We start from the raw sequence: 57,671 nt of genomic DNA on the forward strand, positions 1-57,671 counted from the left end.
AGCATACCGCCGCCTTGGCTCCCGAATACGCTGCCGAGCATCATCGGCATCAGAATGAGGCCCGAATTGGTTGCCGATCCACCGTACACTCCGCTCACAAAGATCGGGATGTAGATGGTTGCCACGATAAACGTTGCTCCATAGAACAAGGCAACGATATTGCTTGAAGCAAACAGGCGTTTACGGAACATTTGGAACGAAATAATGGGTTCGGCTGCTCGGGTCTCTGCGAACAGAAACACGATAAACAAAGCAATGAATCCCCCGAACAAGCCCAGAATTTGCGGAGAATCCCATGCATAGGTTTGCCCGCCCAGCTCCAGACCGAACATCAGACAGATGATGGCGCCGACAAGCGTCGCTGCCCCGGTCCAATCGATCTTCTGTTTGGCATGGGAACGCGATTCCTTGTAAGACGTCATAATGAAGATAAAGGACACGATTCCGATCGGAACGTTGACATAGAATATCCATTCCCAGCCGATGCTGTCGGTGATAAAAGCACCCAGCAGAGGTCCCATGATGCTGGAGGTGCCGAATACGGCGCCGAGAAGACCCGTCATCTTGCCGCGCTTCTCCGGCGGGAACAGGTCAAACACGATGGTAAACGCAATCGGCATAAGAGCACCGCCGCCGATTCCTTGAATCGCCCGGTAAATAATAAGCTCTGTCATATTGTTCGCCATCCCGCAGAGGGCAGAACCAATCAGGAAGACAACCAGTCCGAATATAAAGAACCGCTTCCGTCCGTACATATCGGACAGCTTTCCGAATATCGGCGTGCCGGCCATAACGGCAACCATGTAGATCGAGGTTACCCAGACGACTTGGTCGAAGCCCTGAAGATCGCGGATAATCGTCGATAACGCGGTCGCTACAATCGTGTTATCGATGGCGGCCATGAAGATGCCGAGCAGCAGACCAGCGACGACCAATTTGATGTTGCTTTGTTGTGCATTCATGTTAAGGATACTCCTTTTCCTTATTCAACTATGTACATATTATTCAAATTTGAATAATTCGGTGGTTATATTGTAGCCGGATTAACAGAAGTTGGCAAGATGTTGAATGCACGGCCTGTCTCTACATTTTGCACAAGAAAAAACAAGGTCAACCCTGTATACGGGATGACCTTGAGATTATCGGGTGATAGCCGCCGGAATGTCGTTGCAATCAAGACCCTTGTCGGCAGATTCGTTTCGGGAAGCGGCCGCATGGTTCGGATGTTTTTTCAGCTCTGCATGTTTCGTGTGGTACGGCGCACAGGATAATAAAACGGCGATCAAGCGGATGCTTGTTTCCACAGGGGCCACGGGTAAGGTATGACAGAGATTCGGCTGGCGATGGCAGCGTCTAACAGTTCATCTGGGGCGATTTCGGATCCAGCTGCATGAATTCGATCCGGTTGCCGTCCGGGTCCCTGGCCCAGCACTGCCAGTTGAAGTCTTTTCCTTGAACCGGCTGGACGTCCAGCTTCACGCCCTGCTTGCGAAGGTGCTCCGCGATGCGCTCGATGTCTTCAACCTCAAGGCAGAGATGGGAGAATCCGACGGGCCGCTCTACACGGGCCGGTTTATTTTGTCCGCCGTAAAACAGCTCGATAAACTGTCCATCACGCACCTTAATGTACTCGATCCACGGTTCGCCCTGATCATTGGGAATATCAAAAGCACGGGTAAAACCAAGCACATCACAGTAAAAATGCAGGGATTTCTCCATATCGGCAACATCGAACGCCAGATGGGCAATTCCTTTAATCATGACGGCATTCCTCCTCGGTATGTATTCGAAGCATGAGATAAGATGATTTCCTAAGTTCATTGTAACTTATTTTGTATACGCTTCCATATATATTTGCGGCATCGGGGAAATAAAACCGGGATCCTGGCTGAGCCACTCAGGCATGCAGCGGAAGCCTGTCATGCGGATGCCAAAAAACCCGAGGCCTGCAATAACCAGGCCTCGGGTTTTGGGGGGAGGATCCTCGTGACATGGCGACACGAGGATCCATTTGGCATATCTTCTGCTCATCAACGATCATTTCAAATGCATCGGCCGTTATCAAACACAGAGATCTTATACATAGGTCAGGCTGTCCAGAATTTCTTTTACGCTCAATTCGGCGCAAGCCATGGAGGTATCGGCTACTCCATAATACATCCTCACGACATCGCCATCGACCAATGCGCCGCAGGAGAAGACAACGTCTCCGAAGAATCCGTTCTTCTCATAATCGGCCTCGGGCTCCATGATCGGTTGATTGGAGCGGGCGATGACTTTGGATGGATCGTTCAGATCCAGCAGCAGGGCACCCATGCAGTAGCGGTGATCCAACGTTGCGCCATGATACAGCTCCAGCCAGCCTTTATCCGTGCGGAATGGTACGGCCCCGCCGCCCATGCGGCCGCTGTCCCACATGCCATCGCGCAGGCCTGCGAGATGTTTATGGTTGCCCCAGTATACGAGATTATCGGATTCGGCGATCCACATTTCCGGGTTGCCCGTGCTCTTGGTCGTTGGACGGTGCAGCGCATAGTATTTGCCGCCTATTTTCTCAGGAAAGATCAGCACGTCCTTGTTGTCCGGTCCGAAAATCATCCCGTGATGCGTGAAGTTCACAAAATCTCGCGTCGAAACCATGGATTCGCCAACGCCTACCGAAGATACGGCGGAGAAGTAGATATAATACGTATCGCCGATCTGCGTAACGCGCGGGTCTTCGATTCCGAACGCTTCCAGCGACTGCGCGGGATATACCAGCGGCTTGTCGTCGATGGTAAAGCTATGACCGTCCGTGCTGCGTGCCACTCGAATATAGGATAAGGAAGTCAAATATTCGAAGGTAGCGCTGTGATTCACATTACGAATGACACGCGGGTCGGAGAAATCATAACGAGCATCGTCGGTACGGAATTCCAAAATGTCCAGCTTCTGTGTATCTGCATCGAATACAGGCGCTTTGACAATCATCGGATCGGCGCTGATCGGGCGCTCCGCGACCCGAAGCAGCAGCAGCACTTCGCCGTTATATTCGGCAACGCCTGCGTTGAAGGCGCCAATCACTTCGAAGCCGTCATGATACGGCTTCACGTCGGCCGGTGTAATCAGAGGGTTCTCCTCATATCTGTAAATATTCATGGTTGTTTACCCCTATCCAATGTTCTTATTTATTTGGAAACTGCTTCTTACTGTTCGAATTTGAGGAACGGATCCTGAATGGTTATACGATGCGCTTCCGCATCGCTGATGCCGGCATAGAGATCGGCGGTACCGTCAGCATGGCGAACGAGGCCTCCGCTAAACACGACGTCAGCGAGATCCGGACGCTTGGTTTCACCCGGCAGGAATTCGGCGCGTACGGCAATCAATTCCATATCGCTAAACTCGCCCGTCTGCGGATCTAGCGCAAACGCCATCGGATAATAGTGGCGATCCCCGGCTTCGTCGAAGCTGGCAACATGGCCAAGCACGCCGACAAGCCCATTGCTCAACAAGTGCAGCTCGTTGGCCCCGCCCCATTCCGAATCGATGAATTGGTCACCCAGAAGGGGGGCATCGTTAACGAGCTCTACCGTCACGTCTTCCAGCGAGCTCACCTTGGTAAACCCGATTTTACCTCGGCCGCCTTTTTCGCCTTGAGGACGAGTAAATACGCCGATTTCGCCGCCTGCCAGCTCCGTGAGACGCAAATCCTTCATCGCGTCGGGACCCGTGAAGAAAAGGGAGAGCTCGTTCAGCGTTTGGCCTTTCCGGAATACGGTTCTCCACATCAGCGCATTCTCCATCGTGGGGTGAGGGAAGATTTCAACGCCACCCAGAACCAGTTCGCCATGAATGAAGGTAAAGAACGGATCCTGAAGCGTAAAGACAGGGGCGCCTTCTTTCGGTACCCAGGTGCCGTCCTGCTCCACGAAGAAGCGGATTTCGGAATGCTCGCTGTCTCGCGACTCCACCCGGCCTGCAATGACGGTGACTCCGTCAATCCTGAAGGGAGCCGTGATATTATATACGTCTTTGTCGCCTACACCCGAAAACGAAAGCTTGACCGGGTTCTGGACCGTGGATTTTTTGCATTGATATTCTTGCAGCAGGGTTGCGCAAGTTTTTACAGAGGATTTGTTTAATGCCACCGTATGATGCCTCCTTATATAAACCATAAATAATTGCGTCTTAGGATACCCATACCGCAGCCGTGTGCGGTGGGACTTCGATTACCGATCCGCCGAGGGATACCATCTCGCCGCTTGCAGCAGCCAGCTCCAGCCTCTGGTCTGACCAATCGGACAGGTCCAGCCGAAGCGGCTGATAACCGAATTGAAGGACAATGACGGCTTCCTCGCAGCCGGATCGTTTGGTATAAGCGATTGCCGATCCCTCCAATTGCTCCAGCTTTACGTAATCGCCGGAAGAGAGGGCGGCATGCTGGACACGAAGCGAAAGCAGCTTTTTATAAAAAGAATACATGGAATCCGGCTGCTCCCGTTGCGCTTGCGCATGGATCTGTTCGTGCCCGGGCCCCATCCCGATCCAAGGTGTTTGATCCGAGAAGCCGCCGTAACGATCACCGTTCCATTGCATGGGGGATCGGGAGTAGTCGCGGCTCTTGGCCCGGGCCAAGTCCATAGCCTCCTCTTCCGTTCTTCCATTCTGAATTGCGGCTTCGTAGTGGCCGAGGCCCTGGATATCCCTCATGTCCTCGATCCGGTGCGCGATATGGTTCCTCATCCCGATCTCGTCGCCATAATAGATGAACGGAACGCCCTTCGCCGTTAACATGAGGGCTGCCATCAGTTTGGCTCGCTGCTCCTCGAACTGCGCATCGCCTTCGCCAAATCTCGAGATGTGGCGCTGCATATCATGGCTGCTGAAGAACAAGGTGGGGAGCTGATCGGATGCATGCTGGTCTTCCATGCGTTGAATCTCCCTATATAAATCCTCCGGGCGAAATTGCTCCTGACTTCCCAGGTTGAAATTGAAAACCACATCGAGAAGGCCGCTGCCGCTGTAGCGGAGCAGGATGTCCATATCCTCGGAACCGACTTCACCTACCATAAAAATGCCTTCGCGTTCATGCACATGACGGCAAATGTCGCCGATCGCCTCCACAATCCCGTCCTGGTTCTGATCGTACCGGTGGATCTGTTCGCCGTTATCATCTAACGGATTATCCTGAAAATCACCGGAGACCTTAAGGAAATTGATGACGTCCAGCCGGAAGCCGTCGATCCCTTTATCCAGCCAAAATCCCATAACATCCTTCATGGCTTGCCGGACTTCCGGGTTGGCCCAATTCAGATCCACCTGTTCCTTGGCAAAGGCATGGTAATAATACTGCCCCGTGCCTTCATCCCATTCCCAGGCGCTGCCTCCAAAGAAGGACTCCCAGTTATTCGGTGTCTCTTGATTAACGGGAGACTTCCAGATATACCAATCGCGCTTCGGAGAAAGGGTGGAGGATTTGGACTCCTGGAACCAGGCATGGGCTGATGAGGTATGGTTCAGCACGAGATCCACAATGACCCGGATACCCCGCCGATGGGCTTCATGAATGAAACCATCGAAATCTTCCATCGTTCCGTATTCCGGATCGACGGCATAATAATCCGAAATATCGTAGCCGTTATCGATCTTGGGCGATTGATAGAAGGGAGTCAGCCAAATTCCGCCGATTCCGAGTTCCTTCAGGTAATCCAGCTTGGAGGTGATCCCCTTAAAATCTCCGACGCCATCCCCATTGCCGTCACAGAAGCTTGGCATGTAAATTTCATAAAAGACGGTTTTTTGCCACCACTTTTTTTGGTTTCTGTCCATACGTTTCCACTCCCGGATGAAAGCTGTTTTCATCCCTTTATTTAAGAGAAGCCCGGATAGGCAGGTTGTAAAGTACAGACCCTCATATTCGAGCTTCCTGCAACGTTCTGATGCGTCATTTGAAGCCACCAGCGTTTTATTTGAGACTGAACTGCATGCCTTCCTTGAACTTTTTGCCGAAGATCGCGAACATGATAATAATCGGCACGGTAAGCAGGACGGATGCCGCATAGAGCGGACCCGGGTAACTGCCGTATGGCCCGAACATCTGGGACAAGAGTACGTTGAGCGTCAGCATGTCGTCGCTGCGGACAACGATCATGTCCCATAGAAGCTCGGTCCAACGCTCCATCAGCAAGAAGAGGAAGATCACCGCAGTGATGGATTTGGACATAGGCAGCATGATTTTGTACAAAATCTTGAAATCCGATGCCCCATCCAGCTTCGCTGCTTCGATAAAAGCATCCGGTACGGCTTTGAAAAAGTTGGTGTACATGAAGATCGCCCATAAACTGACGGCCTTCGGAATGATCATAGCCCAGTACGTATCGTAAAGTCCTACCTTCTGAATAATGAGAAAGTTCGGAATCAGCAGAATGATCGCCGGGAAGAACATATGGAACAACACGAAGTTATTCACGGTGTCGCGTCCCCGGAATTTCAATTTGGACAGCGCATAGGCCACCATGATTCCGAACAGCATCATAAGGAAGGTGGAGGCTACCGAGACGATGACGCTGTTGAAGAAGGCGTTCATCCATGGCCGGGCAATGCCAACCTCGCCTCCGGTAAGAAGCCATTCATAGGATTTTAACGAGAATTTGCTTGGAACGAGCTGCCTGTCCACCTGCGCCCAATCGGCAAAAGAGTTGAGCACCATGTACAAGTAGGGGTACACCATGACGAGAAGCAGAAGGGTTGCCAGTACATAGCGGCCCGCGAGACGACGTTTACTATTTTTCTTAGACCCAACCATTTCGTTTCCCCCAGCTTTCCAGCAGTTTACGAATCACGAAGATGGAGATGAACGTTACGATGGATGCCATAATGGCAATCGCAGACGCGTATCCGGCTTGCAAATTCGTAAAGGCTTGATTAAAGATTTCCATCTGCCATGTATTGGTTGCAAAGTTCGGCCCGCCGCCTGTCAGCTGGTAAACTTCCGTGAAGATACCGAAGGTTACGCCGAACGAGAGAATGAGCGTTGTATACAGGGCAGGGTACAAGAGCGGCAGCGTGATTTTCCAGAATCGCTGCCTGTCGGTTACCCCATCAATGGCAGCTGCTTCATAAACTTCCTTATCAATGCTTTCAAGCCCCGAGGTCAGGATCAAGGCATAATAACCCGTGAACTTCCAGGCCAAAATCAGACCGACGATAAACAGCGCCGAGAACGGTGAGCCGAGCCAGTCGATATTGATCCCGAATGTGCCTCTCAAGAATTCATTGACCGGACTGTTGTAGGACAGAAAGCCCTGTACAATCAGGGATGCAACAACACCAGAGGACAGATACGGCAGAAAGAAGCCGATCAGGTACACGCTTTTGAACTTGGGCAGTCCCTGTATAACAACGGCGACGGCGAGCGACATCGCGGTTACCAATGGAACAAACAGCATCATGAACTTGTAGGTAACCCAGAACGCGGATTGCACCCCGGGTGCGGCCATGGCTTTTCGGAAATTATCCAGCCCTACAAAATCAAATTCGGGGGCAATCAGGTCCCAATTCGTAAAAGAAAGGTACAAGGACCAAAGGAGCGGCCCCAGGAAAAATACCAATCCGAAAATAATGTAGGGACTGGCAAAAAGCCAGCCCAACTTATTGTTTTGCTTATTAATCATGATTAAAGTTCACCTTCAATCGCTTTCTTCATGTTATTCCAACCGGTTTGCGGATCGATCTCCCCGCGGATGACCTTATTAAATGCTTCTTGTCCGATCAAGGTTTGAAGCTCATTGAACTTCGGATTATCCATGGCTGGAACGCCTTTGGACACCGCTTCCGCATAAGGAGCCAGTTCCGGTTTCTCGGCGAGGATCTGCTTGAAGCCTTCCACTTCGTTCAGATCATCGCGCGCCGGAGGCAGGTTGGTTTGCTTGAACCATTTCACGTCATTTTCGTCGTTGGAATAAACCCATTTCAGAAATTCAGCGGCGGCTTGCTGCGATGCTTCGGGAGCGGCGGAGAAGATAACCAGACCTTTTGCATCCGCGTAGGTTTTTGCATCTGCCGGATCCATATGATCCGGTACCGGAGGCAGGGTCAGGGTGAAGTTTTCTCCATATTTAAGTTCAGGATACTTCGTTGCCCACATATCGAATGTCCAAGGACCGATATCGGTGAATACCCCCGCACCGGTTTCGAAAGGATCGGTTGCATTCTGCGCCAATACACCGCCAGCTTTACGAAGGTCATCAACGAAAGTCAGCATTTCCACGCCAGCTTTATCATCCGCAACAAGGCTTTGGCCTTCGATAAATTTGTTGCCGTCGGAAGCTGCGTTGTAGAGCAAGAAGAAATCGAACCAGCGTTTCCAGGCCGTAGGGTCTGCAAGGTCGGCGCCTTTAGCCCACATATATTTATCCGGATATTTCACTTTCAGCTTCGTTGTGGCTTCCAGAACTTCACTGTACGTTTGAGGCGGCTCATTATATCCGATCTCTTTCAGGAAATCCGTTCGCCATCCGATCAGCATCGGGTTAGAGTAGATCGGCAATACATATTGGTGGCCGTCCGCGAATTCCCAAGGAGCGATCGTTTCGGTCATGTTACGGGACTCGACCATTTCCTTAAATTGCGGCAGTTCATCAAGAGCTACAAGCGCTTTACTGTTGGACAGCTGTGCGGCGAATCCACGGTTGATATTCTCCGCGACCGTCGGTGCATTCCCTCCTGCGATGGCAGCCTGAATACTTGCCTCAGAGCTTGGTGATTCTTTAATTGCACTAACGTTAACTTTTACGTCCGGATTCACGGTTTCGTACTCTTTGGCCATCTCTTGCCAAAATGCTTGCTGCGGAGGGTTCGGTGCCGCCCAGAATTCGACGGTGGTAACGCCGTCTGCACTTTGACCGCCGTTGCTGCCGCCGTTACCACAAGCAGCGAGTACCGTTCCACCTACCAATGAGATTGCTAGAAGCAAAGAAATTCTTGATTTTTTCATATTGACCCTTCCTCCTAAATGCAATAGGTCTTCCAATAAAGGAAGTTGACATTGCTAATTTTGTAACGTTACAAAAATATAATTACAAATTACTGAAAGCGTTATATTCACATTATTGTTCATTACACATAGGTTTGTCAACGCTTTAACCCCCAAAATACGACAAACAATTAATTCCTGTGAGGTAAATCACATAAATATAGTGCTTTACATAATTATTTTGTAACGTTAAAATAATGTTTGTAATGTTCGAGCGTGAGCTTTCAAATCTCTGATTGTTTTCGGTATAGTATGATGAGAATCCATTCGTCCTATACAACTATTCTTACTATAAAGAGAAAGGAACGTTATCCTTGACCAAGCCAAAAGTTACGATGCAGGATATCGCAGACTACTTGCAAATCTCCAAGAATTCGGTTTCGCAAGCATTATCAGGTAAAGGCGGTGTCAGCGAGGAGACGCGCAAGCTCATCATGCAAACGGCTGATGAGCTCGGCTACGTCTATACCGGAAATCGCAAACGATCCTCGGATCAAGAGGACGAGGAAGAATCTACAGGCAGTATTGCTCTAGTAGCAACGGATTTTGCCTTCTCTATGCGGGGCTTTTTCGGGGAAATCTACCTTACTATAGAAAATGAAGTGCAGAAGAGAGGGAAGAAGCTGCTGATCCAATCCATTTCCCAGCAGATGATGAAGGATCAGACGCTGCCCCCTTTTATCGAGGGAAGGGAAGTCGACGGGATCTTGATCCTTTCGCATCTTAGTACCGAATATATGAACACCTTGATCGATACCGGTATTCCTACCGTGCTCATCGATCATCACCATCCTGATGTGCAAGCCGATGCCATTCTTACGAACAACCGGTTCAGCGCCTATCATGTCGTTAAGTATCTCTATGAGCTGGGACATGCACGCATTGGCTTTGTTGGCAATACGTCCTTCTCCCCAAGCTATTATGAACGTCTGGAAGGTTTCAAGCTTGCCCATCATGAACTCGGCATGGAGCTGCACCCGAAATGGATTCTTAGCGATGCGCTGGAAGATCAGGAATTTATGGAGAAGCGGCTGCAGGGGCTGGACGAACAGCCGACTGCCTGGTTCTGCGTGAATGACGGTCTCGGGTTTATCGTGAATTCGACCATTTATAATATGGGCTATTCGATTCCGGGCGATATTTCCATTGTCAGCTTTGATAACGGACAGCTTTCCAGATTGGCTACGCCCAAGACAACCACCATGGGAGTGGACCTGAGACTATTCGGTCAAACGGCGATCCGGCAACTGTTTTGGCGGATGAAGCAGCCGGATGCGCCGCATATGGAGCTGCTGCTGCCGACAACACTCATTGAACGTGATTCCACATCGGCCCCGCGCAATTAACATAACGAATCGATGATTTCGGGATGGAGGCTTATTTACAACATGACCATTCAAGCACAAGAACAAGCTGTACAGGCATATAAACGATGGCTGAACAGCCGGGTGATTGACGAAGCGTCCAAGGATGAGCTTCGCGCTATTGCACATAACGAGAGCGAAATCGCAGACCGTTTCTATAAGGAACTGGAATTCGGAACCGGCGGACTGCGGGGAGTGATCGGTGCGGGCAGCAACAGGATCAATATCTATACCGTGGGGAAAGCAACCCAAGGGCTTGCTGCTGTGTTAAAACAGGAGTACGAATCGCCATCGGCGGCGATTGCGTACGATTCCAGGCAATTCTCTCCCGAACTTGCGCTTGAAGCGGCACTTGTGCTCGCAGGGAATGGCGTTAAGGCTTATGTATTTGAAACTCTTCGTCCGACGCCCGAATTGTCGTATGCCGTGCGGCATCTGAACGCAGAGGCGGGAATCGTGATTACCGCAAGCCATAATCCGCCGGAATATAACGGATATAAGGTGTACGGTTCGGATGGGGGACAGATTACGCCCGATACGGCAGCCAGAGTGATTAAGGAGATCGGGCATGTCGCTTCTTTTGAAGAAATCCGTAAGCTGGACCGGGCAGAGGCGGAAGGGAGCGGCCTGCTCGTATGGCTCGGCCAAGAGATCGATGATGCTTATACCCTCGCCGTTGCAGGCGTAAGCCAAAATCACGGAATCATACCTGAAGCCAGCAGCAATTACCGAATCGTATTTACGCCGCTGCATGGAACCGGTAACGTTCCTGTACGTGCGGTACTGAAGCATCTAGGTTTTCAGCATGTGGATGTCGTGCCGGAACAAGAACAACCGGATGCCAATTTCTCAACCGTGCAATCGCCTAATCCCGAAGAACATGCCGCATTTGAGATTGCCATCTCCCAAGCCAAGGCGAGCGCGGCTGACCTCATTCTCGGAACCGACCCGGATGCGGACCGCATGGGGGCCGTCATTCAGGATGATCAAGGACAGTATTTCATCCTTAGCGGCAACCAGTCCGGTGCCATCATGGTGCACTACTTGCTGGAATCCATGAAGAACAAAGGTACCCTTCCGGAGAACGGCGCGATCATCAAGACGATTGTGACCAGCGATATGGGAGCTGCCATTGCGGATGCATACGGTATGACCGTGTTCAACACGCTGACCGGGTTTAAATACATCGGGGAGAAAATGACGCAGTTCGAGAAGACCGGAGCGTTTGAATTTATTTTTGGTTATGAGGAAAGTTACGGTTATCTTGCCGGCAGCTATGCCCGTGATAAGGACGCTGTCGTTGCAGCCATGCTCATAGCCGAGGCGGGTGCTTACTATAAAACGCAAGGTAAGACTTTATATGAAGTGCTCCAAGAGTTGTACCGAACCTATGGCTATTTTGCCGAGAAGCTGGAGACGAGAACGCTTAAGGGCATTCAAGGCGTACAGCTGATTGCAGGTATCATGAGCGCTTGGCGTGAAGCGGCACCAAGCGAAGCGGCGGGGATTGAACTCAGCGAAACCGAGGATTTCAGCCTGGGACTATATGGTCTGCCACAAGAGAATGTGTTGAAATTCCATCTTGCCGACGGTAGCTGGTTCTGCCTTCGTCCGTCCGGCACGGAGCCGAAGATCAAGTTGTATTTTGCTGTTCAGGGCAGCACGTATGAAGAGGCGCAGGCTAAGATCGCTGCGCTTACGCAAGATGTAATGGCTCGAATTGATGCTTATATCGAACAGCACCAGAAATAGAAAAAAAGGACTGAACCCGATCGTTCGCTTCGGAACGGAAGGGTTCAGTCTTTTTTGGATATCGGCCAGCCTTTGGAAGGCAGGCCGATATTGTATGGCGTAAGAATGGCAAAAGCTGCGATAATCGTTTGAATTCATGATTCCAGAAACCGCTCTCGCTAGCGCCTGTGATGCACCGGAACTTCTTTACGACCCTGTTTCATGGGTGCCTGGCATAATGGACAGGCCTTGCTCTCCCGATCCCTCGTCTTAGCAGGGATACGTGCGTTGACTCGCTGCCAGCCCTTGCAATTAGGGCTGGTGCACAGCCATACGTCGACGATCTCCGTCGCAGCGGGAGCAGCCGGAGACTGCGGCTCGGGAGCAGAACTCGACCCTGACCGTGAACCTGAACCGAAAAGTTGGCTCGTCTGGTTAACGTCGCTCCCGGTCCTTCGTCTGGCAGAAGCGGAAGGCGATGAAGGCTTGGCCGAGGTTTCTATGCGGATCGTACGTTTGGCCGTAAAGGCTGTGCGGGTCGTTGACCCTGCGCCCTTGTTCGGTATGCTGTTGCCCTGTTTGCTCTGTTCATCCGTGAGGAACACGTCCCGGAAGAAGCGGGAAACCTCCGCTTTCCGTCCGCGATAAAAGCCCGGGGAACTGATCACCAGTTCATCCCGTGCTCTGGTGATGGCAACATAAGCCAATCTGCGTTCCTCTTCCAGCGCATCCAAGGCCTTATCCTCTTTGTCCGACAGCGGGCGCTGATCGTCCCTGCGCTCGGCGTCCAAAGCGGACGTATGCGGCAGAATGCCCTCGCTCGCTCCGATCAGGCACACCGAGGGAAATTCCAGCCCCTTGGATTTATGGATGGTCATTAAGCGGACGGCATCGGCATGCTCATCCCGTTTCATGGCTGCCATTTCCTTATGGATAATGATCAGCCGGTCGACAAATCCGACGAATTCAGCGATATCGCCAAAGCGCTTGGCGGAAGCCTCCAGTTCATCCAGCCCCTCTTGAATGAATTCCTTATGGAGGGTGATCTCCTGCCGCTCGTCGGCCTCCAGGAATTTATCGTAGAATTGCCGCCTCATTTCCTGCACGGCCTGAAGGGGCTCCATCGCCTTCAGGCCCTTGATGAGTTTGGAGCGTTCCCTTATATTCTCGATCTGGAAATCCTTCAGCCCGGGGAAGGAAAGAAGGTGCGAAAGAGGCCCTTTCTTGGGCCGCGGAGCATCCTGCTGCCGGATGAAAGCCATGCCCTTGTCGCGGTTGATGTACAGCGTATGAAGCATGCCCTCCATCGCCGTGAAATTGCGCCGGTCCAGCGACAGCCGCAGATGATCCATGAGCGGCTTGACGATCCACTGCTCGTAGAACAGATCCCCGTTCTCATAATGAATGAACGGAATTTCCCGCATCACGAGCTGCTCGAAGATCGCCCGGCTGTTGTTTGCGGTGCGATAGAGAATGGCATGGTCGCGGTACTGCTTCCCGTGCTCCCGGACCTGCTCGGTGATATGGGTCAGCAGCAGCTCCGCTTCTTGATCGGGATCACCGGGTCGAAGGTAGAGCGGCACGCTGCTGCTCTTGCGGGTCGACCGCAGCTGCTTGGGGCGCCGCCGTTCATTGACGCGGATAATTTCGTTCCCCAGCCCGACGATCGAGGAGAGGGAGCGGTAATTGATATCGAGCGTCACGACCTTGGCCCCGGGAAACGTCTGGTCGAATTCCAGGATGAATTCGTTGCGCGCCCCGTTGAAGCCATATATGGTCTGGTCATCGTCACCCACAACCATTAAATTGCGGTGCGGGGCGACGATTTTTTTGAGCAGCTCATAAGGCAGCAGTCCCGTATCCTGAAACTCGTCGACCATGACATAACGGTACCGGCTCTGAAGGGAGGCGAGCAGTCCGGAATCATGGGACAGCAGACGATAGGACAAGACCAGAATGTCGTCGAAATCCATCTGGCCATGCTCTTCCTTCCATGCTTCATACCGGGCAAAAATCTGCCGCTGTTCAACCTCGGCAGGCGTTTTGACAGGCAGCTCGTCAAGTCCGGTCATACTCATCCGGTGGGCGGACCACAGCGATAGCAGCGTCTCGGCTTCGTAGCTATCCTGCAAGCCCATTTCCCGCAGGATGCGCTTCATGATAAATTGCTGATGCCTGGCGTTGCTCAGGATTTCCTGCTTGTAGCCGCGGGTTCGCAGCAAGTACAGGAAGAAGGAATGGAAGGTTCTTGCCGTTACCTTGGCGGTTTCGCTGGACCTCAAGCCGGGAAGCGCCATGATGCGCTCCTTCATCTCGGCCGCCGCCTTGGAGGAGAAGGTGACAAGCAGGATGGAAGACGGCTCGACGCTCTTGGCGGCAATGAGGTAGCCTGTCCGGCTGACCAGCACGGAGGTTTTGCCGGAGCCTGCGCCGGCAAGCGTAAGCAGCGGTCCTTGCGTATGTCGTACGGCCTGAATCTGGGCGCGGTTCAGCAGCAGTCCCTGGGATTCCAAGCCGCGAAAAAAAGCCGCATCCGGCGCGTCATCGCGGATCAGGTCCCGGCTGTTCTCGAAAGAAGCCAGCTTCGCAAACGGAATATCCTGACGCTCACCGCCGTACGGGCGTTTATAAAAGGGTATGGATGTCATGAAATTCACCAATCATTTCGTATTTCGTTTATCGTCTTACCAGTTTAACGGATTCTCGGAAGTCTGGCAAAGTGGAGGATATGGGTAAGCGCATGGGCGAAGCTCTTATGATTCATGGCATGTATCATCGTTCATGAGGGTTATGACCATAAGCTTCACTCCCAACTTGATAGAGGGAGAAGGTGTTATATTAAGTAGGAATGTTCAAGAGTATCCATAATCCATGTAGAAGGAGGGATGTCATGCTGGTTGTTATTGCTTTGCTGCAGCTCATCATGATCGGCATTTTGCTGAACATCAACAGCAAGCTGAAACCGCGCGATTATATTGCTGATGCGATGGAGAGGGACCGCCGGATCCGGGAAGAGCGGGAGAAGAAGCAGCAAATGGAGTTATGGTCCCACGAGGCAAGCGCAGGCAGCAGGGATCATTCATGACCTGAATCTTTTATATGACTAACGAAAAATCCCGGAATTGCCATGAAGGAAGAAGTCCGGGATTTTTTGCTGCCCTATGTCATTGTGCATATCGTGCGCATCGATCTCTGGACGCACGGAGCGTGGCCGGGGCATGCTCAGAGGGCCGGCGGCCTCATTTCATGTTAGCCAGCCAGTTGCAGTATATGGCACTCGCCATAAGACCATCACTCGATCCAATTCCACAGCCGCACTTCCCCGACCCGCAGATCGTGGACCCAGGATACCTCGCGCAAGGTCAGCAGCTCTTTGACAGGGCCGGTAATGACGGCGCCATAGAGGCGAACGCCGTTCTGTTCCACGTAAGCTACGGAAGCGTCCACGTCAATGAAGGGAGCCACCCGCTCGGCAATCAGGTCATACTCCTGCAGAAGCCGCAGCGATTTGATGAAGTGCTCATTCCGCAGCTCCCCGTCCCCGTAGGTGTCTACAGAAGGGTAATGTCCGCCGCTAAATGTGGTTTTGCTAAACCATCCCGTTTTTTGCTCCTGATAAGAGGTCACTGTCAAATCGTCATGATGCCAGACGGGATAAGAAGGAAAGCCGACAGGATGGGAGATTACGCCGTCCCCGCCGCCGAATCGGTTATCCGGCCCGGTATCGACGGCAAACCAGACGGCCTCCATATTCCGGTCTTCGAATTGTTTCAGCAGCTCGTCGGTCGTGAAGAAACGGTTAAACGATACATAAGCCTCGGCCACGGTGCCTTCGGGAAGCTTTTCAAGCCTGGACCAATCGCCGCTCTTTGCAGAGGAGGTGCTAACGTTCTGTTCATTTGACTGTTCGTTGGGTTCTTCTTGATTCGCGGAAGAAGTCGCCGCAGAGCTATCCGGCCGGTAGAAAATCTGCGATGAACCCGAGCTGCCATTATTCCAATCCACATCGACGGACGGCAGCCCGAACAGGAAGTTGACGGTGTATTCGCCGACGGTCACGCGTTCACTCCCTACCTGTTTGTCTATATCTCCGTACACTTCCTGCCGGAAGAAGGCTCTGACCTGGCTATTTAAACGTACGTCGATATTAGGCTTCGAGATCGAGATGGCGGAAGCGATGGCATCCCGATATTTATCGTTGCGGCTGGGATCGCCGACCCCATAAAACAGCGCCGTTATGATCGAGCTGATGACGAATATCGCCAGAAACGCCGATATCACCGTCAACGTATTGGAGATTCGGGCCCGCCATTTGCCCCGGCGAACGATTCGCTTTTCTTTCTTGGGCGAGAGGCCGGTCTGGCCGTCAGCGGCATGCGGGGTGCCGGCATCGCTCGAACGCTCGTTATCCATGATCTCGTTCACGTAAGCCTGGTATTCCTCCAGCTTCTCCATTTCCCGTTCGATTTCGTTTTTTTCCTCGTCGCTCAGCTTGCCCTCCGCATAGTCCTTCAGCCGCTGCCTGAATTCTTCGCTCATAAATTCCCGTCCTTTCGTTTCATGTCCCGCAGCCGCTGCCTGGCCCGAAATAACGTGATCTTGATATGGGATAAGGTGATGCCCATAATATCCGCCGCCTCCTGGTAGGTGAATTGATGAAAATCGACCAGGAGCACCGCTTGCCGCTGCCTCTCCGGAATATCGGCCAGCATCCGTCCGAGTTCTCTGTGGACTTCTTGCTGGAGCAGGATGTTCTCGGGCGTATTCCGGTCTATCATCTGATCGAAAAATTCCGCGTCCCGGACGATGCTGCGGCTCGCCTTGCGCTGATAGTCCACGTAAGCGTTATGGGCAACCCGAAACAGCCATGGCTTGATTCGTTCTTCCTTCCAATCCTCGAGATACAAATAAGCCCGGTAAAAGGTTTCCTGCACCAGGTCCTCGGCCGTATGGTGATCGTAAGAGAGGGAGTACAAGTAACGATACACGTCTTTCACGTAATATTGATAAATCGATCCCAGACTGTTCAGTTTCATGTCCTCCCCTCTATGTAACACACGTATAACCAGGGCATAAAGTTACAGCTAGGCTGTGAAAAAATGACACGGGGCTTTAACCCGTAAATCGCAAAAGCAAAGGCAAAAGCAAAAGCCCGCCAAGTGAGCGGGCTTCCGATAGCATATGAAGGGCTGCATAGAGAAGGAGGCTGCCGTAAACGGTGGGGCTCACGCGCCTCTGCAGCATTCGGACATCACTGGCTGTTCTTGTTGATGTAGGCCGTAAGCAATTTATACTGCTTGCTGTCTTTTTCGGCATAGTCCAGCGCCGTCTTTCCGGAAGCGTCTTGAAGGGAGGCATCTGCCTTGTGCTGGTTCAGCAGCTTGTCGATGTAGAAGTCATTCTTGTGGATGACCGCCAGATGAAGCGGCGTCTGACCTTCGAAATTCGGCAGGTTGTAATCAAGCTCTCCGGCTTGTCCGTCCATCTGTACAAATGGGTCGTATAGGGAAGAATCGCCGTCTAGAATCAAATAATGCAGCAGCCCGTTGCCGGTGGTTTCATCTTGCGAATACAGCCTCGCTTCACCGGCAGCGATAACGATATAAATCTTTTGCATATTCAATTCGCCGTTGACTTCGATCAGCTGGCCGAGGTTTTTCACCAAATGACGCTCGTGAGCAGGTGCTCCTTCGGACTCGGAAGGCGCAGTCGGGCCGACCGGGATCGCCTCTCCACTCGAGGATTGGGGAATAATTCCGATTCCCTCGGGACCGACAGAGCCGACCCGATATCCAAGCGCTTCCGAGAAGTCCCGCACGGGGACATACAGCTTGTTCTGTATGACTACCGGTGAATCCGACAGCCGGGCTTCCGATCCGTTGACCACAATTTTGGATTGGGATGGAAATGCCTTCAGATAAACGGCGGCACCAACGGCCGTACCGGCTGTCAGCGCCACGCCGACGATCGCGCCGAGTGCAAAAGCAGGAACAGAAGAGAAGCGTTTTTTCATAATATCCTCCCATGATCACATATGGACTTTTACTCCATTATATACCAATGCGGCGTTATCTCCATTGAATATCCGGATCCAATACGACGATTCTCTGCTCATCGACAGCCTTTTTCAGCAGATCTTCCTTCAGCTGCTTCGTGCTGGTTATGACGTCAGGCTGGTTTGTCTTCATTTCCGTTGTCCGTTTATTCATGAATCGTTCGATCGATAGCATGTCCCGATATTCCGGCGGGGAGTAGTCTTCCCAGTACTGATCTTCGCTGATGCCCATCGCATCCAGCATGCGCATGTGCTGCTCTTGCACTTGTCGCGGCTGGCTCTCGAGCGTTTCCCGAAGCTGCCTTGCCCTCTGAGCCCCATCCTCCAGACTTGCCGCAACGCCCTCTTCATCAGCCAGCTGAAGCATCAATTCCTTTGCTGCCATGTCTTTAAGGAGCGCGGAGTCATCAGGTAGGGGGGTGTCACTCTTTGTGAGGTTATCCTTGTAGGCGGTTAAATGTGTACGCGTGATGTAGGTGGCGCCGACTTGAATCAGCGCCTGACCGTTCAGGCTGTCGTTCATGCGGTGCTTCCCGCCTGAGCGATCGGAAGCATCGGTAAAGTACAGGATGGTGCTTATCGTCAGGACGCTTGCTATGGCGATGCTAAGGATGGCGATGAATTTACGGTTTAATTTCATGCAGTCATTCCTCCTGGCATGAATGTATGGAAGCTTCGATACTAATATAGACGTTTTACCAACCTGAAAGGTTCTACAAAAATATGAAAAAAACGCCTGAAAGCACAACATCAAAGTGCTTTCAGGCGCAGGCGGCCACCGTGATCGGACCGGCTTCGGGAGCGATGCTTATTTGCGAAGCAGGCGAGTCTTATGCGCGTAAATGATCGCTTTGTCCGCGAGAAATGCCGCGTAGAGCAGCAGGAAGACCGCATAGGGAAATCCGGTGCCGTCCAGGCTCGGAACGAGCCATTCGGCGGCAATGAAATACAGCAGCGTCAGGAGCACCGGCAGCTGCCGCTTCAGACGGTATTTCCAGACGGACCAGATGATGCCGGCGACCCCGGCAAACAGCATGACCAGACGGACTGCATCCAATGCGGATTGCACGATTTTTCTTGCTTCCTCGTTTCCGATGGCAGCCGCATATTTGGAGGTGCGGCCCGCAAATATGCTTCGGAACAGATGAACCAATGGATTGCCCTCGATGTATCTGGATTCCAGCCACAGCGCGGCGAGATTCCACGGACCGGACATATACCTCAATTTATTGAACAGCGGGATGTTCAGCCACCATGGAGACAAGATGAGCAGGTATCCCGCGCTAATGAGAAGGATCCCCCCGGTTACGATCTTGACCGGACTGCGGTATTTGATCCAGAAGGCAATGAACAATACAGGATACAGCAGCGCCTGGAGGTTGTAGCAGGCCATAAGTGCCGTAAGCGCGCCGGCAGCCGCGTACCATCCCGCCTGCTTCAATTCAAGCGCTCCGATGACGGCGCAGACAAGAAGAAGCATCAAAGTTTGCATGGTCGTATCCGGCAGGATCAGGCGGACGGCGCCATAAGCCGGCCAGAATAGCGCATAGATCATGCAAGAGAGAAAAGCGATCCGCGTATTGAACATGTAGCGGGACAGCACAAACACCAAGTAGACGGAAAATGCATGAAACAAGCATTGGAGCAGCTGATAGCCGATCAGGGCAGCCTCCATGCTTCCGAATATAGCGGAAAGTCCGGCAATCATAAGCGGCACACCGGGCATGACACTGGAGGCATGCTCTTCCAGGTCTCCACCGGGGTGGCTGATCATGGCCGCACTTTGGATATACCGTTCTTCGATCACGCTGCTTATGCTGGGTGAACGTTCATGAAGACCGGTCAGCACCAGCAGACATGACAACACCAGAACCGTCGCTATCAGTACCAGCAGCATCCTTCGCTGCACACGGTTTAAAGTCCATATGGAAAACAAAGGGTCCACTCCACTCTTTATATAATCTCTAGGGTTTAGATCAGAATACATACCCTTCTATATTAAAGAAAAAACGGGGAAATCAAAAGGCTCCGCCAAAACGGAGCCCATAAGTTCAAGTTACGCTGCAGTGATAAGGCCAATCCCATTTTTAAAAGCCGCTGTGATACTTATCGTCGCTGGATGAACGCTTCTTCGACGTCCCATCCCGCTGCTTTTCTTCCTGGCGCTCCAGCCTGGCGTCTTCCATCGGAATCGGGTCCACATGCTGCTCGCTCTCAAATTTGTCGAACAGGCTTTCTTGTTCCGTCGGATATTGTTCAGGGTGATCCATGTTGCCGGGACCATTGTGAAGCGGAAGATCCTTTTTCTTGTCAGCCACCGATCTCACCTCATTTAACGTTGTGATACTACCTTTATACCTTATTTGAGGAAGTATCAAACATCCCAAGAGATGAGAAAGGCAGAGGGGAGGTGGTCTTTAAGAGGTCTCCAGGCCGGCTGCAGGCTGCTGCTGCGCTTCGGCTTTGAGCCTTAAATAACGGATAAACAGCTCAACGAGCTCCGGATCGAACTGCGTGCCCGAGCAGCGGAGCAGCTCTTCAATCCCTTCCTCGAAGGTTTTCGTTTTCTGGTAAGGGCGTTCGGTCGTCATCGCGTCGAAGGAATCGATAATGGTCAGCATCCGGCACAGCTTGGGGATTTGGCTGCCCCTGAAGCCGTGAGGATAGCCGCCGCCGTCATACCGTTCATGATGAAGTTCGATGTAAGGAACCAGTTCCTTGAACTTTTCGTTCGTTTCCGCGATGCGCTTGCCCCAGCTGACATGCCGTTTGACGGTTTCCCATTCGCCGGCTGTCAGCTTGTCCCGTTTATTCAAGATTCCCCAAGGAATCTCCAGCTTGCCGATATCGTGAATGAGTGCCCCGAGCACAAAATTGCGGCGCTCCACGCTGTCAAGCCCAAGCACTTCGCTGATGTCCATGGCGTAGCGGAAGACCCGTTTGGAGTGCTTGAACGTATCCACGTCTTTATACAGGAACAGCTTCAGCTGCTGCTCGATGTCGCGGACGTCCTCCGCAAAGTCGATCTCGGATTCCTTTTCGGCGCCACTTCCATATACATGCACGTTGTTTTTGCCCTGTTTCTTGGCATAATACAGCGCTTGGTCGGCAAGCTCGACAAGCTGCGACTTGTCATGAATATCGATCCGGTACGAGGCAACGCCGGCAGAGAAGGAGAGACAGCCGGACGGAAAAATCTCGACGCCGTCGAAATAGGTATCGTTCAGCTTTTTGCGGAGCCTGTTAATGAAGGAACGTGCCTTATGGTCATCATAACCCGGCATCAGGATCGTGAATTCCTCGCCGCCGAAGCGGGAGGCCACCACCTCGGCCGTTTCGGATTCCACCTTGAGGTAATTGCCGAGAAATCCGAGCAGCATGTCGCCTTTCAGGTGTCCGAATTGATCATTGTATTTTTTGAAATCATCGATATCGATCATGGCCAGCGACAACGGCGTTTCATTGGTTTTGGCCTTCTTGATTTCGTCTTCCAGCAAATTTTCGAAATAGCTGTGATTGTATAATCCGGTTCGTTGATCCTTGATGGCTTTTTCTTGTACCTGTTTATACATCGTGAAGAGCTGCTTGAAGGAATAGGACAGCATCACGCTGAGACCTATAAACAGGGTCAGCCCGAAAACGCCGTTATGTACGATGAGTATGGAGAGAACCAGCGATAGAATGAGCGTGCTGAGGTAAACAAGCAGTGTATCTTTCATGAAGGTTTTCAAAATATCATATAACGATCCCTTGTACAACAGGTAATAGTAGAAGCCGACAAGAAATACGTTGATAACAAAATAAACAACCAATGCTGCAACATACGCACCAAATTGATCATTGTGAATAGGACCTGCTTGTCCGCCCGCCATTTTGAAAATGAAGGAGGATCCCACGATCATCACGGTATACACGGAGAAATTAACAAAATGCTTCCAGAAGGGGATTTTTCTGTCGTAAAGCGCCATGGCAAGGGAGACGAACAGGATGACGGACAGCGCAAACGGTGCTCCATAGATAAAGATGCATGCCAGGTAAACAGAGGAATCCATGGACTGTAAATTACCCTCTGGCGGCAGCTGGAAGGTGAAGTAGTTTAAGATGAGGGCGGCGCCTAACATCGCATAGACCCATACCCACTGGGAAGGAGTATAATGGAAGATTTCCCCTTGATGCACCAGCAGGAAGGTGGAACAGCCCAGAAGAGAAAGAAAAACAAAATACAGCTGTCCCGCAAAGCCTTGAGAGAACCTAGGACGCTTAAATATGGACATAAATGATTTCTCCTCAATAAAATCAATGGTGTATTCTCCACATTTTAAGGTATATTGCGATGCAAAACAACGAAAAAGATGTAAAAAAACAGGCTGAATTTTCCAGCCTGTTTCTTATGGAAGTCGATTATCCGAATCTGTAACCGGAAGTCAGAGCGACAACAACAGAAGCAACGATGATGGCATTCAATACGATGCGGGAATACTTGATTTTATCAGTTTTCTTCACAGTTCTCCCTCCTTTCCAGGTGGTATGATGTATGATCAATTTTGTGGTTCCACACGTTCATTGGTATCGGATTTCGGTCCTAATGTTTGCACGTTGGCGGTATTCTTCCCCACGGTCATCAGGTTGAAAATGTAGAGAAAGATGCCGACGTTCATGATGATATCTCCGATACTGATCACCTGTGTTCTTGGATACGGCGGGGATAACGGTATAATGTCACCCAGGAACGGAAGGCGGGTAGAAGCGTCCATCAGATAATGCTTGGTGATAACGGTGCTGTTGCTCAGCATGTCCACGTAATAAGGATCCAGAACGGAAGCGGCGCTCATCGATACGGGCATTCTGCCGCCGTTAACCGCCATGACGAGGAAATTGAGAAAGACGCCGGCCAAGATGCTGCCAAAGCCCTTCTGGTCCCGGTTCATCCAAAGGAAGATCATGCCGGCGACGTAGATGAACATAAACACGTAGCTGCTTGCGGATGCCAGCCAGTCGGAATTCGCTTGAAAACGGAATATGAGCAGCTGTACGATCAGGAGAATTGGGAAGATGAGGCCGCCCTTCAGGCGGATCTTGCTGAATTGCTGCAGTCCGTGACGGAAACCGCCGCGTATCAGTCCGACAATTAACCCTAGTATAATGCCGTCAAATACCATGATAGAGTTCCTACTTTCATAGTTCGTTATCTCTGTAATAAGATAGTTCGACAGCGAATTGGTAATTCCTGCAACAATAATCAAAATTTATGGAAAAATTTCGGAGGGGAGTAAAAAGCTTGTCCCATCCTGTATAAATCTTATGATTCATGTACATTATAACAGATTAAAAGGATAAATCTTCCTACTTTTTTCGTGTTTCTGTTGCAGAAAGGAGCAAATTCGCCAACTTTACATACCTACGGGGGGTATAGTAAAGTGATAATGTACGACATTTTACGATAGGAGGGCGACAGCATGAAACAAGTGACATTGACGGTGGAAGGCATGTCCTGCAATCATTGCGTAAACTCGGTGGAAGGCGCGCTGAAGAGTGCGGGAGCTTCTGGCAAAGTCGATCTTGCATCCAATACGGTGGCCGTCGAATACGACGAAACCAAAGTCAGCCTTGACGCATTGAAGGAAGCGATTGAAGAGCAGGGCTACGATATCGTGTCTTAACGACAGATTTCCTGCCATATTCCCTAGCCGCGAAGTTTGGCTGAAATAAGAGCCGGCTGCTGAAGGCGATCGACAGCATGCCGGCTTTTTTGCGCTGCGGTCGCAGGCAACCCAAGCTTGCACTGCCCAAGCCGAAGTTTCATAATAAATGGAGCGATTCTTAAGAGCCTAAGGAGTGGATACCCGATGAATGACACGATTTCACTGCTGATGAACCATCGATCGATTCGTAAATATTCGGATCGGCCCGTGTCCGAGGAACAGCTGAGGGCTGTCGTGGCAGCAGGCCAGATGGCATCGACCTCAAGCAACGTCCAGGCATACAGCGTGATTGCCGTGACCTCACCAGAGAAAAAGCAGCGGTTGGCCGCTTTGGCGGGCAATCAGGCGTATATCGTGGAATGCCCGGTATTTCTGGTATGGTGCGCGGACCTGTATCGTTTGAAAAAAAGCGCAGAGGCGCATGTGGCGGATCAAGAGACGTACGAAGATTCGACCGAGAATTTCATCGTGGCCACGGTGGATGCCGCTTTGGCTGCGCAGAATGCCGCGATCGCGGCGGAATCGCTCGGTCTTGGTATTGTGTATATCGGCGGAGTCCGCAACTCCATTGCGGAGTTCTCCGAGGCATTGGAGCTCCCGGATTTGGTTTATCCGGTATTCGGCATGTGCCTCGGCTACCCGGATCAGGAGCCGGGGCTGCGTCCCCGGCTTCCGGTGGAGGCTGTCCTGCACCGTGACAGCTATGATCCGGCGGCCCTGGAAGAAGTGAAGAGCTACGACCGAATCTCTTCCGATTATTTGTCCAAACGCACCCATGGCAAGAACAGCGCTCCTTGGTCGGAGCTTATGGCCAAACGACTGGCGGAGCCGGTCAGGCTGCACATGAAGGACTTCCTGAAGGGGAAGGGGTTTATGGGGCGTTAGAAATGAGTAGAGGGAGGAGCGGGTACGTCGCTCTCGTAAATCAATAGAGAGGGCTGGTGCCGCTGCTCTCGTGGGAATACTCCAAAGGCACGCTGTACATCGCGCCAGCTCCCTGTGCGCACGGTGCGTGGTTCGGGGCATGCTTGTACGGTCCAGCTCTAGGAACTACGCTTGGTTGGGAAAGCCAAGCCTAGCTGGCGTGGGATCGGTGGCGTTGGCGACGCAGTGCTCTCTGTGCGCATGGTGCGTGGTCCGGGGCATGCTTGTACGGTCCAGCTCTAGGAACTACGCTTGGTTGGGAAAGCCAAGCCTGGCTGGCGTGGGATCGGTGGCGTTGGCAACGCAGTGCTCCGAAAAGTTTGCCGTAGCTTCAGAAGCTGCAAGCCGGAACGAGTTACGGACGGCAGCAGCAGTATCTATCGGACCTCAGATCCGTTATTTTCATTATGGGCTCGTGTTTACCGGATCTATCGGACACATGATCCGTTAAGTAGCGTATAATCCGAAAAATGAGAGCCTAATTCGGTGAATAGCGGACCTCATGTCCGCCAATATTCGAAAAATGGCGCTTTTGAACAAAATAAGGTCCGCTGAGTCCGCTAATGTGCAGCTATTTTGTACATCGTGCTCCCTGCTCCCTGTGCACACGATGCGTGGTTCGGGGCATGCTTGGATGGCTGGTCGGCGCTAAGCCTGAACGTAAGTCGCAACACGGGAAGCGTGGCGCAATGTACAACGCCTGAATGTAAGTCACAACACGCTAAGCGTGGCGCAATGTACAACGCCTGAACGTAAGCACAACACAGGAAGCGTGCCGCAATGGACGACGCTTGAACGTAAGTCATAACACATAATAGGGGCTGTCCCACAAGGTCATGAAATACAGACCAAGGGACAGCCCCTTTTTCAGAGGGCTCTTTTTATACGAGATTAATTGATCAGGATGACATGCCGATTCATTTGCCGATTCCCTGCTGGCGGTATTGACCCGGGGTGATCCCTTCCAGCTTCTTGAACATGCGATTGAAGTAGGGAGGCTGATATCCTGCGGCCTCCGCGATTTCATGAATGCGAAGATCCGTGGTCAGCAGCAATTCTTTGCAGCGGTTCATGCGCACGGTCGTCAGATAGTCCATATAATTCGTGCCCGTCATCTGTTTAAACGCTTTGCTCAGTTGGGATACGCTGACGCCGGCCTCCATGGCCATGGCATCCAGGGACAAGTCCTGCATCCCGTTCTGCTCGATTTGCTCCAGCACGTTTTCGACCAGCGATTTCATGGAGCTGTTGAAGTTCTTGGTCAACTGATCGAGATAGGGCTCGATGATTTCTTTCTGGAACCAGTCCACGCATGCCTTCGGGTCGCGAAGCAGGGACAGCTGCTCCTGCAGGTTGGAGAAATCGTACACCTGGTACGGATTTAAACCGGCCTGCAGCATGGAGCGGTGAACGCTCGTGATTAAACGCATGAGCCCATGGTGGACATGCCACTCCGAGCCGCCCCCGGCTTGAAGCGCCGTGACGAAGCGGCTCAGGGATCGCAGCGCGTCCCCCTGCAGCCCGAGGTTCAGGGTGTGTATGAAATCCTGCTCCAATTCCAGCGGAAAGTCGATCCAGTCGTTTTTCTGGGACAGCACCGTGTCCGCTTCCAGCAGCTGACTGCCGGCATCGAAGGATCGGTAATGCAGCGCCCGCTTGGCCTGTTCCAGAATATGGGGAACATCGGTCCAGGTCGAGCTTGGCCCGCCCAGCACGATGGTTGCCGACATCCGCAGCGTATCGCGCAGGGCCCGCAGGATCTGATCGCACAGCAGCCTCATCATGCGTGTCTGTTCGTCGGCTTTAGGAAAGGCCGGGACGATCAGGACGACGCCAAAGGAGCCGTCGAAGAAATTGATAGGGTGCATATAGGCGCTAACGTCCTCTGCCAGCTCTTGAATCACGTTCAAAGCGGCATAGGTGAGAAGATGCTGATCGTTCTCCGTTAGCGGCGTCCGATCCTCCCCGTGGGTATGCTGCTGGAGAACGATCGCCGAGAATTGTTTATTCGTGATGTCAAGCTCCATCTCTTGCAGCTTAAGCACGTACTCGGACTCCGTCAGGTGGGCGGCTTGCCCGCTCAAGAATTGATTGATATAAGCCTCCCTGATCGCGGGCAAGGATCGCTTCCATTGATTTTGAAGCGTGTCATGCGAGAACCGGTACTGCTTCCACTCGTGTTCAATATATTCGAGCTCATTGTACCGCGATGTCTGTTTGGCCTGATCGCCGCCAATCATATGAAGCATCTTGCGGATTGGGTGATACATTCTCTTGGAGGCAAACCAGCTTGCGCCCAGGGATGCCGCGAGCGCAAAAGCAAAGCAGATCAGGATGATATGGGTATACGGCTTCGTCGGAGCGATGATCGTGGACTGCGGCGTGCCGGATACATAGGTCCAATTCCGCTGCATTTTTTCAAATTGGACGGTATTCACCAGCCACACATCCTGATCGACCGGAACCTTCATCCGCAGACGATTCGTACGCTTGGCATTCTCCGGAAGCTTCAGCTGTTCCTGGATCGCGCTCATCGCCTTCGGCATGCTGCGGCTCATGCCTGATTCCCCGATGATATGGCCTTGATCGTCGAGCAGGAACGATAGATTCTCGCTGTTGCGAATCACGTGCAGCTTCGACGGATCGATGTAGATGACGATCGCCCCGTAGGGCGTATGACCGTTGAAGGGAAGCCGCATGACGAGCGCGTGGGAAGATCTCCCCTTATTGAAAGGCCGCTCCAGGTCATGTACCCAGAACATGTCCGAATCTCCCTCCATGAGCCGGCCGAAGCCTAACGCATCCTGTTCCTGATCCAATGTCCGCAGCCCGAGATCGGGCTCCATGATTTTATTTTGCTTTTTGATGTAGAGATAGACCTGATCCACAAGGGGATCGGCATTTTCCACCAGGTTCAGCGTATTAAACAGCTCGTTCGTCTCCTCGATATTCGACACAAAGTCCATATCGGACAAGGAAGGCTTGAAATGGGGCTTCACCACCATATTGAGCGCATAGTGGACCAGCTGGGTGAACTGCTCGTCCACTTGCCTCGCCGCGTCCACCAGGGCTTCCTCGTTCCGCTGCTGATATTGGTTGATCATATGCTGGTTCCCCACGTATAGGTAAACGGCCGTAATGGCCGATATGGGGAGGCATGTCATCAACACGGCGAGCGCGATGCTTCTCCAATACATAACACCTTTGAAACCGGATTCAGGATTCTGTTGCCTCATAACACTAACCCCCTGTTGGCATAGACAAATCCAAGGCCTGATCGAAGAAAGCCGGGAAAATCATTAAATACTATCATAGCGAAAGAGGGGATTAGTTGAAAAGATCACATTTTCCTATTGATGCCGATGAACATGGCATTCCGGCACCAAGGAAAAAAAGTGCAATTCGAGGAAATGGATGATGCGAAACGCTTTGGCAGGCAGGCATTTTTCCGTATGGTGCACCGAAGGGAAAGGGGAAGGGGCCGCGACGGAAAAAAAGTGGAATTGCAGGCAATTCTGCAACCGTTTACATTAGGGATACGTTCCGCGAACGGTAGGTTTGAACGAGACGACAAGGCTGAAAGTGAGGGAGTATCGATGAAAGCACAAGAAACCGTTCAGTCGGCAAAAGGAAGCGGGAGCGCCCCTATTCCCGCGAAATCCAAAACGAAGTGGGGGCGGATCCGGTCGGATGTAGCTCGCGACAAGTATTTATACATGCTGGCGTTGCCGGGTCTTATCTTTTTTATCATTTTCAAATATATTCCGATTACGAATCTCGTCATTGCTTTCCAGGAGTACTCGCCGTACTTCGGAGTGTTCGGAAGCCCTTGGGTAGGCTTCGAGCATTTCGCCCGGTTTTTCTCCAACGACGACTTCTGGATGCTGCTGCGCAATACGCTGGCGATTAGCTTCCTGAGCTTGATTTTCTTTTTCCCGGCGCCGATTATTTTAGCCTTGATGCTGAATGAAGTACGAAGCTCCTTCTATAAACGGACCATTCAGTCCCTGGTGTATATCCCCCATTTTCTATCGTGGGTATTGATCTATGGGCTGACCTACCTGATGTTCTCGCAATCGGAGGGCTTGTTCAATAAGTGGCTCGTCACCATGGATTGGGGAACGGTCGATATTCTCTCCAATCCGAACTATTTCTGGGGCATGCTGACGGCACAATCCATCTGGAAGGAGGTCGGATGGGGGACCATCATCTTCCTCGCGGCCATCGCCGGAGTGGATCCGCAATTATACGAGGCAGCCGTCATGGATGGCGCAGGCCGTATGAGACGGATATGGCATATTACCCTGCCCGCGATGCGCAACGTGATCCTGATTCTGTTGATCCTCCGCCTGGGAACGATCATGGATACCGGATTCGAACAGATCTATCTGATGATGAATGCGCCCGTCACCAATGTAGCCGAAGTGTTCGATACCTATGTATACCGGGTGGGGATAAGGCAGGGAGAATTCAGCTACAGTACGGCCATCGGGTTGTTCAAATCGATCGTCGGCGTCATCCTGGTGGTCTCGGCCAACCGATTGGCGAGGCGATACGGTCAAGAAAGCCTGTACTAGAGGACGGGCGAAGACAAGGAGGAGTAAAGCATGCATGAGAAAGGATGGAAAACCGGGCTCTTCGGCTTCGTAAACAACGGCCTGCTGCTGATCATCGGTTTGGCAACGATATTTCCGATTTACTATACCGTTATTCTGTCATTTACCGATCCGGTGGAGTATTATCAACGAAGCTTGATATTATGGCCGCGGGATTGGACGCTGGATGCTTACAAGCATTTACTGTCCAACGGGTTGTTTGTCACCTCGATTTCCATAAGCGTGTTCCTGGCCACGGTCGGCACGATGCTCAGTCTGCTCGTTACCGGGGGGATGGCTTACGCGGTGTCCCGAAAACGGCTTCGGTTTCGCAAGGCGATCATGATTATGGTGTTAATCACCTTTCTCTTCACGCCGGGGCTGGTTCCGCTGTATCTGGTCGTCCGAAATGTGGGGCTCATCGACAGCGTCTGGTCGCTGATCCTGCCGAGCTTGACGAGCGCGTGGTATGTGCTGCTCATGAAGGGATTCTTCGACAGCATTCCGGACAGTCTGGAGGAAGCCGCGATGATCGACGGCTCTAATGATATCGGCGTGTTCTGGCGAATCATTCTGCCCTTGTCGCTGCCGGCGCTGGTGGCTTTCGGATTGTTCTTCGCAGTCGGCTATTGGAATACGTACTTCAACGCGCTGATGTTTATTAATGACCAGAAGATGTGGCCGCTGCAAGTGCTGCTCCAAAATATGCTGGTGGATCCCACGACAATGGGATCGGGAAGCGGCGGGGGATTTGCCTTCCAGGTGAACCGTCCGGTTCCGACGGAAACGTTGAAAATGGCAGCGGTCGTCATTGCTACCGTTCCAATCATGTTAGTGTATCCATTCCTGCAGAAGCACTTCGCCAAAGGGGCGATGGTGGGCTCCGTCAAGGAATGATCCGATATACGGTTTTCTTTTTCCAACATGGTCAGTCAGGGAAGAGGTATCATAAACAGGGAGGTCTAATGATGAAAAAAATGGATGCAAAGCCGAGCAAGTCGTTTTTGAAAATGTCGGGGGTGCTGCTCTTAGCAAGTTCGCTCTTGCTTAGCGCATGCGGCAGCCGCGGCGGGAGTCCCTCGAGCGGCAGCGAGGGCGGGACAGACAGCAGTGAACCTACAAGCATCACGATACAGACCTTGAATTATGCCACCGAATTCATAGACAACACGAATCCGCTTTGGAAAGAGCTGGAGAAACGCACCAATACCAAGCTGAATATTACGTGGCTGTCCCCATCCACGGCCGAAGAGAAAATCAATGTCATGCTTGCGTCCGGCGACCTTCCGGAGGTTACTTTCGTGGAAACGATGCAGAACCCGCAGCTGCAGAAGATGCTGAAGCAGGGAGTCTTCTGGGATCTGACCCCTTTTCTCAAAGACTACCCCAATTTAAATCGCGAAGAGCTGAAGGAAATGTGGGAAATCACCAAGGTGGACGGCAAGAACATCGTGATTCCGCGTTACTACCCAAGCTATGGGGGCGGGGTGTTCCCGATGATCCGCAAGGATTGGCTGGATGCCCTTCAGCTGGAAACGCCAAAAACGCTGGATGAGTTCCATAATGTGTTAAAAGCTTTCAAGGAACAGGATCCGAATGGTAACGGACAGGCGGATGAGATCCCATATGCCGCTAATCCGAGCGCGCTCGCGTATATTTATAATATCTTTAATGAAACGCAAGGGGCCTGGAAGCTCCAGCCGGATAACACCCTGTCTCCGATTATTACGTCGGACGCGTCAAGGGAGGCCATGCTGTGGATCAAGCAGGCTTATGACGAGGGCCTGTTCCCCAAAGACTTTGCCATCATGAAGTTCTCCCAGGTGATGGATACGATGCGCAGCGCCAAGGCAGGGGTTGGGGGCATGTCCATGAACCATGCCTGGGTAACCGGCAAAGCCGTGAAGGACGTTGATCCCAAGGCGGATTTGATGCCGCTTGCTTACTTGGAGAATGCTAACGGGGTGAAGTATACGCCTTCAGGCTCCCCGTACTATGGCGTGTACCTCATTCCGAAGAAAGTGCCTGAGGCCAAAGTCAAGAAGATCCTCGAGTTCTTCGACTATGGCTACAGCCAAGAAGGAAACGAGATGCTGACCTACGGAATCGAAGGCGTCCATTACAATCTGGAGAACGGAAAGAAGGTCGCAACGCCGCAAGCCGTCACCGATAAGACGGGAGATGGAAATCTGAACAATATGATTCACCTCGTCAGCGACGATATGGCTATCAATGCGGTAGGGATGCCGGACGAGGTGTATGAACGAAACGTAGAGATCGTTACGGAGCGCAAGACGGTTAAGGTGCCGAATCCTTCAGGCGAGCTCTACTCCGAAGCCTATAACAAATACTATCCCGAGATTTCCAAGAAAGTAGAGGATATGCGGGTCATGGTCATCACCGGCAAGGAACCGGTTGAATCGTACGATAAATTGATCGAAACGATTAAAAGCGATCCGAAGATGAAGGAGATTACAGAGGAGATCTCGAAGGCGTATCAGGAGAAATTTGTGAAATAACCGAAATCCAAACCACAATGCGAGTGAGCTCGCATTGTGGTTTTTTTTGTTTCTTGGGACCTGTCCCTTTCAATTTTAGGCCCCTGATGTCTAACATCAAACATCCTATAATTTTACATTAAAGCATAAAATATTACATGAGGGGAGGACAAAAAGTCATGAAAACGAAGGAAGGCATTAGGTTTGATATCGAGCAGGAAAGAAACAAGCTTCATAAAATGAAGCAGCGGTATCGTGATTTTAACCATCCTAAAGTCCTCAGGCAATCGATCGTGCTCGATGAACTGATTAACCAATATAACCGGTTCCTTAAAGAAAACAAACCGATTGCGTAAACAACCGGCTTGAATGGAACGGGAATTCTTTTTTTTATAGATCGTAAAGTCTAACCGCATTCTCGTAAAAAATCCTGCGAGCCTCGGAAACGGTCAGCCCGCGAAGCTCGGCCCATGCCGCCGCTGCGGAAGCCGTCATCTTAGGATGGGTCATCTGTCCGGTGAACGGGCCATCGAACGGCCAAGGGCCGTCGGTTTCGGTCATGACAAGATGCTCCGGATACATACGGGCAATATCGCGAATTTCATCCTCATAAAGAATGTCGGGCGTGAAGGAGATATAACAGCCTTTATCCGCCATCCGCTGCAAGGTGTCACGGGAGCCCTTGAACCAATGGAAATGGGCGCGGGTGACGCCATGTTTGTCGAGCAAATCACATGCGGTATCCGCATCTTCATATACAGCGTGCAGTATCACCGGTTTATGATGCCGCTTCGCAAATGCTATAAATTGCTCAAGCAGGCATTCGTAAGGGCGGTTATCCCACGGCCGACCCTCCGTTTCGGCTTCCAGTCTGGCATAATAGGGCAGGCCGACCTCTCCGACGGCAATCATGTCGTCGACATGATTAGCCATCCAATCCAGCAGCTCCTTGGTTTCTTCAGGGGAAGGGACGGGCTGTTCCGGATGATAACCAAATGCCGGCCGCACCAACGGTCCGTACTCCCTGGCCAGCTCCAGGTTTCGCTTGCTGGAAGCCAGGTTCATGGAAACGGAGATGATGGTCTTAACTTCGCTTTTGCGGATATCCGCAAGAATCGTTTGCTGATCGGAGAAGGCATAAGAATCCAGATGAATATGGGTGTCCAGCAGAGGGAGATTCGTTTCCGTCTGCGTGAATGATTTCATCGTTATATCACCTCGCTTGTTCGCCTCCAAGGAGCGCTCTTGAATGATGGATACTGGAGCTTAGGCAATTGTATCCTGCCTATGCGGCTCAACGCTTGTGCTGTTCTTCGCGCATGATGGCGGAGATTTCGGTTTTTAGCGCGATAAAGGACGGGTCGTTCAGGATGTCTTCCCTGCGCGGACGGGGAAAAGGGACCTCCACCCGTTTCAGGATCGTGCCGGGCCGCGCCGACAGGATATAGATGCTGTCCGAGAGCAGCAGCGCTTCCTCGATATGATGGGTAATCATCAGCACCGAACGGCGCGTATCCTCCCAGATATCGAGCAGCCAGCGCTGCATATCGCTGCGTGTCAGCGCGTCGAGCGCGCTGAACGGTTCGTCCAGGCACATAACTTCCTGCGGACTCATCAGCGCGCGCAGAAAGGCGGCCCGCTGCTGCATCCCCCCTGAAAGGGTATGCGGATACGCCTTCTCGAAGCCGGCAAGTCCGGCCCGTTCCATCCAGCTGCGGGCATTTTCCCTGGCGGTGGTTTTCGAGGTGCCTCTCAGCTCCTCGGGAAGGAGCACGTTGTCCTCCACCGTACGCCAAGGGAAGAGGGCCGGCTGTTGAGGCATATAGGCGATGCGGCCTTTCTCTCCGGTCACGTCTTGACCGTCCATGAGTACGGAGCCTGCATCCGGAGCCGTTAACCCCCCGATGATATGGAAGAGCGTGCTCTTTCCGCTGCCTGAAGGACCGATCAAGGAGACGAATTCCCCGGGCTGCACCTGAAGCGAAAGGCCATCCAGCACGTGCACTTCGCTGCGCCGTTCGCGGAAGGTGATATGAAGGCTGCGAACCTCAAGGGCAGGCGCTGGCGGGACCGCGGTAGATGACTGGCGCTGCCAGTCATGATCCGGCAGGGATACTTGATGTGTCATGTCGCTAAACAGCCTCCTTTTATATAGGTTGGAAAATGTCTGTTCACCGTGGTTTTAACCTTTTCGATTCCAGCGGATCAGGCGCTTCTCCAGCAGGGTGATCAGCAGCACCATCAGCAGGCTGAGCAGGACGATGATCAGAATGGCAACAAACACCCGGTCCGTGCGGTAGCCGGATTTTTGCAGCATCATATAGTAGCCGATGCCCCGGTCCGAGCCGATCCATTCCCCGATCACGGCCCCCATGACCGAATAGGTGGCCGCGATGCGGATCCCTGAGAAGATGGAGGGGAGCGCATGCGGCAGCTCCAGCTTGGTGAAGATCTGCCATGAAGTGGCTCCCGCCATCTGCATGTAATTCATCATGGTGCGGTCGGTACGCGCCAGTCCGTCCAGGGCGGCAACGGCTACGGGGAAGAAGCAGACCAGGGTAATCACGATAACCTTGGGCAGCATGCCGAAGCCGAACCAAATCATGAGGAGCGGGGCGAGAGCGATCGTCGGCACGTTCTGGCTAAGAATAAGAAGCGGATAAAGGGCGGTTTTGAGAAAAGGCACCAGATGCAGGGCCAACGAGATGACAAGGCCGATCGCCGTACCGATCATAAATCCGACCAGGGTTAATTGCAGCGTGGCCAGCGTATGCTGAAAAAGGCCGGAGGCGCCGGTGGCGCCGGTGGCGGCTTCATGCCCGATGGCCGTCGGCGCTGGCAAAATATACGGCTCTATATCGAATACCGATACCGCGGCCTGCCATACCGTCAAAAAGAAAAGGACCGCCGCAGCGGGCGGCCAAACGGAGCTCCACCAGCCTTTTCTCATGGACGGTATTTCTCAGTCAGCTTATCCATGCTGATGCCGCCCGGATGGTGCGCGATTTTGACCTGGGATATGACGCTGGGACTTCCCGCTTTCACCAGCGCCTCATGCATGCGCTCAACGATCATCAGCAGCTCGGAAAGCTCTCCTTCCAAGGTGGTTTCGAGCGCATGGACCTCGTATTTCACGCCCGACTCTTGAATGACCCGAATCGCTTCATCCACATAAGGAATGCTGTCGCCTCCATCCGGCGTTCTGGGTATCACTTGTATGCTCAAGAGGGTGTTTGCCATCTAAACTCATCCTTTCATGCAAGCTATATTGTAATGGAAGAGAGCCAGCCTGCCGGACAGGCGTCTCTCTTCCTAATTAAATGCATCCTATGGTTTCTCCGGTAAAAATTCATTGGTGAAGGCGCTGTCCGCATCAAGCTCCTTCTCGAGCAGCTTGCGTTCAAACATCCAGTCTGCATACCCCGACCATACTTCGGCTTTCTGCTCGCCCCAGCGGGCAGCATCATCCTGATAGCGGGGACTCAGCCATTTCTGGCTGGCAAGAACCAGCTCGGCATCCAGTTCGGGAACGGCCTTCGTCAGCAGGGCAGCCGCATCCTCAGGATGTTGAATCGCATAGTCGTATCCTTTTGAGGTCGCCCGCATGAATGCTTTGACAAGCTCCGGGTCCTCCTGGATCAGCTTCTCGTTCGTTACGATCACCGGCGTGTAATAGTCAAGCTGCTCGGAGTAGTCCTTCACATAGATCATGTCAAGTGGCTCGTTCCGGAGCTCGGCTTCGATACCGGTCCAGGCATAGAAGATCCAGGCAAAATCAATATCGCGTTTGACGGCCGTAAAATAATCGGCATCGCCCATGTTAACCATATTTACTTTGCTGACATCGGCACCGTCGATCTCCATGATGGATTTCATGACGGCTTCCTCAACAGGCGAGCCCCAGCCGCCGTAGGATTTCCCTTCAAAATCGCCAGCCTTGACGATCCCCTTGTCCTTGGGGGCGGCAAAGCCGGATGTATTATGCTGAATAATCGCCGCAATGGAGACAAGCGGCAGGCCTTGGGTTCTGGCAAGCGTGACGCCTTCCTGGTAGCTGATGCCAAACGGCACCTTGCCGGATGCGACCAGCGTATCCGTTCCGCCCGCCCCCGGCTGGACGATCTGGACGTTAAGCCCTTCTTCCTCATAATACCCGAGCTCCTTGGCTGCATACAGTCCGGTGTGGTTTGTGTTGGCCGACCAATCGAGCATCAGCTGTACGTCGCGGAGCTTTTCGGCTGCCTGGCCGTCTGCGCCTTCGGTACCTGTATTTTCGTTCTGTCCGCCTGTACCGCATCCCGCCGCAACCATCAGCAGGGCGCAAGCGAGAAGCAGTGCCATCCATTTTCCCTTCTTCATCGTGTCTTCTCTCCTTTGAATTCTCTTTCTCTTTCTATGACCTCGTTAACTCCACAAAAAAAGCGCCCTGAATGATATCAGGACGCATGACGGCGTAAGTGTATACCACGGCAAATCATAGCTGCCGCAAACATGGACTTCCTACGCTGGCATTACCCAGATCAGGTGTAAGGGTCAGTATCATCGGATACACTCTCAGCCGGCCAAATTCCAGCTCCCCCGGGATTTATGAAGTTTCGGACGTTACATCCGTTATTATAGTCCTAACGCAAAGACCTGTCTAGTTCGGAAGGGATGCGAACGAGGCAGGTCTTCGTATTGGACATGGCTTGTGCAGTTGGAAGAATGAACCCCGTTAACCATTCACGGGATGAAGCAATTAAAGGATCCTGTTCGCCAGCGGTTAGCGCTGGAAGAACTCAATCCATTCTCCTTCGGGACCGTGCACGAAGAAATAGCGGTACCCGTTCGGAAGCGTTACGATTTCCTCGTCAAGATGAGGTACGTCCAGTCCCTGAACGCGCGCATATTCCGCTTCGATGTTATCGGTGCTGACTGCGAAATGATGGACGGTGCCTTCTGCAGGAAGCGTGTCGCTGTAACCCTGGATAAGCTCGACTTCCGTTTCGTCGCTGCCGTTAAATCCGAGGAATGCCAGCTGGATGACGCCATTGGTATGGGTAAGGCGATCCTTCAGTTCAAGTCCGACGACGGTTGTGTAAAAAGCAATCGTGGCTTCAAGGTCCCGGACGACAATGCCGACATGATCCAATCGTTTCTGTGACAAGGCTAAACCCCCTTTCCGATTCATATGAGATATGACTGAAATGTTATCACATAATCCCTATACGTCAAGTGGGTCTTGAGGACGGCGATTTTTTGGGGCGCGATGGTTTAATAGAGTAGAATCGATGGTCTTTCTTTCATTTCCTCATCTTTACTTTTAGGTGGGTAAAAAGTATCATGAGAACTATAACTATTAATTCAAAAGACCTAACAAACAAGCGTTGAAGAAAGCTTGCCTTTTGGCCGAGGAGGAATGCTTATGAGTCCAACTCCAGCAGATCATCTGTGGATTCGACTCGCCATCATATATGCATTCATTCAGATAATGACCGTTCTGTGGATGCCTGATGCTTTATTGCTTCAGCGTGTTCTAGTCATTATGGCTTCCGCTGCCGCTTCCGTCTATTTACTACGGATCAGTCGGCATTACGAGCCGCATCTTCGAAGGTTTTGGCTTATCGCAAGTGCCGGGCTGATGGCGGATGCCTCGGCTCGAATCATCGATGCTTGTTATTTTTGGCTGGGGAAAGAGAGCGCTTCCCGGACAATATTGACTCAATTATTCTGGGGATTCGAAATCATCCTGTTTGCAGGTTCCCTCATTTATTTGTTCCGGCACGTTCAAGGTTCGTTTCGGGGAGTTCGGTTTATGCTGGATATCGTGATCGTTGGCATAACGGTCATGACGGTAGGCTGGGAATATTTCATCAAGCCCGAGCTTAACGGTTTGGCGAATGAAGCCTTGTGGGGAAAGCTGTGGGTGGACATGCTGTACCCGCTGTGCGCAACGGTGCTTATTTTCTTCACCCTGGTGTTGTATTTTAACACAGGGCAGCTAAGGAAACGGGCAGTCTTCCTGATATGCCTTGGCGGGAGCATGTACATTGCCGCCGATGTTCTGCATATGTATCTCGTCGATTATAAGGGTGTTGAAGTTCGTTCATACCTGTACCCACTGTATACGTTATCGGTATTCATCATTGGTTTGGCAGGAGGGCGGTCAGCTCCCGATGCCCGAAATCAATCGTTGGATGAGAGGGAGCCCCGTTCGTTCGGAAATCTGATCGTAAGATATCTGCTTCCTTACAGCGTGCTTGGCGGGATGTTTGCCCTTATGGTGCAGCGGTTCGGAGGATGGAACGGGCTTTTTACCGGCTTATCCCTCTGCGTCATCCTGATTCTGATCAGGCAGATCCTGATCCAGTTCGAGAATGACCGCTTGTTTGACCGGCTGCATCAAAGCTTGATGCAGAGCGAGACCTTGGCGCATCGCGACGATCTTACGGGACTCTATAACCGCCGCTACTTTAACGCGAGGCTGTCGAGCTCGCTGCAGGAGGCGGACCGTGCGGGTTCCCGCGTTGGGCTGCTGTATATGGATATGAACCGTTTTAAACGAGTGAATGACCGCTACGGCCATCGTGCCGGCGATTTGCTGATTCGTAAGGTCGCGACCCGTCTTCAAACCCTTGAATCCAAAGGCGTTCTGGTTTCCCGTTTAGGAGGGGACGAATTTACGGTAGTGATTCATCCGGCCGGCGAGGATCAGGAACTGATCTGGATGGCGGAAGAGATCTGGACGATGCTGAGCGAGCCGTATGAGCTGGAAGGGCATGAGGTCCGAACCACGCCGAGCATCGGCATCGCGGTCTATCCGGATCATGCCAGGAACGACCAAGAGCTGATCGGTCGCGCGGATGCAGCGATGTATGCGGCGAAAGAGCGAAACGCCCGCTGGCATTTCGATGTGGAACGAACGATGCTGCTGCAGCTGTTGGATCAAAAAGTCGAATAGACAAAAGACTCTGGTATCGACAATGTGTTGTTAAGAGCAATATAAGTCGATTATTGTAGAATTTAGCGCAATCATTGCACGAATCTTGCGCATTTCTCGCAAAATAGGTCATAACTTCGATATAAAATCCATAAAATGCAAAGAAATCATATTCAAAATGCCGATAAGAAGCATAGTGAGAGCTAGCTTGCCAAGGAGGACGAACATGATTTGCGACAATTGCAGCACCTTTGAACCGATTGAGGACCAGGGGACCATTCATATGAAGCCTGCAAGTGGTGAGCTTATTCAATTGCTGGCAGTGAACGGCTACGCGGTACAAGAGAACAATGAGGGTTGTGCTGTGAACTACAAGGTACGAGCGGACCTGATCTCCATCATCGAGTGTCTGCAACCCCTTCCGCTGAAGATTCGTCAAGAGCTGTCCTTCTGTGTTACCCGTGGAGGAGCTCCGCAAATCCGGCATTCGTGGATCCCTATGCAGAAGTTCGAACTGCAGATGGAGCATTATGATATGGTGAATGTCATTTTACATAAGCAGTTTACGAGCTACATGCAGCCTATCGTGGATCCATCCGAGCAGATCGTGGCCTATGAATTTCTCCTTCGACCGGTAGAGTGGGGACTCCGTTTCCAGCCGTACGAGCTGTTTGAGACAGCCCGAAAAACCGGACTGCATTCATTTCTGGACCAGGCGGCACGAACCAGTGCGATTGAGACCAGTGCCGAGTGGCTTCCGATCGGCGTGAAGCGGTTCGTGAATTTCCTGCCGTCCTCGATATACGATGCGCAGATGTGTCTGAGCCACACCTTCAATACGATCGACAGGCTCCATCTGGATCCGAGGGATTTCGTATTCGAGGTGGTGGAAACCGAGAGAATCGACGATGTGAAGCATTTGCAGTCGATATTCGAGGTATATCGAAGCCACGGCATCTCGGTAGCCATGGATGACGTCGGCGCAGGTTATTCCACATTGGAGCAGATGATTAAGCTTAAGCCGGATTATGTGAAGATCGACCGGAGTCTTATCGACCATTGCGATCGAAATCCCGCCCAGCAGAAGCAGCTCGAAATGATCACGAACATGGCTCATGATTTCGGGGCCATGGTGCTTGCAGAAGGCATCGAGAGACGGGAGGAGTTTCATTTTTGCCGAGATATCGGGATCGAGCTTTCGCAGGGGTATTTGTTTGGGAAGCCAGCCGAGCGCCCTCCGCGTGATCCTCATACTCAACTGATCTATTCATAACATACATAATCGGCATTTCCCCCGCACGGAGGCGCAAAGCGATGGCATTTATCTGATCCCGGCTTATGGCTGAAACCGAACCTGCAGATGATGCCTGACATGGACGAAGACGGGTTCTTCAAGAATGAGCCATGATGTAGAGGAGCCCGTTTTCTGTAAAAACAAGAGCCCTGGAAGATTTTCCAGGGCTCTTGTTTTTGTATGGGCCGGCGCATTGAAGCTCCAGTGCCTTTTATCTTGCAGCCGTTACCTCTCCAAATCCGCTGATGGCGTATTCCTTGCCGTTCACGTTCAGGACAGCGGGCGTATCCGTTTCGTTTACGATGAGGGTTTCATGGCCTTTGACGTTAACCTTCAGGCGGGATCCGCGGAACATCACCTTGAAGGAGAAGGAGGACCAATGCCCCGGAATGAACGGGTTCAGATGCAATACGCCGTCCTTCACGCGCAGGCCGCCGAAGCCATGCACAACCGACATCCAGGTTCCTGCCATGCTGGTCGTATGACAGCCGTCCTCGGTATCGTTGTTGTAGTTGTCCAGATCCAGGCGGGCTGTACGAAGGTACATCTCGTACGCCTTTTCCTGGTACCCGAGCTCGCACGCGAGAATGGAGTGTACGCATGGCGAGAGGGAGGACTCGTGTACCGTGAACGGTTCATAGAAGTCGAAGTTGCGTTTTTTTGTAGCCAGATCGTACCGGTCGCCAAGGAAGAACAATCCTTGCAGCACGTCGGCCTGCTTAATGTACACCGAACGCAGAATGCGGTCCCAGGACCAGTTCTGGTTCAGCGGCAGGTGGGCAGGGTCCAATTCCTTCACCGGAACCAGCTCCTTGTTAAGGAAACCGTCCTGCTGCAGGAAGACGCCGAGTTCCTCGTCTACCGGGTAGTACATTTTGCTGATGATATCCTGCCATTTGGCCGTTTCGGCATCCTGCAGGGCAAGCTTCGCCGTAAGCTCGGCATAGCGGGAATTCTCATTCTCTTTCAAATACTCCAGCACGTCGAGCGTGTATTCCATCGTCCAGCTGGCAATGCGGTTGGTATACCAGTTGTTGTTGACGTTGTTCTCGTACTCGTTTGGGCCGGTAACGCCCAGCATCATATACTGGTCCTTCGCCGGCACGTAATTCACGCGCTCCTCCCAGAAACGGGAGATTTCCACGAGCACTTCCAGACCGTATTGGCCGAGGTAAGAGAAGTCGCCGGTATAATTGACATAGTTATAGATGGCATAGGCAATCGCGCCGTTACGGTGGATTTCTTCAAACGTAATCTCCCACTCGTTATGGCATTCCTCGCCGTTCATCGTCACCATAGGATAGAGCGCCCCTTTGGTGAAGCCGAGCTTTCTGGCATTTTCCTTCGCCTTTTCCAGGTGCTTATAACGATAGATCAGCAGGTTGCGCGAGATGCTGGCATCGGCGGTGCTCAGATAGAACGGCAGGCAATAAGCCTCGGTATCCCAGTAGGTGCTGCCGCCGTATTTTTCCCCGGTAAAGCCCTTAGGCCCGATGTTCAGGCGGTCGTCTTCGCCGCTGTAGGTTTGGTTCAGCTGAAAAATGTTAAAGCGGATCGCTTGCTGGGCCGCCACATCGCCTTCGATGACGATATCGCTTTCCTTCCATTTGTCGCCCCAGGCATCTGCCTGCTCCTTCAGCAGCTGTTCAAATCCGGTCTCCACCGCCGGTTCCAGCACGGCACGCGCAGCATCCACCAACTCGCCGAATCCATGATTGCGGGAAGTGACGTTGGCCACGTATTTATAGACGGTAACGGCTTCGCCTTCGGATACGGGGACGCTTACGCGGTTCGCGGCATATTTCTCCTTCTCGATCAGCTCGGCTTGAAGATCCAGCTTCGCCCCGTTCTTAACAAGGTAATAAGACATAACGGAGGTAACATGGAAATCGAGCTTTTTGGTTTTTACGGTCAATGCGGCCGAGCCTTGCGCGGCTTCCTTGAATACCTCCAGCCAGAACTTCTCGTCATAGTTGGAGTCTTTGTTCTTCACATCGCCATCGAGATAAGGCGTAACCGTAAGTTCTCCAGCGAAATTAAGCGGCGTTACGGCATATCGGATGGCACCGATCTCGTGGCGTACAATGCTGACAAAGCGAACCGCCTCGATCTGGAGCTCCTTGCCGTCTTCCATGACAACGGTGAAGCGGCGGGAGAGGAAGCCTTCCTTCATATTCAGCTCGCGCACAAAATCCTTCACCGTGCATTTGGCCAAATCCAGCGGCGTGCCGTCGATTTCAATGCCGATGCCGATCCAGTTGGTGCTGTTCAGCACTTTGGCGAAGTATTCAGGATAACCGTTCTTCCACCAGCCTACGCGGGTTTTATCCGGATAATACACCCCGGCCATGTAACTGCCCTGCAGGGAGGAACCGCTGTAGGACTCCTCAAAGTTGGCGCGTTGGCCCATGAATCCGTTACCGATACTGAAGATACTCTCTGAGATTTCATGCGTGTGAGGATCAAAGCCCTCTTCAATAATTGACCATTCATCAAGCTTTAAATATTGTTTCACAATCATCGGCTCCTTTAGGTTTAGGAAAAATGGTTGCATATCTATATGGGATGATGCTGCTGAATGCTGTAAACGCATGTGCTCACACGCTTATAACTCCAGCAGTCGGTCCACCGTTAACTCTTCCAGGGAAGGAAGGACGAGGTTGGCGCGCCCCAAGGTTTCGGGCGAGCCGATGCCGACGCTGCGCATTCCCGCGCGGATGGCGGCTTCGATTCCGGCCTCGGCATCCTCGAATACGACGCAAGCGTCAGGGTCGGCGCCAAGCTCGCGAGCTCCCAGCGTAAATACCTCGGGATCCGGCTTCGCTTGGCTGGTCTTCGTTCCATCGATGATGGCGTCGAAGTAAGGCGTCAGGCCGGTATTGTTCAGGATCAGCATCGCGTTCTTGCTGGCGGAGCCCAGCGCAACCTTGATGCCGCGGTCCTTCAAAGCTTGGATAAATTCAAGGGCTCCAGGCAAAATCTCGGATTCGTCCATGTTGGAAATATACTCGACATACCAAGTATTCTTCTTCTCGGCCAGCGCCAGCTTCGCGTCTTCATCCAGCGATACTCCGCCAACCTCAAGCAGAATATCGAGGGAAGCCATGCGGCTAACACCCTTCAGGCGTTCGTTGTCCTGCTCCGTGAATTCAAAGCCAAGCTCTCCGGCAAGACGCTTCCAGGCAATGTAGTGATACTTAGCGGTATCCACCAGCACGCCGTCCAGATCGAATAAACAAGCGGATAGGGTTGACATGATCATCCTCCTTAAGGAATTAGTGCAAACGTTTGAACCAAGCTGCAAAAATAAAGGAAGCACCAGGATGCTTCTTTATTTTGAAGTACTTCTTGCTATGCTCCGCATATTCGTCGGCACTCAAGATTTCGGCGGCGAAAACATCGAGGATTCGCGGATCATCAATCGATGCGGAATGATATAGCGGTGCGGCAGGATCGTGTTGTCATCGTTGCGAATGGTCTGGATCAATGCCTGCGAAGCGGTATAACCCAGGTTATAGATGCCGATGTCAACGCTGCTCAGCGGCGGTGTCGATAGTTCGGTCAATGAGATGTTGTTGAAACTGATGATCGATACGTCCTGGGGAACTTTATACCCCAGCTCGTGCAGTCCGCGAACCACGCCGAAAGAGACAATGTCGTCGACAATGACAAGGGCCGTCGGCCGCTCGGGCAGGTTCATGAAAAAGGACATGGCGCGATAGCCGCTCTCCTGCAGGAACTCGCCTTCCACAATCCATTCTTTTCTCATTTCAAGGCCTGCATCGGCAAGTGCCTTCCCGTAGCCCTTCATCCGGTCCTGGGATACGATCAGGTTTGGCGGCCCGCTGACAAAACCGATCCGCTGATGCCCAAGCGAGATCAAATGCTTGGTTGCATCATAGGCTGCCTGCACATTATCGGTATCGACCGATAACAGGTCAGGATATTTCTCGCTCCGGCCGACAAGCACGAAGGGGTAGTTGTTCGATTTCAGAAAATCAACGACCTGGTCGTCCTGCCTGGAGTAAAGCAAGATGGCGCCGTCGACGCGGCGGCCGTTAAGAAGGCGGGATACGGCTTCGACTTCCTCTTTCTCGTTGCCGCCCGAACTGAGAACGACATCGTATCCGGAACGGTTCGCTTGGGTGACGATACCGCGGATCAGCTCCATGAAGAATAAGTTGAGGAACAATTCCTCCGCGGGTTTCGGCAGAATGACGCATATGCTTTCTGTCGTTTTGGAAACAAGGCTCTTGGCCATAATATTGGGATGGTAGCCCATTTCCTCCATGATCTCTTTCACCTTGCGCGAGGTTTCGCGGCTGATTCTTGGATGGTTGGAAAGCACCCGAGAGACGGTGGAGGGGGATACGCCCGCTCGTTTTGCGACATCTTTTATCGTTACTGACATAATAGGACCTCCAGTGGAACCGTTTGCGTTTTTTTGAAAATAAGAAAGCGACTACTGGAGTCTCCCTTATTTCACAAGAGTAACTTTCCGCTGTTCGCCGACCGTTCCTCTTTATTAAATTGTGGGTCTGTCAGGCCCTGTGTATACGTGGATACCTATTGATCTAAAGGCATATTGATCCGGTATGTTAAACGGTTTCACACTGCTATATTAACGTTAATCGATAGGCTTGTAAATACGTATCCAAGTCAGTCCAACGCAATTATTTCACAAATGCATCAAAAAAGAAGCAAGGGTTAGAAAACGGAAGAAAGGCCGGTATTATGGCCAGAAAAAACCGGAAAACAACTTAAAATGGCATTGTGCAAACGATTTAACAAAACGAAAGTGTGGGTTATGATAGAGTGGGATCCAAAACAGGCCGTTATCAACCGATGAAGATGGAATTAAAGCCAGACCTTATTATGTAACCGTTTTATTGGAAAATTCTAGTGCTTTTTGATTCAAACGTTTGCGCTTTCTGATTATACATGAAAATACTTTAGATTACATAAGCGGAATGACTCGATGAATATCAGCTGCGTGAGCGAACAGGGGGTAACAGCGTGATACGAAATACATGGGGAAGACGCAGGGCTCTGCCGTTATGGCTTACGGCCTTTGCGCTTACGGGAAGCCTGCTTGCAGGCTGCAGCGGCACCGCGGTTGCGCCTCAAGAGGAGGCGAAGCCGCCGGCGGCTTCGGAATCGAAACAACCGGATACGAAAGCGCCTGCGCCAGAAGGAAAAACGGAGGTGGATGAGCAGCCTTCCGACGTCTATTATGAAATTTTCGTGCGTTCTTTCTATGATTCCGATGGGGATGGGATCGGTGACTTGCAAGGGGTCATCGAGAAGCTGGATTATTTGAATGACGGAAATCCGGAAACCTCGGAGGATCTTGGCGTGACGGGGATTTGGCTGATGCCGATCCATCCTTCGCCGAGCTATCACGGCTATGATGTGACCGACTACCGTTCCATTCACCCGGATTACGGGACGCTGGATGACTTTAAGACGCTGCTTGCCGAAGCGGATAAGCGCGGGATCAAGATCATTATGGATCTGGTGGTCAATCACACAAGCACGAAGCATGCTTGGTTTCAGCAGGCTGCGAAAGACAAGGCCTCGGGCACCCGCGATTGGTACATCTGGGCCGAGGATCAAGGGAAAACGCCTTCCGGATCCAGCGCGGCGGGAAGCGGCTCCCCTTGGCATGAGATGAACGGGGCGCATTACATGGGCACGTTCTGGGGCGGGATGCCGGATCTGAACTTCGATAATCCGAAGGTCCGCGAGGAGATGAAGGATATCGGGAAGTTCTGGCTGGAGCTGGGCGTCGACGGCTTCCGGATCGATGCAGCCAAGCATATTTACGAGGATCTGATGTCCGATAAGGGCGAGGCGACCACGGCCAAGAATACGGCTTGGTGGCAGGAATTCCGAGCCAGCATGAATGAAGTGAACCCGGAGGCTTATATCGTCGGGGAGATTTGGGATAATTCCGCTGCGGTCATCGCGCCGTATTTGGAGAATGCATTTGATTCCGGATTCAACTTCGGCTTGGGCGAGAGCATCGTCGGTGCCGCCATGAACGAGAAGGATAACAACCTGGCCTTCACCCTGGAGCGGACATATGGCTTGTTCAGCCAGGTATCGGAAGGCAAGTTTACGGATGCTGCCTTCCTGACGAATCATGACATGAACCGTGTCATGTCCCAGCTGAAGGATGACGTGAACCACGCCAAGATGGCTGCCGGCATCCTGCTGACGATGCCGGGACATCCGTTTATCTATTACGGCGAAGAGATCGGGATGAAGGGAGCGAAGCCGGACGAGCAAATCCGGGAGCCGATGATCTGGTCCAATACGGGCAGCGATAAGGGACAGACGAACTGGGAGCCGCTTACGCATAACCGCGGTGATCAGGTCCAAGGCGTAGAGCAGCAGACCGGAGACGAGAATTCCCTGCTGTTCCGCTATCGCACGCTGATCCGGTGGCGGAATGAGCTGCCTGCCCTGAACAGCGGCACGATTGAATCTTATGCGTCCGGGAACCAGGAAGTGATGGCCTATATCCGCCGGACAAACGAGAGCAGGGCCCTAGTGGTTCATAACCTGTCAGGCGCGGAGCAGACCGTGGACCTGGCATCAAAGAACGGATCTGCGGATTTCCGGTCATTGGCGAGAACCACCGACGACAGCGCGGCATTGAATGGCAGCAGCTTGACGCTGCCGCCATATACGACCGTTATTTTGGAATAGGCTGCGATTCTGCCTCATCCAGCAAAACCCAACAAGACCCCGAGCCCCTGGAAGGAGGCATGCTCGGGGTCTTGTTTGACATCCGTTATAGCCCTAAGGCTACTCTGAGGACTAAGCACGAAACTGCCGCAAATAATTGGCCGTCACGGAATGCGGGCTCTCCAGAAGCTCCGCCGGTTTGCCGGAGAACAGGATATTCCCGCCGTCTTGTCCCGAGCCGGGTCCCATGTCGATAATCCAATCCGCCTGGCTGATGATATCCAGGTTATGCTCGATCACAATGACCGTGCTGTCCTGTGCAACAAGCCGGTTGATGATGGACATCAGCCGCTCGCAATCGGACAGATGGAGCCCGGTCGAGGGCTCGTCGAGCACGTAAATCTCACCTGAATTATCGAGCTCCGCCGCCAGTTTCACCCGCTGCCGCTCTCCTCCCGACAGCGTGCTTAAGGGCTGACCGAGCGTCAAGTAACCCAGTCCGACCTGCTGAATGCGCAGAAGCGCAGCTAGGATACCGGGCTCCTTGAAAAAATCCAGCGCTTCATCGGCCGTCATGGCGAGTACGTCGCTGATGCTGCTGCCTCGAAGGCGATATTGCAGGACGTCATCATGAAAGCGGCGGCCCTGGCAAGCTTCGCAAACGCTAACCAGGCTGTCCATGAAGGCCAAATCCATCGTGATCGTGCCGGAGCCGTTACACTCCGGACAGGCTCCCTTGGCATTAAAGCTGAAAAGGGAAGGGCTAACCCGATTCTCCCCGGCAAATAACTTGCGGATATCGTCAAAAATGCCGGTAAACGTCGAGAGATTGGAACGGCTGGACGCCTGGATCATGTCCTGATTGATAATGACGGCCTCCGGATAAACGCCAGGCAGCACCTGGTTGATGAGCGTGCTTTTGCCTGACCCGGCGACGCCCGTTCCCGCCGTCAGCACCCCGGCGGGAATGCTCACGGACACCTGCTTCAGATTGTGAAGGGAGGCGTCCCTAATATGCAGCCATCCGGTCGGCTCACGGACCTCGGACTTTAACCGGGCGCGCTGACGGAGGCATTTTCCCGTCAGGGTATCGGCGTGCCGCAACCCCTCCCAATTCCCCTCATATACGATGGTGCCGCCGGCTAGGCCGGCTCGCGGTCCCATATCTATGATATGGTCTGCAATCCGGATGACGTCCGGGTCGTGCTCCACGATGATGACCGTATTTCCCTTGTCCCGAAGCTGCAGCAGCAGGCGGTTCATGTTATGCACATCGTGAGGATGGAGGCCGATGCTGGGCTCGTCAAAAATATACGTCAGGTCCGTCAAGCTGCTCCCCAGCTGGCGTACCATTTTGATGCGCTGGGATTCGCCGCCGGACAGGGTTGCGGTTTCCCGGTCCATCGTCAGGTAACCGATCCCGACCAGAAGCAGCTGATGCAGCCGGGTTATGCAGGTATCTACGATGGTTGCCGCCGCGGGATCCTTGATGCTTTCCAAAAAAACGATCAGCTCATTGACCTGCATCCGTGCGCAGTCGGCGATGGAGGTTCCGTTGATTTTGCAGGAGAGCGCCTCCTGATTCAGTCTTCCGCCATGGCATAACGGGCAGGCCGTTTCGGCCACCACCTGCTCGATGGCTTCCCTGTACGCCCTCGAGTCCCGCGAATCCTTGCTCAGGAAGGTCCGCTCGATTCGCGGGATAATGCCTTCGTAATACGAGGTAGGGGGCCATTCCTTGGTCGGGTTCGGCGGTTTAAAGCCGGTTTTGTACAGCAGCGTGTCCCATTCCTCCTCGCTGTAATCCTTCAGCTTCTTATCGTTGTCAAACAGGCCCGTGGCCACATAACGCTTCCAGCGCACTTCCCCCGGGTGGAATGTCGGAAACCGGATGGGCCCCTCATTCAGCGATTTCTCCTTGTCGATCAAGCTTTCGATCCGAAAGGCGTTCACTTTGCCCAGTCCTTCGCAATGAGGGCACATGCCTTGCGGGTTATTAAAGGAAAACACGTCCGAATATCCGATGAAGGGCCGGCCGATCCGGGAGAATAACAAGCGCAGCAGGGAATGGATATCGGTGATGGTCCCCACGGTTGAACGGGCGTTGCCGCCGATTCTTTTCTGATTGACCACGATCGCGACCGACAGGTTCTCAACCGAATCGACTTCAGGCTGTCCGCAATGAGGAAGCCGATGGCGGATAAAGCTCGAATAGGTTTCGTTCAGCTGGCGCTGGGATTCTGCCGCAATCGTATCGAAGACCATGGCGGATTTGCCGGAACCGGACACGCCGGTGAACACCGTGATTTGTTTTTTGGGAATGGCCAGGCTTACGTTGCGCAGGTTTTTGTTTCGTGCGCCGGTGACCTTGATGGACTGCTCTAAACTTTGGTTCATCAGGGGGCTCCTTTCTTGTGTTGTTTTTGACCTTGTCACGGCAATAGCATATCTTATAAACATGACAATTATTGTCTAGTTATAACGCATAAGGAGGACATGATGTCAAAAGCGAAGCAGCTCATGGATGTCATGATGTATGCCAATGCCAAGAGAATCTTTACCGCTCAGGAAGTGGCCGATGAGTTCGGCGTTTCCGTTCGCACGGCTCACCGGTATCTGACCGAAATCAGCGATATGGGCGTACCCTTATATACCGAGCAGGGACGGCACGGGGGATACCGTACCTTGAAGACACGCGTTCTCCCGCCGATCCTGTTCGATGAAGACGAGGTGTTTGCCATATTTTTTGCCTTTCAGGCCTTGAAGCGTTATACCTCGTTACCGTTCGAGCTCAATATCGACTCCGCTTCCCGTAAGCTGCTGGCCGGATTTCCGGAGGACACCAAGATGATGATCGACCGCCTGGAATCGGTGCTGACGTTCTGGAGCCCAAGCAGAACCGCAGGGTCCCCTTACCTAAAAGACGTCATTGAAGCAGCGCTTCACCAACGGGTTGTACGGATCAGATATCGATCCAAATCGGGGACCGGCGACCGGGAAGTGCTGCCTCTAGGCGTTTATGCCCAGAACGGTTTATGGTATATGCCCGCGGTGGAGAACGAGAAGGGAGAAGTGCGTGTGTTCCGCATGGACCGGATGGAAACCCTGACTCTGACCGATAGCGCCTATGAGCCTGCCATTAGCATGCAGGAATGGCTCGACGCGTATCCCGTGCGGGAGCCGGTTCGATTATATGCCGAGCTGACCAGGGAAGGGGCGAGGCAGTGCGAAAGCATTCCGTGGCTGGGAGAACGAGGTGGTCATGCAGGATGAGCACCGCGGCATCGTGGATACGATCGTCGATCGGAATGATCTTGAATATGTGGCCCAGGTTTTTCTGCGTCTGGGGCTGGAGGCGAAGGTGATCGAACCGCCGGAGATCGTTGACAATCTGAGGGAGAAGGCCAGGCAGCTGAGCTTGCATTACGGAGAGGCGGAGGGTTAGGCTGTCCGGGCGGCAGCTTGCCGGAGAACGGATGGCATGATGTGAAGGTGAGGTAAGCTTCGTGAAGGCCCAGTGAGGGAGCACGGCAGGTTAGCAAATCGGATGCATGAACATCGGGGATCCCATGTTACAATGACAAAAGATGAATTTACGGCATACATAAAAGCTTGCAAGGGCCTTTTTTTGACTTAAAGGCTATAGAATAACCCCTCATGGGGAGATACGAATGTTCGTACGGAAAGGAAGATTTACCATGAGCGCATGCATTCTATATATTGAGGATGACCGGGAGATCGGCGGATGGGTCAGCGAATTCCTCAGGGACAAGGGATACGAGGTGCGGTGGCTGCTGAGCGGAGAACAGGCCGTACAGGAAGCGGCTCCGTGCGCGGTCGTTGTTTTGGACGTCATGCTTCCGGGGCTGGACGGCTTTACGGTCGGGCAGCGTCTCAAAAAGGCCTATCCCGGACTGCCCATCCTGATGCTGTCGGCGCGAACCTCCATTGACGATAAGCTGCAGGGGCTTGAGTTCGCCGACGATTACCTGACAAAGCCTTTTCACCCGGACGAGCTGGCTGCCCGTCTCGAGGTGCTTCTGCGACGGTCTGTCGTGAAATCCGCGGAGCCCATCCGAGTGAAGCACTTATCGGTATATGAAGACGAGAATCGGATCGTGAACGAGGATACCGGCGAGGAGACGCTGCTGACCGGCAAACAGCATCAAATCTTTATGTATCTGCTCCAGCACCAGGGGCGTGTCATGACCAAGGAGCAAATATACGAGTCGGTCTGGGGAGAATCATATATCGAAGGGGACAAGACGCTGATGGTCCACATCCGGTATCTCCGGGAGAAGCTCGAGCGGGACCCCGCCAACCCGGAGATTATTGAGACCGTTCGCGGGCTTGGCTACCGGGTGAGGGCATGAGATGGAAAAGGAAGAAGGGAAGGTTCCGCAATTCGCTGACCAACCGGTATTTGCTGCTGATTTTGATGGCCATGATTTTCATGCCGATCATGTTTCCGTTAGCGTCGATTTTTTACTGGTTCGTGAACGATACCTTCTCGGATCGGCCGCCGGCCCCGGCCGGGAAATATACCAGCGGTGCCGCGTTAGAGAGAATGTGGCACGAGGAAGCAGCCGGATTAAGCGGAGCTTCGCCGGAGGCCATTGAGCAGAAGCTGAATTCGATACGGCAGGAGTATCCGGAGATCTCCATGTTCTGGGTGGATGGCGGCAATACGACCAGGCTGCAGCTGCCGGTGCAGCCTAACCTGCCCGAGGTATGGAGCGCGCCCTATACCGTGCAATTTATGAAAAACTCCCTGGATAGCGACCCGTTCACCTCCGTGGCTTTTATCGGGGGAGAGGGATCGGGAGAAGGCTTCATGGTCATGCAGCTGCCGAGAAAATACCTTAATGTCCAGCAGCCCATTGCGAGCGAAACGGCGCTGTACGGGCTGTTCACGGCGTCGATGTCCGGCCTGTTCATTCTGGTCTCCTGGCTGTTCTTCGTGCGTATACGCAAGCGGCTGTTGCGGCTTCGTTCGGCCATGACGTCGTCCCATGCGTCGACGGGCATACCGCAGCCGGTTACGTTAACCAAGTATGACGAGATTGGACAGCTGGAAGAGGGCTATAACGATATGGTCATCCAATTGGAAGAGGGGCAGCGCCGCCAGCGCGAGGAAGAAGAGCTGCGCAAATCCCTGATCGCCAATCTGTCCCATGATCTCAGAACTCCGCTGACGGTGATTCGAAGCCATATTTTCTCCATGGAAAGGGAACCGCTGAGCCCGAAGGGGAAAGAATCGATGTCACTCATTGAATCGAAAATCGCCGATTTGGGCGGCCTGATCGACAATCTGTTGTCCTACAACTTGCTGACCAGCGGCAGAGTGCAGCTGAACATGGAATCAGCAGACGTGCTGCGAATCGTCAAGGAAAGCGCCGCAGCCTGGTATCCGGTATGGGAGAAGGCGGGAATCGAGCCTGACATCCAGGTGCGAGACGAGCCGCTCCACTGGAACGTAGACGTGCTGTGGTTCCGGAGGCTCCTCGATAATCTGTTCCAAAATGTCGCTCGCCACGCCCGATCCGGGCAGTACATCGGCATTCATACCGAGGAGAGGGAAGGACTTGAGGGCGTCCTTGTCATTTCGGACCATGGGCCGGGGATCGCAAGCGATTCCGGCAACAAAGGCACGGGCATCGGCCTGGCCATCGTGGACCACCTGACCAGGGAGATGGGGCTGGAAAGCCATGTGGGAAGCTCGGAGGAGGGAACGAGGATCCGCATCTGGAAGCGTTGAGCAATCAAGCGCCGGGCTATCAGGCATTTTATCCGGATGGTGAGGGCTAGGTCGAATATATAAAAAGAGGAGCCGGCTCGATTATCGGTTCCTCTTTTTTTTAGCTGCCAATAACAGAAAAAGACGCCCTGTCAGGCGTCTTCGTACCATTGCTTTTCGCTCGAGTTTCACGAGCTCGTCAGTGAACTAGGTTCATAAGCAAGGCAGGCTACAGCTGTTAGACTAAGAGAGAGATTCATTCTGAAATCCAATTGAACAAGAACATTCATATTCATCGTTAACCACACTCCAATCATAATGCTTAGTCGATTCATGTGAGAGAAGAGTGATCGGCATGCCATCATCAGCGTCAGGTAGCCCCCCTGTACGGACGCAATAAGCGTTTCGGCAAAGATATTATATCATATTCGGACACTTGCTAAAACGGTGGATAGGCTGCAATCGATGCGATTTCTATAGCTTTACCAGCCGACAGAAGCAAATGCAAACGCAGGCTTTTTCATGCGTATTAGCTTATGGGAGGAAACCTCTTGAACTAATGAAAATGCACCAGCGGAGGGAACGGAATCGTTGCTGGAGAAGCGAAGCGTTCGCCTTTAAATCCGGGAAACCACCCCTGGGCAAATTCCAGTTTCCTGGATTTAACAGCGATCGGAAGAACGATCCGGCACCGGAGCGGCCTTAGCTGTACCAAGTGACTCTTAGCTCTTTTCACGAAATAACCGTTTGGATAGGCTGCCAGCTTTTTTAAAGAAAATTTAAACTTGGGGCCGACCGGCATTTAACCTTGGACATGTAGGATGTATACCTGAGGTGATGAACGTGACGGAACTCGTCATTCAAACAAAAGGCTTATATAAAATATACAAAAAGCGCGCAGCGGTCGTGGATTTGAATCTGGAGATCGCCCGCGGCGACATTTACGGCTTCCTCGGCCCGAACGGTGCCGGGAAAACGACGACCATTCGCATGCTGCTCGGACTCATTCAACCGACGCGTGGCGCGATTCATTTGTTCGGCAAGGATTTAAAGAGCGAAAAAATGGACATTTTGCGCCGGACCGGATCGCTTGTGGAATACCCATCCTATTACGGCCACTTGACGGCCGTAGAGAATCTGGAAGCGATCCGCCGGATTACCGGCGGCCCGAAATCCCGCATCGCGGAAGTGCTGGAGATCGTCTCCTTGACGAAGGAGGCCAAGCGCCCGGTCAAGGGATACTCGCTAGGGATGAAGCAGCGTCTTGGCATCGCGGCCGCCCTGCTGAACAATCCGGAGCTGCTCATTCTGGATGAGCCGACCAACGGCCTGGATCCGTCCGGGATACATGAAATCCGGGAGCTGATCAAGAATATGCCGCGCCAATACGGCATTACCGTGTTGGTATCCAGTCACCTGCTGGGCGAGGTCGAGCAGATGGCGGACAAAGTCGGCATTATTCGCGAAGGAAGGATGGTGTTCCAGGATACGATCGACAATCTGGTATCCACGGCGTCCAGCGGTTTCCGCTTATCGGTATCCGAGCCAGAGGCAGCGCTTGGACTAGCCCTGGACTTAGGCTGCGAAGGCGTCCTGCGGAACCAGATGCTGGAGCTGGAGAGCATGCAGGATGCCAAAATCGCGCAACTCGTGAAGCGCCTGGTGGAGAACCAGCATGCGGTATACCGGGTGGAAGAGCAGCGGAGGTCGCTGGAGGATATCTTCATGCAGATCGTAGGGGAGGGAAGCCGGGTATGATGTTCCGTGCGCTTTCCGCCGATTGGCTGAAGATCCGGGGCAAAGGCATTTGGTTTCTCGCTGCGCTCGGCCCCGTCGGGCTGGCAGCGATGCAAGGGCTGAACTTCGGACTTCGATACGATTACCTGATGAAATCCTACGCGTCGGATCCTTGGGGCGGGCTGCTGGAGAACGTGCTCTTCTTTGTGCCGATTGCCCTGTTCCTCGGGATCACGCTGGTCTGCTCGCTGATGGCCAACGTGGAGCATCAGCTGAGCTCGTGGAAGCAGCTGCTGGCACTGCCTATATCCAGAACGGCGGTATTCAGTGCCAAGTTCGTGCAGGCCTTCCTGATTCTCTGCGTATCCTGTTTCCTTCTGTCGATCAGCACCGCCGTCCTCGGCATCATACTGGGGATGAGGGCAGATCAAATGCCGTATGTCGATCTGCTGCGCATTGGTTTTGTGCAGTTATTCGCGGCGCTTCCCATGCTGGCCTTTCAGCTGTGGATGTCTTTGACGCTTAAGAACCAGGGGATCGCGGTCGGAATCGGCATTACCGCCTCGGTCGTGTCGATGTTCGCCCTGCAGTTTCCTGATTGGATGCCGCTAAAATGGCCGCTGCTGGCTTACATGGGGCCGGGGGAAGCCCGCGTCATCGGAGCGGGTTTGCTGCTGGGCGCGGTGATCGCATGCGCTGGCCTGATTCATTTTAACCGAAAGGATGTGGACTAAGATGGCATCCTATCAAAGAGCGGTATCCGCAGAGTGGCTTAAGCTGTCGAAATCGAAGCTGTGGCCGCAAATCTTCCTGTGCGCGATCCTCGTCATGCTGCTCGGCATATTAAACGGAAAGCCTGAGGAGCTGGCTCCATGGGAATATCTGATCAGCATTATGATCGTTCTGCATGCCATGCTGCTGCTCCCGATTCTGACGGGGATATTCAGTGCCATGGTATGCCGGTATGAGCATTCGGGCGGGGGATGGAAGCAGCTGCTCGTCCTGCCGGTTTCACGCGGCGCCGTCTATTTTGCGAAGTTCTCGGTGGTAGCCATGCTGCTGGCCGTCGTCCAGTTACTGTTCATGGGCGCCGTACTGGGAGCCGGTTTGATCCACAAGGTGGATGCTCCGATTCCGTGGGAAATGCTGCTGCGCTGCCTGCTTGGCGGTTGGGTCGCCTGCTTGCCGCTTGCCGCGCTGCAGCTTGGAGTCTCAACGGCCTGGAGCAGCTTTGCCGCTCCGCTGGCATTGAACGTCGTTTTCACCATACCGAACATGCTGGTAGCCAACTCGCAGACGTATGCCCCTTACTATCCGTGGACGCAGCCGTTTCTTGCGATGATGCCGGCGGGTCAAGCCGATTTCGGCGCATTCAACCTGCCGTTCGAAAGCCTCATGACCGTCGTGGTGGGAGGGTTTCTACTATTCTTTCTCGCCGGATTCGTCTATTTTCAGCGGAAAGAAGTGTAACTCTTCAGAACGGGATCTCCGGCTGGCGTGTTACGTGAAAAAGAGCTGCCCCGGGCCCTTACGGCCTGTTGGAGCAGCTCTTTTTATATATTCCTATGTGTAACGAACCCTTGGTTTTGCTATTGAGGCAAATCCACCCACACATAAGGGGTGTCAGCCGCCTTCAATCCATACTCGATAATCGTGATGACGGCGACCGTTTCTGCCGGGTTGACGGCAGGCTCGCCCGTTTCGAAGAAATTCACCAGATTCTCGATGAACAAGGCGAAGAAATTCGAATTCGCGGTGACCTGCTTGAAGCCCCCGTCGCCATTTTTTATCCCCAAAGTAAAAGGACAATTATCCCCGAGATGATTCACGGTGGCTTGCCGTCCGTTCCCGAAATCGATCAGCAGGGCAGGGGAGTCAGGCGTTCCGATGTACATCACCCGCTTCGGGCTGGTCCCCATCAGGCTGACGATCGGCTCGATTTGATGGATCGAATAATTGGCGAAGGCACCCGGTCCCCAGCTGCTGATCGTTTGAATATCGCTTCGGTCCAGCTCACGGTATTCGCTGGCAAAACGCAGGGCGGACGTCGAATACATCGGCGTTCCGTGCTTTGCCGCCAGGTCGAACAGGCGGATGGCCGTTTCGCGGTCAGGCGCGAACGTTTTATCGATATAGGTCGGCTTGCCGGATTGCAGCGGCAGCTCGGACAGCTCCTCATGGAATTCCGGATTGTCCGGGGACAGCACGATCAGGTAATCGCTGCGCTCCACCACCTCTTCGATCGTGGGCAGCAGCTCAATTCCAAACTCCTTGCTCCAGGCGGCGTTCGTGAGCCCGTTCTCTTTGTCTCTCTTGCCGTAGGCGTACATGACCTTCATGGCATGTTCCGATGCCTGCTCAATCCACCCGGGATATTTGTTCGCGTGGAACTGGTCCAAATGCAGGTCGATGAATCCGATTTTTTTCATGATAAAGGGCCTCCCTGGCGTTCGAACTATAGGTTATAGGCTGTTCTGGGCAACGGGCTGCAGCGAAACCTCCGCGCCTTGGTCGGACGAGTCGTAAATCGCCTGGATGATCTGGGAGGAGAGGATGACCGTATCGATATGCGAAGGCTGTTTCTCCCCGGTTTGAATGCAGCGGATGAACCCGTCGATCTCATTCTGGAACATGCTGCCGAGATTGAATTTCGGCGTGGTTTCGATCAATGCGCCGTCCTCCGTGGTGTAGAAGGTGAAGTCCGCGCCGTATTTCAGCCGGATGCCGCCTTTGTCGCCGAGGAAGTCGATGAACATTTCTTCGGCGCCGATATTTTGCGCCCATGCGCCGTTCAGGGAAATGGTCGGGCCTTCCGTGCGGACGAGGGCCGTGACAAAATCGTCGACGTCATACGTGCCGTCATATTTCGGCGGACCTGCCCACATTTTGAGGAAGGTGTAATTCTCCATGTCTTTGCCCAGCTTGCAATAAGCCTGACCGGAGACGGTCTTCGGCTTCGGATCGCCCGTACAGTACATCACGACATCGAGGAAGTGAACGCCCCAATCGATCAGCGCGCCGCCGCCGGCAATGGCTTTGGTCGTGAAGGCGCCGCCGAGACCCGGGATCGAGCGGTGGGAACGGAAGCTGGCATAAACGTGATACAGCTCGCCAAGATCGCCGTTTTGAATCATTTTTCTGATTCTGTTTACGCTTTCATTGTAACGGTTGACCACCCCGATATTGAGCGTTTTGCCCGTTTCGTGCTGAACCTTCTGCATTTCCAGCGCTTCCGCGTAGGTGCGGGCTGCCGGTTTTTCGCATAATACATGCTTACCTGCCCGCAAGCAATCGATGGCGATGGAAGCATGAACGTCATTCGGCGTACAGATCGATACCGCGTCGACCTCAGGGTCGTTCAGGATTTGGTTGTAATCTTCGATGGCTTGGCCGCATTCGTATTTGG

At 52.8% G+C, this 57,671-nt stretch carries 52 protein-coding genes and 1 riboswitch (2 of these 53 running past the window's edge); of the genes, 20 read left to right on the top strand and 32 right to left on the bottom strand.

Going from position 1 to position 57,671, the window contains the following annotated elements; genetic code table 11:
* The 9 genes from MHI43_RS02955 to MHI43_RS02995 form a co-directional block, all read right to left on the bottom strand.
* Positions 1–962: the 5' portion of an MDR family MFS transporter gene (locus tag MHI43_RS02955; protein ID WP_012818771.1), read on the bottom strand. 565 nt of this gene lie to the left of the window's left edge; only the first 962 of its 1,527 coding nucleotides appear in the window; its start codon is at positions 960–962; the stop codon falls past the left edge of the window.
* A gap of 391 nt (positions 963–1,353) precedes the next feature.
* Positions 1,354–1,761 carry a VOC family protein gene (locus MHI43_RS02960; protein ID WP_012818772.1) on the bottom strand — a complete coding sequence of 136 codons (408 nt, stop codon included), beginning with the start codon at positions 1,759–1,761 and terminating at the stop codon, positions 1,354–1,356.
* A 66-nt stretch (positions 1,762–1,827) separates the two neighbouring features.
* Positions 1,828–2,031, bottom strand: a complete 204-nt coding sequence (locus MHI43_RS02965; protein WP_341283221.1) for a hypothetical protein — start codon at positions 2,029–2,031, stop codon at positions 1,828–1,830.
* A 45-nt stretch (positions 2,032–2,076) separates the two neighbouring features.
* Positions 2,077–3,138 carry a glycoside hydrolase family 130 protein gene (locus MHI43_RS02970; protein ID WP_012818773.1) on the bottom strand — a complete coding sequence of 354 codons (1,062 nt, stop codon included), beginning with the start codon at positions 3,136–3,138 and terminating at the stop codon, positions 2,077–2,079.
* Positions 3,139–3,185: 47 nt separating this feature from the next.
* Positions 3,186–4,130 carry a DUF1861 family protein gene (locus MHI43_RS02975; RefSeq protein WP_012818774.1) on the bottom strand — a complete coding sequence of 315 codons (945 nt, stop codon included), beginning with the start codon at positions 4,128–4,130 and terminating at the stop codon, positions 3,186–3,188.
* Between the two features lie 40 nt (positions 4,131–4,170).
* Positions 4,171–5,811 carry an alpha-glucosidase gene (locus tag MHI43_RS02980; protein ID WP_012818775.1) on the bottom strand — a complete coding sequence of 547 codons (1,641 nt, stop codon included), beginning with the start codon at positions 5,809–5,811 and terminating at the stop codon, positions 4,171–4,173.
* Between the two features lie 136 nt (positions 5,812–5,947).
* Positions 5,948–6,787, bottom strand: coding sequence for a carbohydrate ABC transporter permease (locus MHI43_RS02985; RefSeq protein ID WP_012818776.1), 840 nt, complete (start codon positions 6,785–6,787; stop codon positions 5,948–5,950).
* Positions 6,774–7,652 carry a sugar ABC transporter permease gene (locus MHI43_RS02990; RefSeq protein WP_235201867.1) on the bottom strand — a complete coding sequence of 293 codons (879 nt, stop codon included), beginning with the start codon at positions 7,650–7,652 and terminating at the stop codon, positions 6,774–6,776. Before MHI43_RS02990 ends, MHI43_RS02985 begins: the two co-directional genes overlap by 14 nt.
* A gap of 5 nt (positions 7,653–7,657) precedes the next feature.
* On the bottom strand, positions 7,658–8,977 hold the full coding sequence (locus MHI43_RS02995) for an ABC transporter substrate-binding protein (protein ID WP_012818778.1): 1,320 nt from the start codon (positions 8,975–8,977) through the stop codon (positions 7,658–7,660).
* A 353-nt stretch (positions 8,978–9,330) separates the two neighbouring features.
* On the opposite strand from MHI43_RS02995, the gene MHI43_RS03000 reads away from it, so the two are divergent.
* Together MHI43_RS03000 and MHI43_RS03005 are read left to right on the top strand one after the other, a co-directional pair.
* Positions 9,331–10,362 (top strand): LacI family DNA-binding transcriptional regulator, encoded by a 1,032-nt coding sequence (locus tag MHI43_RS03000; protein ID WP_012818779.1) that lies wholly within the window; start codon positions 9,331–9,333, stop codon positions 10,360–10,362.
* 42 nt (positions 10,363–10,404) lie between these two features.
* Positions 10,405–12,132 carry a phospho-sugar mutase gene (locus MHI43_RS03005; protein ID WP_012818780.1) on the top strand — a complete coding sequence of 576 codons (1,728 nt, stop codon included), beginning with the start codon at positions 10,405–10,407 and terminating at the stop codon, positions 12,130–12,132.
* Between the two features lie 158 nt (positions 12,133–12,290).
* Here the strand turns inward: MHI43_RS03005 and MHI43_RS03010 are convergent, their stop codons facing one another.
* Positions 12,291–14,759, bottom strand: a complete 2,469-nt coding sequence (locus MHI43_RS03010) for a UvrD-helicase domain-containing protein (RefSeq protein ID WP_012818781.1) — start codon at positions 14,757–14,759, stop codon at positions 12,291–12,293.
* A gap of 242 nt (positions 14,760–15,001) precedes the next feature.
* Between MHI43_RS03010 and MHI43_RS03015 the strand changes: the two genes are divergently transcribed.
* Positions 15,002–15,196 carry a hypothetical protein gene (locus MHI43_RS03015; protein WP_012818782.1) on the top strand — a complete coding sequence of 65 codons (195 nt, stop codon included), beginning with the start codon at positions 15,002–15,004 and terminating at the stop codon, positions 15,194–15,196.
* Positions 15,197–15,402: 206 nt separating this feature from the next.
* On the opposite strand, the gene MHI43_RS03020 is transcribed toward MHI43_RS03015, so the two are convergent.
* From MHI43_RS03020 to MHI43_RS03055, 8 genes are all read right to left on the bottom strand, one after another.
* Positions 15,403–16,650, bottom strand: a complete 1,248-nt coding sequence (locus tag MHI43_RS03020; protein WP_012818784.1) for an anti-sigma factor — start codon at positions 16,648–16,650, stop codon at positions 15,403–15,405.
* Positions 16,647–17,147 carry a sigma-70 family RNA polymerase sigma factor gene (locus MHI43_RS03025; RefSeq protein ID WP_012818785.1) on the bottom strand — a complete coding sequence of 167 codons (501 nt, stop codon included), beginning with the start codon at positions 17,145–17,147 and terminating at the stop codon, positions 16,647–16,649. Before MHI43_RS03025 ends, MHI43_RS03020 begins: the two co-directional genes overlap by 4 nt.
* A gap of 215 nt (positions 17,148–17,362) precedes the next feature.
* Positions 17,363–18,124, bottom strand: coding sequence for a stalk domain-containing protein (locus MHI43_RS03030; protein WP_012818786.1), 762 nt, complete (start codon positions 18,122–18,124; stop codon positions 17,363–17,365).
* 55 nt (positions 18,125–18,179) lie between these two features.
* Positions 18,180–18,806, bottom strand: coding sequence for a hypothetical protein (locus MHI43_RS03035; protein WP_012818787.1), 627 nt, complete (start codon positions 18,804–18,806; stop codon positions 18,180–18,182).
* Positions 18,807–18,974: 168 nt separating this feature from the next.
* Positions 18,975–20,075 (bottom strand): glycosyltransferase family 39 protein, encoded by a 1,101-nt coding sequence (locus tag MHI43_RS03040; RefSeq protein WP_341283222.1) that lies wholly within the window; start codon positions 20,073–20,075, stop codon positions 18,975–18,977.
* A gap of 178 nt (positions 20,076–20,253) precedes the next feature.
* Positions 20,254–20,484, bottom strand: coding sequence for a hypothetical protein (locus tag MHI43_RS03045; protein WP_009594140.1), 231 nt, complete (start codon positions 20,482–20,484; stop codon positions 20,254–20,256).
* A gap of 99 nt (positions 20,485–20,583) precedes the next feature.
* On the bottom strand, positions 20,584–22,440 hold the full coding sequence (locus MHI43_RS03050; RefSeq protein WP_012818789.1) for a diguanylate cyclase: 1,857 nt from the start codon (positions 22,438–22,440) through the stop codon (positions 20,584–20,586).
* A gap of 264 nt (positions 22,441–22,704) precedes the next feature.
* Positions 22,705–23,325, bottom strand: a complete 621-nt coding sequence (locus MHI43_RS03055; protein ID WP_012818791.1) for a DUF5317 domain-containing protein — start codon at positions 23,323–23,325, stop codon at positions 22,705–22,707.
* A 297-nt stretch (positions 23,326–23,622) separates the two neighbouring features.
* Between MHI43_RS03055 and MHI43_RS03060 the strand changes: the two genes are divergently transcribed.
* The 3 genes from MHI43_RS03060 to MHI43_RS03070 all read left to right on the top strand — a co-directional run bounded on the left by MHI43_RS03060 (position 23,623) and on the right by MHI43_RS03070 (position 25,243).
* A complete protein-coding gene (locus MHI43_RS03060; RefSeq protein ID WP_009594149.1) occupies positions 23,623–23,826 on the top strand; it encodes a cation transporter in 204 nt (67 codons plus the stop codon).
* Positions 23,827–24,012: 186 nt separating this feature from the next.
* Positions 24,013–24,753, top strand: a complete 741-nt coding sequence (nfsA, locus tag MHI43_RS03065; RefSeq protein ID WP_036664685.1) for an oxygen-insensitive NADPH nitroreductase — start codon at positions 24,013–24,015, stop codon at positions 24,751–24,753.
* A gap of 295 nt (positions 24,754–25,048) precedes the next feature.
* Positions 25,049–25,243, top strand: coding sequence for a hypothetical protein (locus tag MHI43_RS03070; protein WP_036664683.1), 195 nt, complete (start codon positions 25,049–25,051; stop codon positions 25,241–25,243).
* Between the two features lie 466 nt (positions 25,244–25,709).
* On the opposite strand, the gene MHI43_RS03075 is transcribed toward MHI43_RS03070, so the two are convergent.
* Entirely contained in the window at positions 25,710–28,028 is a 2,319-nt protein-coding gene (locus MHI43_RS03075; protein WP_036664677.1) for an AraC family transcriptional regulator, read from the bottom strand.
* A 360-nt stretch (positions 28,029–28,388) separates the two neighbouring features.
* Here MHI43_RS03075 and MHI43_RS03080 point away from each other — a divergent pair, with 360 nt between their 5' ends.
* The 4 genes from MHI43_RS03080 to MHI43_RS03095 all read left to right on the top strand — a co-directional run bounded on the left by MHI43_RS03080 (position 28,389) and on the right by MHI43_RS03095 (position 32,241).
* Positions 28,389–29,369: an ABC transporter permease subunit gene (locus MHI43_RS03080; RefSeq protein WP_036664971.1), complete on the top strand. Its 981-nt coding sequence runs from the start codon at positions 28,389–28,391 to the stop codon at positions 29,367–29,369.
* Positions 29,370–29,399: 30 nt separating this feature from the next.
* Entirely contained in the window at positions 29,400–30,284 is an 885-nt protein-coding gene (locus MHI43_RS03085; protein WP_009594160.1) for a carbohydrate ABC transporter permease, read from the top strand.
* A gap of 71 nt (positions 30,285–30,355) precedes the next feature.
* Positions 30,356–31,906, top strand: coding sequence for an extracellular solute-binding protein (locus MHI43_RS03090; RefSeq protein ID WP_012818795.1), 1,551 nt, complete (start codon positions 30,356–30,358; stop codon positions 31,904–31,906).
* 158 nt (positions 31,907–32,064) lie between these two features.
* Positions 32,065–32,241: an aspartyl-phosphate phosphatase Spo0E family protein gene (locus tag MHI43_RS03095; RefSeq protein WP_009594144.1), complete on the top strand. Its 177-nt coding sequence runs from the start codon at positions 32,065–32,067 to the stop codon at positions 32,239–32,241.
* A gap of 34 nt (positions 32,242–32,275) precedes the next feature.
* Here MHI43_RS03095 and MHI43_RS03100 read toward each other — a convergent pair whose 3' ends face one another.
* From MHI43_RS03100 to MHI43_RS03125, 6 genes are all read right to left on the bottom strand, one after another.
* Positions 32,276–33,091, bottom strand: a complete 816-nt coding sequence (locus MHI43_RS03100) for a TatD family hydrolase (RefSeq protein ID WP_036664667.1) — start codon at positions 33,089–33,091, stop codon at positions 32,276–32,278.
* Positions 33,092–33,179: 88 nt separating this feature from the next.
* Positions 33,180–34,013, bottom strand: coding sequence for an ABC transporter ATP-binding protein (locus tag MHI43_RS03105; protein ID WP_036664665.1), 834 nt, complete (start codon positions 34,011–34,013; stop codon positions 33,180–33,182).
* A gap of 54 nt (positions 34,014–34,067) precedes the next feature.
* Entirely contained in the window at positions 34,068–34,835 is a 768-nt protein-coding gene (locus MHI43_RS03110; protein WP_012818798.1) for an ABC transporter permease, read from the bottom strand.
* The gene (locus tag MHI43_RS03115; RefSeq protein WP_036664663.1) at positions 34,832–35,125 is read right to left on the bottom strand and encodes an MTH1187 family thiamine-binding protein; all 294 of its coding nucleotides are present in this window, start codon (positions 35,123–35,125) and stop codon (positions 34,832–34,834) included. Before MHI43_RS03115 ends, MHI43_RS03110 begins: the two co-directional genes overlap by 4 nt.
* Before the next feature lie 87 nt (positions 35,126–35,212).
* Entirely contained in the window at positions 35,213–36,244 is a 1,032-nt protein-coding gene (locus MHI43_RS03120) for an ABC transporter substrate-binding protein (protein ID WP_012818800.1), read from the bottom strand.
* Positions 36,245–36,365: 121 nt separating this feature from the next.
* A riboswitch (TPP riboswitch) is annotated at positions 36,366–36,475 on the bottom strand.
* Between the two features lie 172 nt (positions 36,476–36,647).
* Positions 36,648–37,031, bottom strand: a complete 384-nt coding sequence (locus MHI43_RS03125; protein WP_302847903.1) for a VOC family protein — start codon at positions 37,029–37,031, stop codon at positions 36,648–36,650.
* Positions 37,032–37,289: 258 nt separating this feature from the next.
* On the opposite strand from MHI43_RS03125, the gene MHI43_RS03130 reads away from it, so the two are divergent.
* Together MHI43_RS03130 and MHI43_RS03135 are read left to right on the top strand one after the other, a co-directional pair.
* Positions 37,290–38,825, top strand: coding sequence for a GGDEF domain-containing protein (locus MHI43_RS03130; RefSeq protein ID WP_036664657.1), 1,536 nt, complete (start codon positions 37,290–37,292; stop codon positions 38,823–38,825).
* A 205-nt stretch (positions 38,826–39,030) separates the two neighbouring features.
* Entirely contained in the window at positions 39,031–40,077 is a 1,047-nt protein-coding gene (locus MHI43_RS03135) for an EAL domain-containing protein (RefSeq protein WP_036664655.1), read from the top strand.
* Positions 40,078–40,309: 232 nt separating this feature from the next.
* Here the strand turns inward: MHI43_RS03135 and MHI43_RS03140 are convergent, their stop codons facing one another.
* The 3 genes from MHI43_RS03140 to MHI43_RS03150 all read right to left on the bottom strand — a co-directional run bounded on the left by MHI43_RS03140 (position 40,310) and on the right by MHI43_RS03150 (position 44,509).
* On the bottom strand, positions 40,310–42,613 hold the full coding sequence (locus MHI43_RS03140; protein ID WP_012818804.1) for a glycoside hydrolase family 65 protein: 2,304 nt from the start codon (positions 42,611–42,613) through the stop codon (positions 40,310–40,312).
* A 90-nt stretch (positions 42,614–42,703) separates the two neighbouring features.
* A complete protein-coding gene (gene pgmB / locus MHI43_RS03145; protein WP_036664653.1) occupies positions 42,704–43,354 on the bottom strand; it encodes a beta-phosphoglucomutase in 651 nt (216 codons plus the stop codon).
* Positions 43,355–43,474: 120 nt separating this feature from the next.
* Positions 43,475–44,509, bottom strand: coding sequence for a LacI family DNA-binding transcriptional regulator (locus MHI43_RS03150; protein ID WP_009593335.1), 1,035 nt, complete (start codon positions 44,507–44,509; stop codon positions 43,475–43,477).
* A gap of 605 nt (positions 44,510–45,114) precedes the next feature.
* On the opposite strand from MHI43_RS03150, the gene MHI43_RS03155 reads away from it, so the two are divergent.
* Positions 45,115–46,812: an alpha-amylase family glycosyl hydrolase gene (locus MHI43_RS03155; RefSeq protein ID WP_036664651.1), complete on the top strand. Its 1,698-nt coding sequence runs from the start codon at positions 45,115–45,117 to the stop codon at positions 46,810–46,812.
* 111 nt (positions 46,813–46,923) lie between these two features.
* Here MHI43_RS03155 and MHI43_RS03160 read toward each other — a convergent pair whose 3' ends face one another.
* Positions 46,924–49,188, bottom strand: a complete 2,265-nt coding sequence (locus MHI43_RS03160; protein WP_036664648.1) for an excinuclease ABC subunit UvrA — start codon at positions 49,186–49,188, stop codon at positions 46,924–46,926.
* 102 nt (positions 49,189–49,290) lie between these two features.
* Here MHI43_RS03160 and MHI43_RS03165 point away from each other — a divergent pair, with 102 nt between their 5' ends.
* From MHI43_RS03165 to MHI43_RS03180, 4 genes are all read left to right on the top strand, one after another.
* Complete coding sequence (locus MHI43_RS03165; protein ID WP_341283223.1) at positions 49,291–50,064, top strand: YafY family protein; 774 nt, start codon at positions 49,291–49,293, stop codon at positions 50,062–50,064.
* Complete coding sequence (locus tag MHI43_RS03170) at positions 50,054–50,236, top strand: WYL domain-containing protein (protein WP_235201858.1); 183 nt, start codon at positions 50,054–50,056, stop codon at positions 50,234–50,236. Before MHI43_RS03165 ends, MHI43_RS03170 begins: the two co-directional genes overlap by 11 nt.
* 253 nt (positions 50,237–50,489) lie before the next feature.
* Positions 50,490–51,164, top strand: coding sequence for a response regulator transcription factor (locus tag MHI43_RS03175; RefSeq protein WP_012818807.1), 675 nt, complete (start codon positions 50,490–50,492; stop codon positions 51,162–51,164).
* Positions 51,161–52,549 carry a HAMP domain-containing sensor histidine kinase gene (locus MHI43_RS03180; protein WP_036664647.1) on the top strand — a complete coding sequence of 463 codons (1,389 nt, stop codon included), beginning with the start codon at positions 51,161–51,163 and terminating at the stop codon, positions 52,547–52,549. The genes MHI43_RS03175 and MHI43_RS03180 overlap by 4 nt, the downstream gene beginning before the upstream one ends.
* A 535-nt stretch (positions 52,550–53,084) precedes the next feature.
* Here MHI43_RS03180 and MHI43_RS03185 read toward each other — a convergent pair.
* Positions 53,085–53,264 (bottom strand): hypothetical protein, encoded by a 180-nt coding sequence (locus tag MHI43_RS03185; protein ID WP_341283224.1) that lies wholly within the window; start codon positions 53,262–53,264, stop codon positions 53,085–53,087.
* Positions 53,265–53,371: 107 nt separating this feature from the next.
* Here MHI43_RS03185 and MHI43_RS03190 point away from each other — a divergent pair, with 107 nt between their 5' ends.
* The 3 genes from MHI43_RS03190 to MHI43_RS03200 are packed head-to-tail and all read left to right on the top strand — an operon-like array spanning position 53,372 to position 55,735.
* Positions 53,372–54,286, top strand: coding sequence for an ABC transporter ATP-binding protein (locus MHI43_RS03190; RefSeq protein WP_036664969.1), 915 nt, complete (start codon positions 53,372–53,374; stop codon positions 54,284–54,286).
* A complete protein-coding gene (locus MHI43_RS03195; RefSeq protein ID WP_036664646.1) occupies positions 54,283–54,999 on the top strand; it encodes an ABC transporter permease in 717 nt (238 codons plus the stop codon). Before MHI43_RS03190 ends, MHI43_RS03195 begins: the two co-directional genes overlap by 4 nt.
* A gap of 1 nt (position 55,000) precedes the next feature.
* Positions 55,001–55,735 (top strand): ABC transporter permease, encoded by a 735-nt coding sequence (locus tag MHI43_RS03200; RefSeq protein ID WP_036664644.1) that lies wholly within the window; start codon positions 55,001–55,003, stop codon positions 55,733–55,735.
* Positions 55,736–55,854: 119 nt separating this feature from the next.
* Here the strand turns inward: MHI43_RS03200 and MHI43_RS03205 are convergent, their stop codons facing one another.
* Together MHI43_RS03205 and MHI43_RS03210 are read right to left on the bottom strand one after the other, a co-directional pair.
* The gene (locus tag MHI43_RS03205; protein ID WP_036664642.1) at positions 55,855–56,694 is read right to left on the bottom strand and encodes a hypothetical protein; all 840 of its coding nucleotides are present in this window, start codon (positions 56,692–56,694) and stop codon (positions 55,855–55,857) included.
* Positions 56,695–56,727: 33 nt separating this feature from the next.
* Positions 56,728–57,671 carry the 3' portion of a Gfo/Idh/MocA family oxidoreductase gene (locus MHI43_RS03210; protein WP_009591335.1) on the bottom strand. 139 nt of this gene lie beyond the right edge of the window, so the window shows 944 of its 1,083 coding nt (coding positions 140–1,083); the start codon falls outside the window, past its right edge; its stop codon occupies positions 56,728–56,730.

This window comes from Paenibacillus sp. FSL H8-0457 (assembly GCF_038051935.1).
In the GTDB taxonomy this organism is placed as follows: Bacteria; Bacillota; Bacilli; order Paenibacillales; family Paenibacillaceae; genus Paenibacillus_AQ; species Paenibacillus_AQ lautus_A.

Bases quoted from the DNA above. Each gene is read 5' to 3' on its own strand.
- MHI43_RS03010 (WP_012818781.1), bottom strand. From the start codon at position 14,759: ATGACATCCATACCCTTTTATAAACGCCCGTACGGCGGTGAGCGTCAG.
- MHI43_RS03200 (WP_036664644.1), top strand. From the start codon at position 55,001: ATGGCATCCTATCAAAGAGCGGTATCCGCAGAGTGGCTTAAGCTGTCG.
- MHI43_RS03015 (WP_012818782.1), top strand. From the start codon at position 15,002: ATGCTGGTTGTTATTGCTTTGCTGCAGCTCATCATGATCGGCATTTTG.
- MHI43_RS03175 (WP_012818807.1), top strand. From the start codon at position 50,490: ATGAGCGCATGCATTCTATATATTGAGGATGACCGGGAGATCGGCGGA.
- MHI43_RS03135 (WP_036664655.1), top strand. From the start codon at position 39,031: ATGATTTGCGACAATTGCAGCACCTTTGAACCGATTGAGGACCAGGGG.
- MHI43_RS03105 (WP_036664665.1), bottom strand. From the start codon at position 34,013: ATGACACATCAAGTATCCCTGCCGGATCATGACTGGCAGCGCCAGTCA.
- MHI43_RS03205 (WP_036664642.1), bottom strand. From the start codon at position 56,694: ATGAAAAAAATCGGATTCATCGACCTGCATTTGGACCAGTTCCACGCG.
- MHI43_RS02995 (WP_012818778.1), bottom strand. From the start codon at position 8,977: ATGAAAAAATCAAGAATTTCTTTGCTTCTAGCAATCTCATTGGTAGGT.
- MHI43_RS02980 (WP_012818775.1), bottom strand. From the start codon at position 5,811: ATGGACAGAAACCAAAAAAAGTGGTGGCAAAAAACCGTCTTTTATGAA.
- MHI43_RS03150 (WP_009593335.1), bottom strand. From the start codon at position 44,509: ATGTCAGTAACGATAAAAGATGTCGCAAAACGAGCGGGCGTATCCCCC.
- MHI43_RS03090 (WP_012818795.1), top strand. From the start codon at position 30,356: ATGAAAAAAATGGATGCAAAGCCGAGCAAGTCGTTTTTGAAAATGTCG.
- MHI43_RS03055 (WP_012818791.1), bottom strand. From the start codon at position 23,325: ATGGTATTTGACGGCATTATACTAGGGTTAATTGTCGGACTGATACGC.
- MHI43_RS03100 (WP_036664667.1), bottom strand. From the start codon at position 33,091: ATGAAATCATTCACGCAGACGGAAACGAATCTCCCTCTGCTGGACACC.
- MHI43_RS03050 (WP_012818789.1), bottom strand. From the start codon at position 22,440: ATGTCCATATTTAAGCGTCCTAGGTTCTCTCAAGGCTTTGCGGGACAG.
- MHI43_RS03085 (WP_009594160.1), top strand. From the start codon at position 29,400: ATGCATGAGAAAGGATGGAAAACCGGGCTCTTCGGCTTCGTAAACAAC.
- MHI43_RS03180 (WP_036664647.1), top strand. From the start codon at position 51,161: ATGAGATGGAAAAGGAAGAAGGGAAGGTTCCGCAATTCGCTGACCAAC.
- MHI43_RS03130 (WP_036664657.1), top strand. From the start codon at position 37,290: ATGAGTCCAACTCCAGCAGATCATCTGTGGATTCGACTCGCCATCATA.
- MHI43_RS03115 (WP_036664663.1), bottom strand. From the start codon at position 35,125: ATGGCAAACACCCTCTTGAGCATACAAGTGATACCCAGAACGCCGGAT.
- MHI43_RS03120 (WP_012818800.1), bottom strand. From the start codon at position 36,244: ATGAAGAAGGGAAAATGGATGGCACTGCTTCTCGCTTGCGCCCTGCTG.
- MHI43_RS03095 (WP_009594144.1), top strand. From the start codon at position 32,065: ATGAAAACGAAGGAAGGCATTAGGTTTGATATCGAGCAGGAAAGAAAC.
- MHI43_RS03030 (WP_012818786.1), bottom strand. From the start codon at position 18,124: ATGAAAAAACGCTTCTCTTCTGTTCCTGCTTTTGCACTCGGCGCGATC.
- MHI43_RS03110 (WP_012818798.1), bottom strand. From the start codon at position 34,835: ATGAGAAAAGGCTGGTGGAGCTCCGTTTGGCCGCCCGCTGCGGCGGTC.
- MHI43_RS02985 (WP_012818776.1), bottom strand. From the start codon at position 6,787: ATGGTTGGGTCTAAGAAAAATAGTAAACGTCGTCTCGCGGGCCGCTAT.
- pgmB (WP_036664653.1), bottom strand. From the start codon at position 43,354: ATGTCAACCCTATCCGCTTGTTTATTCGATCTGGACGGCGTGCTGGTG.
- MHI43_RS03080 (WP_036664971.1), top strand. From the start codon at position 28,389: ATGAAAGCACAAGAAACCGTTCAGTCGGCAAAAGGAAGCGGGAGCGCC.
- MHI43_RS03165 (WP_341283223.1), top strand. From the start codon at position 49,291: ATGTCAAAAGCGAAGCAGCTCATGGATGTCATGATGTATGCCAATGCC.
- MHI43_RS02960 (WP_012818772.1), bottom strand. From the start codon at position 1,761: ATGATTAAAGGAATTGCCCATCTGGCGTTCGATGTTGCCGATATGGAG.
- MHI43_RS02965 (WP_341283221.1), bottom strand. From the start codon at position 2,031: ATGAGCAGAAGATATGCCAAATGGATCCTCGTGTCGCCATGTCACGAG.
- MHI43_RS03160 (WP_036664648.1), bottom strand. From the start codon at position 49,188: ATGAACCAAAGTTTAGAGCAGTCCATCAAGGTCACCGGCGCACGAAAC.
- MHI43_RS03075 (WP_036664677.1), bottom strand. From the start codon at position 28,028: ATGAGGCAACAGAATCCTGAATCCGGTTTCAAAGGTGTTATGTATTGG.
- MHI43_RS03060 (WP_009594149.1), top strand. From the start codon at position 23,623: ATGAAACAAGTGACATTGACGGTGGAAGGCATGTCCTGCAATCATTGC.
- MHI43_RS03025 (WP_012818785.1), bottom strand. From the start codon at position 17,147: ATGAAACTGAACAGTCTGGGATCGATTTATCAATATTACGTGAAAGAC.
- MHI43_RS03195 (WP_036664646.1), top strand. From the start codon at position 54,283: ATGATGTTCCGTGCGCTTTCCGCCGATTGGCTGAAGATCCGGGGCAAA.
- MHI43_RS03035 (WP_012818787.1), bottom strand. From the start codon at position 18,806: ATGAAATTAAACCGTAAATTCATCGCCATCCTTAGCATCGCCATAGCA.
- MHI43_RS03005 (WP_012818780.1), top strand. From the start codon at position 10,405: ATGACCATTCAAGCACAAGAACAAGCTGTACAGGCATATAAACGATGG.
- MHI43_RS03170 (WP_235201858.1), top strand. From the start codon at position 50,054: ATGCAGGATGAGCACCGCGGCATCGTGGATACGATCGTCGATCGGAAT.
- MHI43_RS03020 (WP_012818784.1), bottom strand. From the start codon at position 16,650: ATGAGCGAAGAATTCAGGCAGCGGCTGAAGGACTATGCGGAGGGCAAG.
- MHI43_RS02970 (WP_012818773.1), bottom strand. From the start codon at position 3,138: ATGAATATTTACAGATATGAGGAGAACCCTCTGATTACACCGGCCGAC.
- nfsA (WP_036664685.1), top strand. From the start codon at position 24,013: ATGAATGACACGATTTCACTGCTGATGAACCATCGATCGATTCGTAAA.